The following is a 42,793-nucleotide window of genomic DNA, read 5'->3' as shown; positions in this document are numbered from 1 at the left end:
AGCGCTGGAAGGGGTAGGTCGGCAGGTCGGCGGCGAGGGCCGTGTCGTCGGCGCGGGGGGGGGGGGGGGGGGGGGGGGGGGGGGACGGGGGGGGGGGGGGGGGGGGGGGGGGGGGGGGGGGGGGGGTTGTGTGGGGGGGGGGGGGGGGGGGGGGGGGGTTGGGGGGGGGGGGCCCCCCCCCCCACCACGGCTACTTCGCGTCCTCCTCGTCGATGCCCAGACCTCCGATGATGCCCGGGAGCAGCGGCGGGATCGTGACGTCCGGGGCGGGCGGGGGAGTGGGCTGGGCGCCGCCGCCGGAGGGCGGTGTGGGCGTCGCCGGGTCCGGTTCGAGCAGCCCGCCCGTGTTGCCGCCGAGCAGACCGTCGTCCTTCGCCGGGCCGGACCCGGAGGGGCCCGGGTTGCTGCTGGTGCCCGAGGGCCGGGACTCCGGGGTGGACGGGGAACGGTGGGACGGTCCGGAACCCGAGGAGTCCTCGGTGGCGCCCGGCCGGCCGGATCCCCGGCCGTCGCTCCGCTCCGGTGGCTGCGGCAGCTTGGACTGGAGCGGTCCGACCTCTTCGTCTATGGCGGCGAAGACATCGCTCACCTGGTCCCGTACGTCGGTGAGCTGGACGGGCAGCCGGTCGCGCAGGCCGATCCAGGCGTCCCGGTGGCTGCGGGCGAACGAGTTCAGCGTGGCCATCGGGGCGATGGTGCCGTCCCGTTCGTACGCCAGCCGGAGCAGCCGGTGGCCTTCCGCCGCGTCGTGCTGCATGCCGTTGAGCGCGCGCCGGATCTCGCCCAGGGACTCGTGGTCCAGCACCCCGGTCCGGTCGCGCTCCATCAGGCGGCGCGCCTCGCTGAGCCGGGTGGAGGCATGGTTCAGGTAGAGCTCGCCCCGGTCGGCGTCGTCGTCCGCCATACCGAGCTTGAGGTCTTCCATCCCGCGCTTCAGCCCGTAGAGCGAGTCACCCGGGAGGGCGTCGGAACTGGCAGCGGCCACTCCGCTGAACGCGCCCGCCGCCACCCCGACCGTGAGCCCGCCGGCGGCGAGCCCCTTCGACCAGCGGGAGCGGGGACGCAACTTCCGGAGCGCGGACGCCCGGTGGGCTCCCCGCCCGGACGCCGCCCGCTGCTCCGGCACCGTAGGGCCCGCGGACGCGCTGCCTCCGGCAAACATCGCCTCCATGGCGGCGACGAGCTGCGCTCGCTGCACCACCTTCACGTCGGGGTCCAACTCCGGCTTCGGCAACTCGCCGAGACCGCTCGCCAGGGCCAACAGCCGACCCTGTTCGGTCGGTTCGACCGATGCCTCGGGCTGCTCGGCCGCCTGCTCTTCCAGGGCCTGGGCGAAGGCGTTCGCCCGCCGGTGCGCCGATACGTTCGCGATCACTGGCGGCACCTCCTCTCGTCATGACGGTCGACTCCCCGGGGGGTCCGGAAGGTTGCACACCTTGAGCCAATCCACACGAACGAGTGAGTGGCTGGGGTCGCGGTGTGACCACAGGGAGCCTGCATCCCGCACAACGAGCGTCTCGGCACTTGGGTTACGCACGAAAGATGATCGGACCAGCGCGTCATCGAGCCATGAACGGACGGTGAGTTGGGGTGTACGGACGGTCAGCGCGCGTCTTCGGGCAGCAGGCGGGCCAGGGTGCGCACCGCCCGGTACTGGAGGGTCTTGATCGCTCCTTCGTTCTTGCCCATCACGCGGGCGGTCTCCGCGACGGACAGGCCCTGGAGGAAGCGCAGGGTCACGCACTCCTGCTGCTGCGGGTTGAGCTTGCGGACGGCCTCCAGGAGGGCCGCGTTGGAGAGGGACTCCAGGACCGAGTCCTCCGGGCTGCGCTCGACCTCGTTGGCGTCGAGCATTTCGCCTGTGGTCACTTCCAGGCGGAAACGGCTCGATTTGAAATGGTCGGCGACCAGGTTGCGAGCGATGGTGACCAGCCAGGCACCGAAATCGCGCCCCTGCCAGGTGAACGTGGAGATCCGGCGCAGGGCGCGCAGGAACGTCTCGCTGGTCAGGTCCTCGGCCGTCGCCTTCCCGCCGACGCGGTAGTAGATGTAGCGGTAGACGGTGTCGCTGTACTGGTCGTACAGGCGGCCGAAGGCCTCGGCCTCGCCGGCCTGGGCGCGCTCGACCAGCTCCATCATGCGCGCGCTGTCGCTGTCGGCGGTGGGCCGTCGGGCGGTGGTCGAGGTGCCCGAACCGCCCCGGCCGCCGCGTCTCCCGACGGCGGCACCGCCGTCGGCGAGGGCATAGCAAGGACCGGCGAGTGCCGGTGAGGCGAAGGCCGGGACGGCGTACGCGGTGGGGACGAAGCCGCGCAGATGGTCGAGGACCGTCGCGCGGAGCGTAGCCAGGCCCGAGGCGTCAACCCCGACGTGTGGGTACACGGGACTCCCAGAGGCAGAGCTTCCATCACGTGCAGTACGGAACCTTTCACCCGTCGTAGCGACGCGAGGGGGTCCCGTATGCGTCTGAGGAGAATAACGCTTAGTGCAGGGAGCGCTACACCGAGTTGCTCAAATCATCGATTCAGTCGCTTCTGTTACGTCTACGCGGCTGATCAAGTCGCACTTCGTGACCAGTAATTGATCGGATTACTTCCACATCTGCCTGAGTGCGGGATCTCTTGTGGCCGAGTGCGCGCGGGGCGACTGGCGGGGGTCACAAGGGGGTAAGAAGCCCGGATTGGCCGCGGGCGGGACGGCGGGGCGGGCGGGCTCAGCGGCGGCGGCGGTGGAGGGCGACGGCGGCGGCCGTGCCGCCGGCCAGGGCGCCGACGCCCGCGGCGGCCGGGATGCCGACCTTGGCGGCCTTGCGGCCCGTGCGGTAGTCGCGCAGCCGCCAGTCGCGCTCGCGCGCGTACTTGCGCAGCTTGGTGTCCGGGTTGATGGCGTACGGGTGCCCGACCAGGGACAGCATGGGGATGTCGTTGTGGCTGTCGCTGTAGGCCGCGCAGCGCGACAGGTCCAGGCCCTCGGCGGCGGCCAGCGCGCGGACCGCCTCCGCCTTGGCCGGGCCGTGCAGGGGCTCGCCGACGAGCTTGCCGGTGTAGACGCCGTCCACCGACTCGGCGACCGTGCCGAGGGCGCCGGTCAGGCCCAGGCGGCGGGCGATGATGGTCGCCGTCTCCACGGGCGCGGCGGTGACCAGCCAGACCCGCTGGCCGGCGTCGAGGTGGGCCTGGGCCAGGGCGCGGGTGCCGGGCCAGATGCGGTCGGCCATGTACTCGTCGTAGATCTCCTCGCCGATGGTCATCAGCTCGGAGACGCGGTGTCCCTTGACGATGGACAGCGCGCTGTCGCGGGCGTCCTGCATGTGCTCGGGGTCCTCGACGCCGGCGAGCCGGAACCAGGCCTGCTGCCAGGCGAACCGGGCCAGCTCCCGGCGCTGGAAGAACTTCCGCTTGTACAGCCCGCGGCCGAAGTGGAAGATCGCCGCGCCCTGCATCACCGTGTTGTCGAGGTCGAAGAAGGCGGCGGCGCGCTCGTCGCCGGGAACGGGGAACTGGGGTTCGGGCGCCGGCTGCGAGGTCTTGCGGGCGGCCTCGGCCGACGCTTCGCCCGCCAGCACGCTGCGCGCGGTGGCGAAACGCCTGTGAGGAGTGAGCCATCCCAGTGCGGCCATGTCGTGAGCATAGCCACTGTGTTCGGTACTTCCCGACTTGTGGGGATGCCATGGCGTGAACTCTGTGCGGCGTCGGCATTACGCGGGCGGAGAATAGGGGCATGTTCGGACGTACGAAGAAGAAGGCCGACCCGCGCACGGTGACCCTCATCGGGAAGCCGGGGTGTCACCTGTGCGACGACGCGCGGGAGGTCATCCGGCAGGTGTGCGCCGAGACGGGCGCGCTGTGGGAGGAGAAGGACATCCTCCAGGATGAGGAACTGCACCGGGCCTACTGGGAGCAGATTCCGGTTGTCCTGGTGGACGGGGAGCAGCACACCTTCTGGAAGGTCGACGCCGGGCGGCTGCGGCGCGCCCTGGAGGGGTGAACCGCCAGGCGTGAGCCGGCAGGGGTGACCGGGAAAGACGGTTACCATCGTGTGCGTTTTGTTGCGGTTCGGGGGCGAGGTAGTGAGGAGTGTGTACCGCTTTGCCCCCTTCGGCTCGCGAACGGACTGAGGTTCACCTTGGTTCCGGGATGGCGCGAACAAATCGCGTGACCCCGGTCACTTTGCCCGGACAAAATGGACACCATCTTTGTGCACGCGTTCACAAAGACATAGCCTGCTGTCAACGGGGCGGTCCTGGGACGTACGGCCGCCTACAGCCCCGCTCATCCCGCAGGAGCACCGTGGCAACTGGCCGAACACACCGACCGGCGACCCGCAGCCGAGGAATCCCCGAGGCCACCGTCGCCAGGCTTCCGCTGTATCTGCGGGCGCTCACCGCACTGTCGGAGCGCTCCGTACCCACGGTCTCCTCCGAGGAGCTCGCGGCGGCGGCGGGGGTCAATTCCGCGAAGCTGCGCAAGGACTTCTCGTACCTCGGCTCGTACGGCACCCGTGGCGTCGGGTACGACGTCGAATACCTCGTCTACCAGATCTCGCGCGAGCTGGGGCTCACCCAGGACTGGCCGATCGTCATGGTCGGTATCGGTAACCTCGGCGCCGCCCTCGCCAACTACGGCGGGTTCGCCTCCCGTGGCTTCCGCGTGGCCGCGCTGATCGACGCCGACCCCGGGATGGTCGGCAAGCCGGTCGCCGGCATCCCGGTCCAGTACATCGACGACCTGGAGAAGATCGTCGACGAGAACGGCGTCTCCATCGGTGTCATCGCCACGCCCGCCGGCGCCGCGCAGCAGGTCTGCGACCGGCTCGTCGCGGCCGGGGTGACCTCCATCCTGAACTTCGCGCCGACCGTGCTGTCCGTTCCCGACGGGGTGGACGTGCGCAAGGTCGACCTCTCCATCGAGCTGCAGATCCTCGCCTTCCACGAGCAGCGCAAGGCCGGCGAGGAGGCGGGCGGCGAGGCCGTTCTGCCGCCCTCCCCCACGGCCTCCGGCGTGGGAGGTACCCCCATGCGGGGCGCGGCCACCACGCCGGCCGAGGAGCGCAAGGGACCTGACGGGGACATGCCCGCCGTGATGCCGGCATGAGCCTCCTCGTCGTCGGCCTCAGCCACCGCAGCGCCCCCGTGAGCGTGCTGGAGCGGGCCTCCCTCGACCCCGACACGCAGAACAAGCTGCTCCAGGACACCCTCGCCGCCGAACCGGCCGCCGAGGCCGCCGTCCTGGCCACCTGCAACCGCATCGAGCTGTACGCCGACGTGGACAAGTTCCACGCGGGCGTCGCCGAGCTGTCCACCCTGCTCGCCCAGCACAGCGGGGTCGGGCTGGAGGAGCTCACCCCGTACCTCTACGTGCACTACGAGGACCGGGCCGTGCACCACCTGTTCTCGGTGGCGTGCGGGCTGGACTCCATGGTCGTCGGCGAGGGCCAGATCCTCGGCCAGATCAAGGACGCCCTCGCGCGCGGCCAGGAGCTGCACACCGCGGGGCGGCTGCTGAACGACCTGTTCCAGCAGGCACTGCGGGTCGGCAAGCGGGCCCACAGCGAGACCGGCATCGACCGGGCCGGCCAGTCGCTCGTCACCTTCGGGCTGGAGCAACTGGCGGCGGGCACGGACGTGGCCGGCTGGGCCGAGGGCAAGCGGGCCCTCGTCATCGGCGCGGGCTCCATGTCCTCGCTGGCCGCCGCCACGCTCGCGCGGGCCGGGGTCGGCGAGATCGTCGTCGCCAACCGCACGGTGGAGCGCGCCGAACGGCTCGTACAGATCCTCACCGAGCCCGGAGGCACGGGCGTGGCCGCGCGAGCCGCGTCCATGGGCTCCGTGGGTGACGAACTGACACGTGCCGACGTGGTCGTCTCCTGCACGGGCGCCACGGGCCTGGTACTGACGGGTGCCGCCGTCGAGAAGGCGATGGCCGGCCGTACCGCCCCGCTCGCGCTGCTCGACCTGGCCATGCCCCGCGACATCGACGCCGCCGTGCACCGGCTGGCCGACGTGCGGCTCGTCGACATCGAGTCGCTGGCCGAGGCCTCCGCCGACGCGCCGATGGCCGCCGACGTGGACCAGGTGCGCGGCATCGTCGCCGACGAGGTGGCCGCCTTCGGCGCCGCCCAGCGCGCCGCGCACATCACCCCGACCGTCGTCGCGCTGCGCACCATGGCGGCCGACGTCGTCGCGGGGGAGATGGCCCGGCTGGAGGGCCGGCTGCCCGGACTCGACGACAAGCAGCGCGCCGAGATCACCCAGACCGTGCGCCGCGTGGTGGACAAGCTCCTCCACGCGCCGACGGTGCGGGTCAAGCAGCTCGCCAGCGAGCCCGGCGGCGCGGGGTACGCGGACGCGCTGCGCACACTCTTCGACCTCGACCCGGAGACGGTCGCCTCCGTCAGCCGGGCCGACATGAACGACCCGAATAGAGGGCGAGTATGACCGAGAGGGCATTGAGGCTCGGGACCAGGCGCAGCAAGCTCGCCATGGCCCAGTCCGGGCATGTCGCGGAGGCGGTGCGGCAGCTCACCGGGCGCCCCGTGGAGCTCGTGGAGATCACCACCTACGGCGACACCTCGCGCGAGAACCTCGCGCAGATCGGCGGCACCGGCGTCTTCGTCACGGCGCTGCGCGACGCGCTGCTCGCGGGCGAGGTCGACTTCGCGGTGCACTCGCTGAAGGACCTGCCGACCGCGCAGCCCGACGACCTGGTGCTCGCCGCGATCCCGCAGCGCGAGGACCCGCGCGACGTGCTGGTCGCCCGGGACGGGCTGCGGTTCGAGGAGCTTCCGGCCGGCTCCCGCGTGGGCACCGGTTCGCCGCGGCGCATGGCGCAGCTCAACGCGTACGCGCGCAGCCACGGCATGGAGATCGAGTGTGTCGCCATCCGGGGGAACGTCGACACGCGCATCGGCTACGTCCGCAACGGGGAGCTGGACGCGGTGGTACTCGCCGCGGCCGGTCTCAACCGGATCGGGCGCAGTGACGAGGTGACCGACTTCCTGTCGGTCGACACGGTTCTGCCCGCGCCCGGTCAGGGCGCGCTGGCGATCGAGTGCACGGCGGCCGACACCGACCTCGCCGCCGCGCTCGCGGAGCTCGACGACCCGTACACCCGGGCCGCCGTGACCGCCGAGCGGTCCCTGCTCGCCGCCCTGGAGGCCGGCTGCAGCGCACCCGTGGGTGCCCTGGCCGACCTGCTGGCCGATGGGCAGGTTGTTCATGAGATGCGCCTGCGGGGCGTCGTCGGCACGACCGACGGCTCCACGCTGGTGCAGTTGTCCACCACCGGTCCCGTACCCATGTCGCACGGCGACGCTGTCGCGCTCGGTCGCGAGCTCGCGTCCGAGATGCTCGCCAAGGGTGCGGCCGGTCTTATGGGGGAGCGAGCACTTTGAGCCCCACCACTGCATCCAAGGCTTCCTCCGCGTACTCCGCGTGCGGGCACGTCACCTTCCTGGGCGCCGGACCCGGTGATCCGGGACTGCTGACACTGCGCGCCGTCGAGGCGCTGGCGGGCGCTGACGTACTGATCGCCGAGCCGGATGTGCTCGAGGTCGTACGCGGCCATGCGCGGGCGGGCGTGAGCACGCCTGAGCTGACGGTTGTTGACGATGCGTCAATGACCGCCGGGGTCCCTGTGTTGAGGGATGCGACCAATCTTGTCATGGAGGCCGCGAGGGGCGGCAAGCGGGTCGTCCGTGCGGTGAGCGGCGACCCGGGGCTCGACGGCAACGCGGGCGCCGAGATGCTCGCGTGCGCCGCCGAGGGCATCCCCTTCGAGGTCGTGCCCGGTGTCGCCGCGGCCGTGGGCGTGCCGGCGTACGCGGGTGTGCCGCTGCGGGACGCGGAGGGCGCCGACGTGCGCTTCGTGGACGCGCGGACCGCGAGCGAGCGGTGCTGGACCGAGGTGGGCGCGTCGGACGGGACGGTCGTCGTGTCCACGACCCTGGACTCCGTGGCCGCGGCGGCGGGCGAGCTGGTGTCGGCGGGCCGTAAGCCGGACACCCCGCTGACCGTGACGGTGGCCGGGACGACGACCCGGCAGCGGACCTGGACCGCGACGCTGGGCTCGATCGCCCAGGTGCTCAAGCAGGCGAAGGTGCTGCCGTCGCCCGACGGTCACCAGGCCGTCATAGCCGTGGTCGGTGAGCGCAGCGCCGCCGCCCAGCGCGACCAGCTCGCGTGGTTCGAGTCCAAGCCGCTGTTCGGCTGGAAGGTCCTCGTACCGCGCACCAAGGAGCAGGCGGCGTCGCTCTCCGACCAGCTCCGGTCGTACGGTGCCGTGCCGAGCGAGGTGCCGACCATCGCGGTCGAGCCGCCGCGTACCCCGCAGCAGATGGAGCGCGCGGTCAAGGGGCTCGTCACGGGACGCTACGAGTGGATCGCCTTCACCTCGGTGAACGCCGTGAAGGCGGTACGGGAGAAGTTCGAGGAGTACGGGCTCGACGCCCGCGCCTTCGCCGGGATCAAGGTCGCGGCGGTGGGCGAGCAGACGGCGAAGGCGCTGGTCGAGTTCGGTGTGAAGCCGGACCTCGTGCCGAGCGGCGAGCAGTCCGCGGCGGGTCTGCTGGAGGACTGGCCGCCGTACGACCCGGTCTTCGACCCGATCGACCGCGTCTTCCTGCCGCGCGCCGACATCGCGACGGAGACGCTGGTGGCGGGCCTCATCGAGCTCGGGTGGGAGGTCGACGACGTGACCGCCTACCGGACCGTGCGCGCCTCGCCGCCGCCGGCGGAGACGCGGGAGGCCATCAAGGGCGGCGGTTTCGACGCGGTGCTCTTCACCTCCTCGTCGACCGTGCGGAACCTGGTCGGTATCGCCGGCAAGCCGCACAATGTGACCGTGATCGCCTGCATCGGGCCGGCGACCGCGAAGACGGCGGAGGAGCACGGGCTGCGGGTCGACGTGCTGTCGCCCGAGCCGTCCGTGCACAAGCTGGCGGAGGCCCTGGCCGAGTTCGGGCTGCGGCGCCGGGCCGCCGCGCTGGAGGCCGGTGACCCGGTCACCCGGCCGAGCGAGCGGCGCCCGGGCGCGCGGCGGCGGCGCACGACGTAACGGCGTCGGCACCGCGGACAGCGGTGGCCTTCCGGTGCTTCCGGTACGGCCGGGCGTGCTCCCCACGGGGGCGTGCCCGGCCGTTCGCGTCGTACGGGCCGGGCCCCGTATCCGGCGGGCTGTCGGCAAGAGCAGGGGCGGCGCGGGCGTAGCGTGGGGCGTATGACTTCGTACGGATCCTTCCCCGGTTCGCGGCCGCGGCGGCTGCGGACGACTCCCGTGATGCGGCGGATGGTCGCGGAGACGCGGCTCCACCCGGCCGACCTGATCCTGCCCGCGTTCGTGCGCGAGGGGGTGAGCGAGCCGGTGCCGATCGGGGCGATGCCCGGGGTCGTGCAGCACACCCGGGACACGCTGCGGAAGGCCGCCGTGGAGGCGGTCGAGGCCGGGGTCTCCGGGATCATGCTCTTCGGTGTGCCGGAGGACGCGAAGAAGGACGCGGCCGGGACGGCGGGGACCGACCCGGAGGGCATCCTCCAGGTGGCCATCCGGGACGTGCGGGCCGAGGTGGGCGACGACCTCGTGGTGATGTCGGACCTGTGCCTGGACGAGTACACCGACCACGGGCACTGCGGCGTGCTGGACGCCGAGGGGCGGGTGGACAACGACGCGACCCTGGAGCGGTACGCCGAGATGGCGCAGGTCCAGGCGGACGCGGGCGTCCACGTGGTGGGGCCCAGCGGGATGATGGACGGGCAGGTCGGGGTGGTCCGGGACGCGCTGGACACCATCGGCAAGGAGGACGTGGGGATCCTCGCCTACACGGTGAAGTACGCCTCGGCGTTCTACGGGCCTTTCCGTGAGGCGGTCGGGTCGTCACTGGAGGGCGACCGCAAGACGTACCAGCAGGACGCGGCGAACCTGCGGGAGTCGATGCGGGAGCTGGCGCTCGACCTGGAAGAGGGCGCCGACATGGTGATGGTCAAGCCGGCCGGGCCCTACCTGGATGTGCTGGCGAAGGTCGCGGACGCGGTGGACGTGCCGGTCGCGGCGTACCAGATCAGCGGTGAGTACGCGATGATCGAGGCCGCCGCCGAGAAGGGCTGGATCGAGCGGGACAAGGCGATCCTGGAGTCCCTCACGGGCATCAAGCGGGCGGGCGCGCAGATGATCCTCACCTACTGGGCGACCGAGGCCGCCCAGCGGCTGCGCCAGGGCTAATCCCACCAGAACGTCCACTCGTGGCGGTCGAGCACCTCCTCGGCGGCGTAGGCGCGGATGGTGTCGTAGCCGTCCCAGACGTTGTCGGGGCAGAACGCGTAGTGCTCGGCGGCCACGGCGAGGGCGTCGGCCGTGGTGCGGGGCGGCGCCGCCACGGACACGGTGAGGAGGTCGGGGCCCAGGCCCACGACCCGTATGCCGAAGCGGTCCTCCCAGGAGCGGAGGATCGTGGAGAGCTGAACGGCGTCGGTGTGGTTCGTGGCGCCGCCCCAGCCGAGGACGGCCGGGATGTCGGCGCTGCGGCGGGCCGGGACCAGGGCGCCGCGGGCCCCCTTCAACCACTCGTCGTCGCCCGCCAGTTCGGCGGTCAGGCGGGCCGCGGTGTCGTCGGGGGCGGTGCCGTCCGGGGCGGTCTCGCCCTCGGCGGTGGCGGGGGCGGTGGCGGGGGCAAGACCGGGCCAGGCGCGGGAGAAGGGCGCGAGGGTGCCCTCGTCCTCCTCCTGCGCCAGCTCGTCCCACAGGGCGGCCAGCGTCGCCGCCGGGTCGTGGTCGTCGGGGTCGGCCACCTGGCTCGGGTGGAGGTACTGGGTCTCGGTGAGCAGCACGGGCTGCATCCCGGCGGCTTCCCGGGCGGGCAGGAGACGGGCCCACGTGTCGGGCGTGGCGGGCTCGTCCGCGTACCAGAGCGACGGCTGGACGCGCATGGTGCCGGGCGGGAGGTCCAGGCCCAGCGCGTTCGGGTTGATGACCATGGAACGACCATAGGCGCCGCCACTGACAATGGATCAGGGCCGCGATTCGTACAGGGTGGTGTGGTAGCGGCCGTCCTCCTCCCGGCCCGTGGGGTCCAGGCCCGCGAGCCGCACGGCGCGGATGGCGGCGCGCCGCTCCTCGGGTCCGGTGAACAGGCGTTGGGGGTAGGTGCGGTCGGGGTCCGTGCGCGTGGCGAGGCCGAAGCCCGCCAGGCAGGAGGCGATCGGCGCGTACGGCACCGTGCGGAGCACGAACGCGCTCACCCACACCGGGCGCCGTGCGCATTCCAGCAGCGCGGCGAAGGTGCGGCGGCTGAGGAAACTGGCCCCGCCGGTGAGGGTGATGAGGCCGACGTCGCCCATGGCGGCGGTCAGGGCGGGCCCGGGCGCGTGTTCTTCGAGGTTGTCGCGGTGGACCCCGTCGAGCAGGCCGACCGCGTGGGCGTAGTCGACGGCGTGGTGGGCGATGTCGAGGCCGAGGACGCGGACGGCGTCGGGCCGGCGCCTGGCGGCGTAGAAGTCCTTGTCCCACTCCATGAGTTCGGCGGTCGTCAGCCGCGCGGTCGCGGGGCTCGTGTAGTGGGCGTACAGGTCGGCCAGGGTCAGGTCGTGGTTGAGCAGGGCGGCGTTGATGCCGTACGAGCAGCACAGGTCGAGCACGGTGAGGCCGGGGTCGGCGCGTTCGGCGACGGTGCGCCGGAAGACGGCCTGGGCGTGGTGGGGGATCTCGTACGACAGCGGCGCCAGCCGGGCGAAGTAGGCGCGCGGGTCGGGGCGGTCGTAGACGTCGTCGAAGCTGGCCATGCCGTGCATGTGTTCCTCCTGCGGCCGGGGGTGGCGCAGGCATCGTGTCCCGCCCCGCGCACCCGGCGGCGGGCGCAACGGGGGCGCATGGGCGCAGGCGGGTCACAGGTGGCTCAGTTCCGCCGGAGCGGGTCCGGGAGGCCGTGACGCGGGAGGGGGCGTGCCGTGGTCGGCACGCCCCCTCCCGCGGGTGGGTGAGGTGTCAGAGGCGCTCGGGCGTCCGGATGCCGAGCAGCGCCATGCCCTGGTGGAGGGTGCGGGCGGTCAGGTCGCACAGGAACAGGCGGTTCTCGACCTGCTCGGGGGTGTCCGCCTTGAGGACCGGGCACTCCGAGTAGAACGTCGTGTAGTGGGACGCCAACTGGTACAGGTACGCGGCCAGCTTGTGCGGCTCGTAGGAGTCCGCGACCTCGGCCAGCGTCTCGCCGAACTGGTCCAGGTGCAGGCCCAGGGCGCGCTCGGCCGGGGCCAGGGCGATCTCCGGGTGCGCGGCGGGCTTGGACTCGCCGGCCTTGCGGATGATCGACTTGATCCGGGCGTACGCGTACTGGAGGTAGACGGACGTGTCGCCGTTGAGCGACACCATCTGGTCCAGGTCGAACTTGTAGTCGCGGGACGCGGAGGTGGACAGGTCGGCGTACTTGATCGCGCCGATGCCCACCTGGGCGGCGCGCTCGGCGATCTCGTCCTCGGTCAGGTCCTGGGCCTTCTCGCGGACCACGGCCGCCGCCCGGTCGATCGCCTCGTCCAGCAGGTCGACCAGCCGGACCGTCTCGCCCTCACGGGTCTTGAACGGCTTGCCGTCCTTGCCCAGGACCGTGCCGAAGGCGAGCTGGACGGCGTGGACCCGCTCGTTCAGCCAGCCCGCGCGGCGGGCGGTCTCGAAGACCATCTTGAAGTGCAGCGACTGGCGGGCGTCCACGACGTACACCAGGGTGTCCGCGCCCAGGTTCTGCACGCGGTCGCGGATGGCGGACAGGTCGGTGGCCGCGTAGCCGTAGCCGCCGTTGGACTTCTTGACGATCAGCGGGACCGGGTTGCCGTCCGGGCCCTTGACGTCGTCGAAGAACACGCACAGGGCGCCCTCGGAGCGGACCGCGACGCCGGACTCCTCCAGCAGGCGGCACGTCTCGTCGAGCATGTCGTTGTACCCGGACTCGCCGACGACGTCCGGGTCGTTGATCTCCATGTCCAGCTTGTTGAAGACCGAGTAGAAGTAGATCTTCGACTCGTCGACGAACCGCTGCCACAGCGCGAGGGTCTCCTCGTCGCCGGACTGGAGGGCCACCACACGGTCGCGGGAGCGGGCCTTGAACTCCTCGTCGGAGTCGAAGTGGGCGCGGGCGGCCTTGTAGAGGCGGTTGAGGTTGGACATCGCCTCTTCGCCGGAGGTGGCCGAGTCCTTGTGGTCCAGCTCGTGCGGGTGCTCGATCAGGTACTGGATGAGCATGCCGAACTGGGTGCCCCAGTCGCCGATGTGGTGGCGGCGGATCACCTTCTCGCCTGCGAACTCCATGATCTTGACCATGGCGTCGCCGATGACGGCGGAGCGGAGGTGCCCGACGTGCATCTCCTTCGCCACGTTCGGCTGGGCGTAGTCGATCACCGTCGTGCCGGCGCTCGGAGCGTACGGGACGCCGAGGCGGTCGTCGGCGGCGCGGGCGGCGAGGGTCTCGGTGATCGCCTGGTCGGTGATGGTGATGTTGAGGAAGCCGGGGCCGGAGACCTCGATGTCCTTGAGGACGTCATCGGCGCCGATGGCCTCGACGACCTTGGTCGCCAGCTCGCGCGGGTTGCCCTTGAGCTTCTTGGCGAGGGCCAGGATGCCGTTGGCCTGGAAGTCGGCCCGGTCGCTTCGTCGCAGCAGCGGGTCGGCGGAACCGGCCTCCGGCAGGGCTGCCGTCAGGGCGTCCGCGAGGCGCTGCTGCACGGTCGAAGCGAGAGAAGGGACCGAGGCCATGAGCTTCCGTTCCTGTCGTGGTGGTGAATGCCTATTCCGGTTGTCAAGTGTCCCATGGGTCCGCAAGCTCTTTGTCGTGGCTTTGCCCGGCCTGTGGACAACCTCGGGGGACGTTGTTCCGTCTGGGAGAATGTCTTACGCCAGCCTTCGAGAAGACCGAGGAATCAAGGACGTGCCGATCGTGGCTCAGAGCAGCACCGAGACCGACTGGGTCTCCCGTTTCGCGGACGAGGTCATCGCCGAATCGGAGCGACGTGCGCCTGGGAAACCGGTCGTGGTCGCCTCCGGTCTGTCGCCGTCGGGCCCCATCCACCTGGGCAACCTCCGCGAGGTCATGACCCCGCACCTGGTGGCCGACGAGATCCGGCGGCGGGGGTATGAGGTCCGTCACCTGATCTCCTGGGACGACTACGACCGGTACCGCAAGGTGCCGGTGGGCATCCCGGGCGTCGACGACTCCTGGCAGGAGCACATCGGCAAGCCGCTGACCTCCGTCCCGGCCCCCGCCGGCTCCGCGTACCCGAACTGGGCGGAGCACTTCAAGGCCGGGATGATCGAGTCGCTCGCCGAGCTGGGCGTCGAGTACGACGGCATCAGCCAGACCGAGCAGTACACGTCGGGCGCGTACCGCGAGCAGATCCTGCACGCGATGCGGCACCGGGCGACGATCGACGCGATCCTCGATCGGTACCGCACGAAGGACAAGGCGACCGGCAAGCCGAAGAAGCAGCAGCAGAAGCCGGTCGACGAGGCCGAGCTGGTCGCCGAGGAGGGCTCCGGCGCGGCCAGCGAGGACGACGGCTCCGGCGGCACCGGCGGCTACTTCCCGTACAAGCCGTACTGCGGGCAGTGCGGCAAGGACCTGACCACCGTCACCTCGTACGACGACGAGTCGACGGAGCTGTCCTACACCTGCGCCTGCGGGTTCGCCGAGACGGTGAAGCTGAGCGAGTTCAACCGCGGCAAGCTGGTCTGGAAGGTCGACTGGCCGATGCGCTGGGCTTACGAGGGCGTGATCTTCGAGCCAAGCGGTGTCGACCACTCCTCGCCGGGGTCGTCGTTCGTGGTGGGCGGGCAGATCGTGCGCGAGGTGTTCGACGGCGTCCAGCCGATCGGCCCCATGTACGCGTTCGTCGGTATCTCGGGCATGGCGAAGATGTCGTCCTCGAAGGGCGGCGTGCCCACCCCGGCCGACGCGCTGCAGATCATGGAGGCGCCGCTGCTGCGCTGGCTGTACGCGCGCCGCAAGCCCAACCAGGCCTTCAAGATCGCCTTCGACCAGGAGATCCAGCGGCTGTACGACGAGTGGGACAAGCTGGAAGCCAAGGTCGCCGACGGCAGCGTGCTGCCGGCCGACGCCGCCGCCCACTCGCGCGCGGTGCGCACGGCCGCCGGTGAGCTGCCGCGCACGCCGCGCCCGCTGCCGTACCGGACGCTCGCCTCGGTCGTGGACATCACCGCCGGGCACGACGAGCAGACGCTGCGCATCCTGAGCGAGCTGGACCCGGCGCGGCCGCTCGCCTCGCTGGACGAGGTCCGTCCGCGGCTGGACCGCGCGGAGAGCTGGATCTCCACCCAGGTCCCGGCCGAGCAGCGCACCATCGTCCGCTCCGAGCCCGACACCGAGCTGCTCGGCTCGCTGGACGAGGAGGGGCGCGAGTCGCTGCGCCTGCTGCTGGAGGGCCTGGACAGCCACTGGTCGCTGGACGGGCTCACCACACTGGTCTACGGCGTGCCGAAGGTGATGGCCGGCCTCGACCCGGAGGCCAAGCCGACGCCGGAGCTGAAGGTCGCCCAGCGCACCTTCTTCGCCCTGCTGTACCAGCTCCTGGTCGGCCGGGACACCGGGCCGCGACTGCCCACGCTGCTCCTGGCCGTGGGCGCCGACCGGGTGCGCAAGCTGCTCGGCGCGTAGGGTTCCACGACGGTTGCCTGAGGGCTCTCACCTGCGGGTGAGGGCCCTCCGGCGTTTCTGCATCCTTCGGATGACCCGGGTCTCGGTCCGGGGCAGGACGATTCCGGGCGCGGGCCACGGGACCGTGGAGCCATGAAGGAAATCACGGCGATCATCGGTTGGTTCACCGGCATCCAGGGCATCCTCGGCGTCGCGGGGCGAACCTTCGGGGACGGGCCCTGGGGGCTGCTGCACAAGTGGTGGGAGATCCCGACGGCCGGGTACGCCGTGATCGCGGTGCTGGGCGCGGGCCTGGCCGTGTACGGGGAGACGGCGAAGATCCGGGCGAAGCGGTGAGCGGTGGGGGCCGCCGGAGCCCGGGCTCGGGGGGACGGGTGGTTCAGGCGATGTGCTCGGCGGCGAGTTCGGCCTGGTAGTGGTTCTTGAACTCGGGCAGCAGGCGGCGTAGGAGGACCGCGCTGAGGGGATGGCGGATGCCGTGGCGGTCGGCGAGGTGGATGTCGAGGACGTCCACGCTGGGCCAGTCGTTGTTCTCGTCGACGTACTGCTTGAAGACCGGGTAGGCGAGGCGGCTGAACTCCTCGGCGTCCGGGTCGGAGAGGTCGGCGGACAGCGGCTCGTCGACGGCGTCGGGGCCCGGGGGAACGCGGACCGGGGTGGGCTCCAGCCCCTCGACGTAGGTGGGGGCATAGGCGCGCTCGTAGGCGTCCTGCGGCAGTTGAGGGGCGTCGAACCAGGGGCTCTCGTGGTTGCCGGGCAGCCGCGGGGCGGGCTCGGGCGCCGGCTCGTGTGCCGACGCCGGTTCGGGCTCGTGAGCCGACGCCGGTTCGGGCTCGGGCTCGGGGTGGGGCTGGGGCTGGGGCTCGGCCCGGGGGGCGGGCTCCGGTGCCGGTTCGGGGGCCCGGTCGGGGTCGGGGCCGGCGTGGGGGTGATCGAGGGCCTGGGCCTGCGGGAGCTCCGGCGTCGCCTTTTCGAGCTGGACCGGGTTCGGGGGCAGCAGCACCGGCTCGATGCCCGCCGCCGCGAGGCCCGCCGGGGCCGTCTCGGCGAGCGGGACGCCGTACTTCGCCAGCCGCAGCGGCATCAGCGCCTCCACGGGGGCCTTGCGGCGCCAGGCGCGGCCGAAGCGGGCCTGGAGGCGGGCCTGGTAGATCAGCCGGTCCTGTTCGAGCTTGATGACCTGCTCGTAGGAGCGCAGCTCCCACAGCTTCATCCGGCGCCAGAGCCGGAAGGTGGGCACGGGCGACAGCAGCCACCGGGTGAGGCGTACGCCCTCCATGTGCTTGTCGGCCGTGATGTCGGCGATCCGGCCGATCGCGTGCCGGGCCGCCTCCACCGCGACGACGAACAGGACCGGGATCACGGCGTGCATGCCGACGCCGAGCGGGTCGGGCCAGGAGGCCGCGCCGTTGAAGGCGATCGTCGCGGCGGTCAGCAGCCACGCGGTCTGGCGCAGCAGGGGGAAGGGGATGCGCAGCCAGGTCAGCAGCAGGTCGAGGGCCAGCAGGACACAGATCCCGGCGTCGATGCCGATGGGGAAGACCAGCGAGAAGTCGCCGAAGCCCTTCTTCTCGGCGAGTTCGCGCACCGCCGCGTACGAGCCGGCGAAACCGATGCCGGCGATGATCACGGCACCCATGATGACGATGCCGATGAGTATTCGGTGCGTCCGTGTCAGTTGCATCGCGGCCACCCGCGATCCCCTCCCGTCGATGAATCCGAGCGGGCAAAGCCTGGCACACGCGTACGGAGCCCGGACCTCGGGGGAGGTCCGGGCTCCGCACGGGGCTTGGCCGTGGTTACTTGTTGGCCGCCGCGACCGCGGCCACCGCCTCCTTGGAGGCCTTGACCGCGTCCTCCATCAGGTCCGACGGGGTCGGGGTCTTGGCGCCCGCGTAACCGGCGCCGTTGTAGGAGACGGTGATGAGCACGTTCTCCGTACGGGTCACGATCGCCGCGTACTTGAAGTCCTCGTCGGTCTTCTTCAGGCCGTAGCTGATGGCCGTCGCCTCGTTGCCGACGCCCGCCGCGGGCGAGGTCTTCACGCTGGTGGCGCCCTCGGTCGCCTTCACCTTGGCGACCTCCTTGGTGTAGTTCGCCTGGGCGCGCTGCTCGCCGCTGCCGAGCGACGGGTCGGAGTCGTAGCGCAGCAGCGAGATGTCGAGCCAGCGGTACTGGGAGCCCTTGACGCCGTTGTCGTCCAGGCCGTTCCAGGCACAGCTTCCACGGCTGGCCGTGTCGGAGGACTTGCCGGGCGTGCCCTTCTCGTTCTTCACCTCCGGCACGAGGTCCTCGATCGTCTTGCCGGTGATCGCCTTGCAGGCGTCGGGCAGCTCCGTGTACTTCGCGGGCGCGACGCTCGGCTTGGGCTTCACGGCGGTCTGCGGCGAGGAGGCGGCGGACGGCGACTGCGCGTTCGCGTCGCTCGTGCCGCCCTTGCTGTCGGAGTCCGACGAGCAGCCGGCGACGACGAGCATCACCGGTACGGCTGCGCAGGCGAGTATGCGGGTGAGTCGCGGGGCTGATCGGTGCATGGTTCCTTCAGTCGCTTGTCGTACGGTCCGGCGGGCCGGCGGTCCTACGGTCCTACGGTCTACGGTTCCGACACGGTAGCCCGACTCGGGACGTCCGCGGTGGGCTCCCCGGGGGCGCTGGGACGGATCCGGGGGCCGCCCGGGGTGGCTACTCCTCGAACTTCTCGGCGAGATTCCGGGCCAGACCCTGGGCCTTTTCCTGGAGTTCCTTGCTGTCGGGCACCTCGGTGACGCGGGCCGGCTGCTCGCCGTACCGGATGGTCACGATGACGTTCGATGTGCGGAACACCACGCTCACGGTGCGGCTCTGGGCGGTGGAACCGGCGCGGGTGAGCACATCGTCCAGGAACGCCGCGTCGCCGAGGTCGGCCAGGACGCGCGGTTCCAGGCCCTCGGGGGTGGCGGGGCTCCCGGAGGGGGTGGGGACGGGGCCGGCCTGCGCCGTTCGGGTGGGGGCGCCGGTGGCGGGACCCGTGGCGGGCGGGGCCTGCTGCGCCTTGTCCTCGCCGGGGGCGGCGGCCTGCGCGGCGGGGAGGCCGGCGGCGGCCTCCTTCTCGGCGTACACCTGCTGGGCGCGGTCGTCGTCGCTGACGGCCGGGTCGTAGGAGACGACGCGCTCGAAGTCGAGGGTGAGCTGGTGCGAGGCGTCCGGCCCGTCGGTCTTCCAGCTACACCCGGCGCGGCGGTCGGTGTCGTAGGTGACGGCGGCGGTGCCGCGGTAGACCCGCTCGCGCTGCTCCTCGGGCAGTTGGGCGGCGCCGGGGAGGAGGTCCTTCAGGGTGGAGCGCTGGACGGAGCCGCACGGTTCGAGGAGCGTGCGGTACTTGCCGGGCCGGCCGGCGGTGTCGGCGGGGCCGCCCGCCTTGGAGTCGGTGGTGGTGCCGTCCGGGCCGGAGCCGGCGCTGCACCCGGTCAGGCCGGTGACGCCGGCGGTGAGCGCCGCGAGGAGTGCGGCCACACCGGGTACGTACGCCCTTCGCTGCACGGTCCCGGGCTCCTTTCGCTCTGGTGCCGGTCGGTACGGCCGACGGTTCGGCCGGTACGGCCGACGCTGCGGCCGGTGCGGCCGGCGGTACGGGCGGTGCGGGGAAAACGGGTTGCCGCTCGTCGCCGGTCGATGGACACAATGTGTATCGCACGCGCTGCCGTCGATGCCGGTCCGTTGTCGCTTATACGGACCTTGGAGCCGGTTTTTGCGCTTTCAGACTTTTCGGGGGAATTGAGGAACTATGTCGTATGTAGAGGTGCCCGGGGCGAAGGTCCCGATCCGGATGTGGACCGATCCTTCGTCGGTGGAGGACGGGGCGATGCGGCAGCTCCAGAACGTCGCCACCCTGCCCTGGATCAAGGGCCTGGCCGTGATGCCGGACGTGCACTACGGCAAGGGCGCGACGGTCGGCTCGGTGATCGCGATGCGCGGGGCGGTCTGCCCGGCGGCGGTCGGGGTGGACATCGGCTGCGGCATGTCGGCGGTGAAGACGTCGCTGACGGCGAACGACCTGCCCGGTGACCTGTCGCGGCTGCGCTCGAAGATCGAGCAGGCCATCCCGGTCGGGCGCGGTATGCATGACGACATGGTCGACCCCGGCCGGCTGCACGGCTTCCCGACGGCGGGCTGGGACGACTTCTGGGCGCGGTTCGACGGGGTGGCGGACTCGGTCAAGTTCCGTCGGGAGCGGGCCGCGAAGCAGATGGGAACGCTCGGGGGCGGCAACCACTTCATCGAGTTCTGTCTCGACGAGTCGGGATCGGTCTGGCTGATGCTGCACTCCGGTTCCCGGAACATCGGCAAGGAGCTCGCCGAGTACCACATCGGCGAGGCGCAGAAACTGCCGCACAACCAGGGTCTGGTCGACCGCGACCTCGCCGTCTTCGTCGCGGACACCCCGCAGATGGCGGCGTACCGGAACGACCTCTTCTGGGCGCAGGAGTACGCCAAGCACAACCGCGCGATCATGATGGGGCTGTTCCAGGACGTCGTCCGCAAGGAGTTCAAGAAGGCGAAGGTCACCTTCGACCGGGTCATCTCCTGCCACCACAACTACGTGGCGGAGGAGCGGTACGACGGGATGGACCTGTTGGTCACCCGGAAGGGCGCGATCCGGGCGGGCTCCGGGGAGTTCGGCATCATCCCGGGCTCGATGGGCACCGGCTCGTACATCGTGAAGGGCCTCGGCAACGAGGCGTCCTTCAACTCGGCCTCGCACGGCGCGGGCCGGAAGATGAGCCGCAGCGCCGCCAAGCGGCGGTTCTCGACGCGGGACCTGGAGGACCAGACGCGGGGCGTGGAGTGCCGCAAGGACTCCGGTGTCGTGGACGAGATCCCGGGCGCCTACAAGCCGATCGAGAAGGTCATCGACCAGCAGCGCGACCTGGTGCAGGTCGTGGCGAAGCTGAAGCAGGTGGTGTGCGTGAAGGGCTGAACCACCTTGGAAACGTCCTGGACGCGTCCACGGCACGTCGTGGACACGTCCACGGCACGTCCTGCGGAGGGCCCCGGCGGGTTGGCGCCGGGGCCCTTCACCATGCCGGGGTCACTGCTCGCGGTGGACCTTGGTGTTGGAGGCCTGGGCACGGGGGCGGACGACCAGGAGGTCGATGTTGACGTGGGCGGGGCGGGTGACCGCCCAGGTGATGGTGTCGGCGACGTCGTCGGCGCTGAGCGGGTCGGGGACGCCCGCGTACACCTTGGCCGCCTTCTCGGTGTCGCCCCGGAAGCGGGTGGTGGCGAACTCGTCGGTCTTGACCATGCCGGGGGCGATCTCGATGACGCGGACCGGGGTGCCGACGATTTCCAGGCGCAGGGTCTCGGCGAGGACGCGGGCACCGTTCTTGGCGGCGACGTAGCCCGCGCCGCCCTCGTAGGTGGCGTGGCCGGCGGTGGAGCTGACCACGACGACCGTGCCGGCGCCGCTCGCGGTGAGCGCGGGCAGCAGGGCCTGGGTCATGTGGAGCGTGCCGATCACATTGACCTCGTACATCTGGCGCCAGTCGTCGGGGTCGCCGGTGGCGACGGGGTCGGCGCCGAGGGCGCCGCCCGCGTTGTTGACGAGTACGTCGCAGCGCTCCAGGCCCGCCGCGAAGGCGTCGACGGCTGGGCGGTCGGTCACGTCGAGGGCGTACGCCGTGGCCCGGTGGCCGGCGGCGGTGAGCTCGGCGGCCAGCGCCTCGACACGGTCCTTGCGGCGGGCGGTGAGGACGACATGGTGGCCGGCCGCGGCGAGCTGCCGTGCCGTGGCGGCGCCGATGCCGCTGCTCGCTCCGGTGACGACGGCGACGGGGGTGGCGGCGGCGGTCATGACGGGTACTCCTCGCGCGAGTGATCGAACGGTCGATACGCGGTCAGCATAGGTCGCCACGAAGATCGCGTCCGAGCGGCGGGGGAGGCGTATGGGAACCGGTCATATCGGTATGTTCGGGACATGGTTGCGATGCGCAGGGCTCTGCTGGTGATGTCCGTCGCCATGGCGGCGGTGGTGGGAGCGGGCGGCGGTGCCGCCGGTGGCGTGGGACCGGAGGCCGGGGGCGTGGGGCCGGAGGCCGATGTGGCGCACCACGGGCACGTCTCCTTCTGGGACGGGCGGCTGGACGTCGTGCTGCTCAGTGAGAACCGTGGGCCGTCGGCGCTCGACGACACCACTGTGCGGCTGGCCTTCTCGGTCCCGCTCGCCGCCGGGCACGACCTGCCGGACGGCTGCGTGTGGGGCGGCGACCGGGAGGTGCTGTGCTCCACCGGGCCGCTGCGGGCGGACGGCACGCGGCGCGAGACGGCGCTGAGCGTGCGGACGGCCGGCGCGCCGCAGGAGCTGACGGTACGAGTGGCCACCGCGTGGAACGGCGGGGCGACCGACCGGAACCCGGCGGACAACGACCACCGCGTGCTGGTCCTCGCGACGGGTGACTCCTACGTCTTCTAACGCGGGCTGCGCGGCTTGTGCGGCTTGCGCGGCTTGTGTGGCTTGCCCCGGGGCGGGGGCGGCGGTGACACTCGGGGCGTGATCGTCGAACGTGCGTACGCCCATGTGGCCTCCTACGACGGGGGCGAGTGGCCCTGGTCGGTGCCCTGTGTGCGGCAGTTGATGGAGAAGGGGCTGCGGTTCACCGCGCCCGTGACCTTCCTGGTCGGGGAGAACGGCTCGGGCAAGTCGACGCTGGTCGAGGCCCTGGCGGAGGGCTTCGGGCTGGACTCCTGGGGCGGTTCGCACGACTGGCGGTACGCCACTCAGCGTGGCAAGTCGGTGCTGGGGGAGCGGGTCCGGTTCGAGGCGGCCACGTCGCGCGGGCGGCGCATGCTCGCGAGCCGGGCCGCCCGCAAGGGGTTCTTCCTGCGGGCCGAGACGGCACTGGACGCGCTGGACCGGGAGGGGTTCGCGCCGGACTCGGTGAGTCATGGGGAGGGCTTTCTCGCGGCGTTCCGGGGGAAGTTCCTCCAGCCCGGGCTGTACGTGATGGACGAGCCCGAAGCGGCGCTGTCGTTCAGCTCGTGCCTCGAACTGCTCGGCCACCTGGACCAGTTGGTGAAGGGTGGCGGCCAGGTCATCTGCGCCACCCATTCCCCGCTGCTGACCGCGCTGCCGGGCGCCGACATCGTCGAGGTCGGCGAGCACGGCCTGCGGCGGGTGGCGTGGCGCGACCTGGCCCTCGTCGACCACTGGCGCCGCTACCTCGCCGACCCGGGCGCCTATCTGCGGCACGTCCTGGAGTGACGGCGGCATCCGGGCGCGGGGACCGCCGGGTCGGAGGCCGAGGCCGGGCCAGGACCGGGGGCGGGCCAGGAGCCGGGCCGGTCCAGGACCCGGGCCGGGTCAGGATTCGGGCGCGGCGCTGGGTGGGAGGTCCGGCCCGGCGCGTGGCTCAGTCCGTGGCCCAGGCGATGTAGCCGTCCGGGCGGACCAGGAGGGTGTCGCGGCGGGCGCTGTTCGCCCAGCTCGCCCGTATGACCCGCCCGGGCACCGGGACGCCGGGCGTCCGGGAGGCGGCGCCCTGCGGGGCGATGAGGACGAACTCGCCCTTGCGGAGCAGTTCGTACAGCCGCCCTTCGGTGAGGGCCACGTCCGGGACGCGCCGGCCCGTCAGGGGGTGGGCGCCGCGCCCGGCGCGGTACGCGATGCCGATGCCGGTGATCATGCCCATCGCCCTGGTGGCCGCGGGGCGGACCGCGCTCAGGAAGCCCGCGCCCAGCGCGCGGACGGCGCGCTGGAGGGGATTGTGCGCCATGGCGAGGCGGACCAGGGCGCCGCTGCTGCGCAGCACCATCGCGCCGACCGGGTGCCGCTCGGCGTGGTAGCTGTCGAGCAGGGCCTCGGGGTCCGGGGCGTCCCCGCGCAGGACGGAGGCGAGCTTCCAGGAGAGGTTCGCGGCGTCCTGGAGGCCGGTGTTCAGCCCCTGGCCGCCGGCCGGGGAGTGGACGTGCGCCGCGTCGCCGGCGAGGAAGACGCGGCCCGTCCGGTAGGCGGGGACCTGGCGCTCGTCGCTGTGGAAGCGGGAGATCCAGCGGGCGTCGTGCATGCCGAAGTCCGAGCCGAGGGCGGAGCGGGTGATCTCGCGCAGCTCGTCGAGGTCGACCGGCTCGCTGTCGGGCACCTGGCGGTGGCGGTTCCAGCCCATGACCCGGTACCAGCCGTCGCCGAAGGGCGCGATGAAGGCGAACGTCTCCCCGGTGCCGTTGACCGCGACCAGGCTGCCCGGCTCCTCGGCGAGACGGACGTCGGCGAGCACGATGGACCGGATGACCGAGCGGCCGGGGAAGGGCAGGCCCAGCTCGCGGCGCACGGCGCTGCGGTGGCCGTCGGTACCCACGAGATAGCGGGCGCGCAGCGTGGCGCGCGTCCCGTCCGCGCCGGTGACCTCGGCCGTCACCGCGACGGCGTCCTGGCGCAGGGCGCGCAGCTCCGTGCCGTACCGGAAGTCCGCCCCCGCCGCGACGGCGCGGCGCTCCAGGAGGCGCTCGACCTCGTACTGCGGGGTGATGAGCACGAAGGGGAAACGGGAGCGGAGGCGCGAGAGGTCGAGCGACAGCCGGCCGAAGGCCTGCATCCGGTCGACCGTGGCGCCCGTCTTCACCAGCTCGTCCGCCAGGCCCCGGGCGTCGAGCAGCTCCAGGGTGCGGGCGTGCACGCCGAACGCGCGCGTCATGTTGCTGATCTCGTGCGGCCGGCGCTCGACGACCGTGACCTTGAGGCCGGCGGAAGCGAGGTCGCCGGCGAGCAGCAGCCCCGTGGGGCCCGCGCCCACGACGATGACGTCGATCTCCGTGCCGGCCGTGCCGTCCATACCGTCCATGGCAGCCTCCTCGGTACCCACGATCGGTGGTCAACAACTGTTGGTCAACGCTTGTTGGCAACGGTATCCGCCCTCGCGCTGGCACGTCAACACTTGTTGGCCTACATTTGTTGGCATGACGACCGCCCGCCGCTCCGACACCACCCGCGCCGCCATCCTGGAGGCGGCCCGGGAGCGGTTCGCCGCCGACGGCTACGAGCGCGCCACCATCCGCGCCATCGCCCGTGACGCGGGGATCGACCCGTCGATGGTGATGCGGTACTACGGCAACAAGGAGGGGCTGTTCGCCGCCGCCTCCAAGATCGACCTGCGGCTGCCCGAGTTCGGGGCCGTGCCCGCCAAGCACATGGGTGCCGTCCTCGTCTCGCACTTCCTCGACCGCTGGGAGCAGGACGACGTACTGACGGGCGTGCTGCGGGTCGGCGTCACCAACGACGCGGGTGCCGAACGCATGCGGGCGGTGTTCAAGGAGCAGCTCGGCCCGATCGCGGCCGCCGTCTGCCCCGACCCGGCCGACGCCCCGCGCCGCGCCGCGCTCGCGGCCTCGCAGTTCCTCGGCATGGCGCTGGCCCGGTACGTGGTGCGCCTTCCGCCCGCCGCCGAGATGTCGCGCGAGGAGCTGATCGCCTGGCTCGCGCCCACCATCCAGCGGTACCTGACCGCCGAGAAGCCGTAGGCCGAGGGCTGCGGCCCGCGGCCCGGGTCCGGGTCCGGGTCCGGGTCCGGGGGCCGAGGCCCGGTCCGGTCCGGGTTCGCTGCCAGGGTCCGGGGCAGGGGGCCGAAGTCCGGGGGCAGGGCTCCGGGCCTCCGCTTCGTACACTCTCCGCATGGTGCACAGGAAGCGGCTGATGGCCGAGCTGTTCGGTGAGGCCCGCCGCTACATGGCCGCGTACGCCCTGTTCAACCAGGCCCTCGCCGACCACCTTCGGCTGCACCCCACCGACGTGCAGTGCCTGAACCTGCTCGACCTGGAGCCCGGGCCCGTCACCACCGGACGCGTCGCCGAGCTGACCGGGCTCACCACCGGCTCCGCCACGCGGCTCGTCGACCGGCTGGAGCGCGCGGGGTACGTGACGCGCGAGCGCGACCCGCACGACCGGCGGCGCGTGCTGGTGGCCACCGTGCCCGAGCGGATGGCCGAGTTCGGCGCGGTCTGGGAGCGGGTGGGAGGGCCGTGGGCGGCGATGTTCGACGCGTACACCGAGGACGAGCTGGCGTTCCTCACCGCCCACATGCGCCGTACGGTCGAGGTCGGCGCCGCGCAGATCGAGGGCCTCCGCGCGCAGCCCGAGTGACCTACGCGCGCAGCCCGAGTGACCTACGCGGCCGCGCCGCCGAATTCGCGCAGCGCGTCCTCGACGATCGCCTCCAGTCGGGAGTGGTGCGCGCCGCGCCAGTACACCCGGCCGCACTCGGTGCACTGCGCGAAGACGTCGTACGTGCGCTGCGTGCCCTGCTCCAACTGCCCGCGCACCGCGTCCTTGTCGGCGTCGGCCAGCGGACCGTTGCAGGCCGTGCACCTGGTCCACGGGGTGAGCGGCGGGGCGAACCGTTCCAGCACGTCCCGCAGTTGGTCCTCCGGCCGGTCGCTGTAGACGTACGCCCCGGCCCACAGCTCGCGGCGCCGCAGCAGGCCCCGGTCGCGCGAGAGCATCACGCGCCGCTCCTTCGCCGACCAGGTGGCCAGCGCCGCGTCGCCGATGTCCTCGCTCTCGTACGCCGCGTCGACGCCGAGCAGCCGCAACCGGCGCGCCAGCGTGCCCAGATGGACGTCGAGGAGGAACCGGAGCGGCGCGCCCGGCACCGGCTGCGGGCGCTCGATGCCGAGGACCTGGACGTGCTCGCCGGCCGCCGGGATGTGCGCGGGCGTGACCGGGCGGCCGTCGACCAGCAGCCCGCCCGCCTCCGTGAGCGGCACGCCGAGCGACTCGACGACATGGCCGAGCGTCGACACCCCGTCGGTGACCACGACGGAGCGCCCGCTGCGGCGCGGCGCGGCGACGAAGAGGCCCAGGGCGGGCGCGAAGCTGATGTGGATCTCCGGTCCGTTCACGTCGTCAGCATGCCACCGGGCGTGCCGGGCCAGCCAGGTCATTTCGCCGCGGCGGGCCCGCCGAACGCCTCCGCGTGATCGGCCGCCCACTGGGCGAAGGTGCGGGCCGGGCGTCCGGTCACCTCCTCGACGGTGCGGGTCAACGGCACCGGCGCGGCGGCGCACGCGCTCCAGTGGGCGAGCAGCGCGTCGGCGAATTCCGCCGGGACGTACGGCGCCACCGACGCCTTCCACTCCTCCGGCGTCACGGCGTTGACCGCGACCTCTCGCCCTGCCGCACGCCCGAGAATCGCGAGCTGCTCGGCGAACGTGAGCGCCTCGGGGCCGGTCAGCACGTGGGACGCGCCGCGCACCCGGTCGTCGGTCAGGGCGGCGTACGCCACGTCGGCGATGTCCGCCTCGTGGATCGGGTCGCCGACCGCGCCCGGGTACGGCAGGTCCACGGCCCCCGCCGACCTCACCGCCGGGGCCCAGTGCAGGGCGTTGGTCGCGAACGCGCCCGGTCGCAGGTACGTGACGTCGAACGATCCGCCGGCGGACGCGGCGGCCAGGGCGCGTTCGACCTCGAGGTGGGGCGCCGCGATCGCGTTGGTCCCGGCGTCGGGGGACAGGACCGCGCTGGAGGAGAGCAGCACGATGTGCCGGACGCCCGCGGCGCGGGCGCGGGCGATGAACGTGTCGATGTGCCGGGGGTCGGCGTACAGGAACACGGCCTCGACGCCGTCGAGCGCGGCGGGGAACGTCTCCGGTGCGCCGAGGTCGCAGCGGACCGTGTCGACGTCGGCGGGCGGGGCGAGGCCGTCCGGGCTCGCGGAGGCGGCCCGGACCGGGATGCCCTTGCCGTGCAGCAGCGTGAGGAGGGTGGAGCCGACGCGGCCCCGGCTTCCGGTGACGAGAACGGTCATGGCGGGAGAGCCCCCGAGTAGCGTGTGTGAAGCAGAATCTGCGTGACGCAGATGAATATCCGCAGGGCGGCACCTGCCCGTCAAATCATTTCCGGGCAGGACGCCGCCACCGTGCCCCGCACCCGGCCCCGGCCTCCGCCCCGGCCGCCACCCCGCCTCGGTCCCGCCCTACGGCACGACCCTGAAGTGCGTCGTCACCCGCCCGTGCGCCTCCACCACGTGGAACGCCACTCCGGGCGGAGCCGCGCGGTCGGTCAGGCCCTCGCCGCTCTCCCATGGCAGGCGCAGCGTCGAGACGACGCCCGGCGCAACGAGCAGCGGCCGGCCCGCGAAGGTGGTGGCGGCGGGTGTGTGCGCGTGGCCGGTCAGGACGGCCGGGACGGTGGGCCGCCCCTCCAGCACCTCGGCGAGCCGGTCCGCGTTCGTCAGGTTCATCGGGTCGACGTACGGGTGGTGGAGCGTGGCCGGCGGGTGGTGGAACGCCGGGATCGCCGGGGTGTCGCCCAGCTCGTCCAGTGTGCGGGCCAGCCAGTCGAGCGTCTCGTCGTCGTGGAGCCCCGCGTCCTCGCCCGGGATCGTCGAGTCGAGGAGCAGCAGCGCGTGCCCGGCCACCCGGTGCAGCCGGTTGACCGGCCCGGTGTCCCCCGGCCCCGCCCCGCCGCCGTCCTCGCCGAGCAGCACCTTGCGGTACGCGGCGCGGTCGTCGTGGTTGCCCGGGCAGGTGAGGGCGGGTGCCTCCAGGGTGCCCAGCAGCCGTGCCGCCTCCGCGTACTCGTCGGGGGCGCCGTGGTCCGCGATGTCGCCGGTGACCAGTACCGCGTCCGGCTGCCGGGACAGTCCGTTCAGGTACGCGACGACGCGTGCCGCCCGCTCCGTCGCCCGCTCGGTGCCGTCGAGATGCAGATCGCTGATGTGCGCAAGCAGCAAGGGAGCCCCCTCCGTCGGGCGGCGCGGCGCGGCGCCTAATGGTTAGGTGATCTTAAACCATTAGGTCGCTTCCAGGTCCAGCCGCCAGTCGTTGCTTCGCAGCGGATGCCCCGGCGGGTACTCGAAGTCGCGCTCGCCGAGCAGCTCGAAGCCCGCCTTCCGGCACACCGCGTTCGACGCGCCGTTGTCCACGGACGGGAACGCGTGCAGGTACCGGTGCTTGCGCGCCGCCCGGGCCCGCTCCGCCACGGCCACGGTCGCCGCCGTCGCGACCCCGCGCCCCTGGAAGCCGCCCAGCACGGTCCACCCCGTCTCGTACACCCGTATCCCGTCCAACGGGTGCTCCCAGAAGCCGATCACCCCCACGGGCACCCCCTCCGGCTCCAGCACGATCCGGAACATCCGTCCCGCCCCCGTCCGGTCCGCGCTCAGGTCGACGTACCGCTGGTGCCGTTTGACGAGCTGCTCCTCCGTCTCCGGCCCGCCCAGGTGGGCCATCAGCTCCGGCGCGTTGACCGCCCGGAGAAGGTCGAAGTCCCGCTCCGACCACGCCTCGATCCGTACCGGCGATGTGTCGCTGTCCATGTCCAGAACTGTAGGGCGGGGGTCCGACAACGAGGCGGTCTTGTGCGGGGCCGCCGTCCGCACCAAGGTGGAGCCGGGTCCGGCCACGTGAGCAGGCGAGGGGAGCGCGGCTGTGTGGGAGTTCACCGACGACACGGAGCAGGCGTTACGAGTGGCTCACCGGCCGCGGCGCGTGGTGGCGTACGTACGCGCCGGCGCGGCCCTGCACGACCTGGGCGTGACGCCCGTCGCCGTGTACGGATCGGGCCACGACGCTGACGGTCTCGACCCGGCCAAGGCGGGCGCCCTGGTCACGGCGGGCGTGCCCTACCTCGGCCCCGGCAAGGACCTGGCGGACGAGGCGCTGCGCGCCCTGCGCCCGGACCTCGTGGTCGACGTGACGTACGACGGCAAGACCCCCTACGCGGTGGACCGGCCGCTCGCCGCCCCGCTGCTCGTCCTCTCCGTGGGCGGCACGTCGCTCCCCGCGATCCTGTCCCGCTTCGAGGCGCTCGCGACGGCCCTGCGCCCACCGGCGCCCACCGCGCCCGCGACGGCCCTGCGCCCACCGCCACCCGCCCCGGGCGACCGGGCCGCCGCCTTGGCGGCCGCCGAGCGGGCCGTCCGCGAGGCCCTGGCCCCCGCAGCCCCGGCCGCTCCCGCAGCCCCGGGGGTCCCCGCAGCCCCGGCCGCTCCCGCAGCCCCGGGCGTCCCCACAGCTCCGGCCGCTCCCGCAGCCCCGGGCGTCCCCGCAGCCCGCGTCCCGGCCCCCGCGGCCCCCGGTGCCCGCGTCCTCGCCCTGTCCGGGGCCGACGCCCGGCAGGTTCACCTCGCCCGGCCCGGCACCTGGCCGGAGCTGTGCCACCTCGCGCGCCTGGGCGTCCGGCTGGTCGACCCGGCCGAACTCGGCCCGGGCGGTGGCGTCAACTGGTTCACCACGGACTGGGGGCACGTCGCCCGGCTACGCCCGGACCTGCTGCTGGTGGACACCCGGGCCCACGCCGCCCCGCCGCCGGCCGGCACCGGTTGGGCCACCGTGCCCTGGAGCCCCGAGACCCCGCCCAGCCCGGCCGCGTACGCCGGCTTCCTGCACGCCGTCGCCGACGGCCTGACGGCTCACACCCGCAGTGATCAGGGCCACACCAGGCAGTACGGCTGATGCCCCGCCTCGTGCAGCCGCACGGAGAAGTCCTGCCACTCGTGCAGCAACTGGTACACGTCGAACGCGTCCCGCGGCCCTCCCCGGTCCGGGACGGTCGACCATATGAAGGCCGCCGCGCCCACCGATTCCTCACCGATGCCGCGCAGCGGATCGACCACGGTCGTGGGCAGCTTCACCACCGCGTAGTCGGGGTGCAGCACCACCAGCTCCAGCGGCGGCACCTTGTGCAGCGGCATCCCCTGGATGCCGGTCAGCACCATCGCGGCTATGGTCTCCGGTTTGATCTTGGTGAACATGCCGCCCATGCCGAGTTCGTCGCCGCCCAATTCCTCGGGCCGCATCGAGATCGGTACGCGGGCGGCGGTCGCGCCATTGGGCGCGCCGAAGTACTTGTAGGTCACCCCCATGCCCCGGCCACCCCCGCTTCCGCTGCCCATCGGCCCCAAGGAGGCTCTGTCCGGCGAGGCTTTGTCCACCTGCGAGGCCCTGTCCGGCGAGGCTTTGTCCTGCTCGCGCCGGTGCTTCCCCCGCCGGGCAGGCTCAGGACCCAGGTCGTCGGTCCCCTCGCCCAGTCCGCCACCGCGATGCATATCTCCACCCGACTGCTTTTTAGGTAACACAGCCCCCGCCGCGCAACCCGATCATCGTGACAGTGACCTCCCCCGCGGACGTGCGGTGAAACACCTGTCCGCAAGAACGTCCGGGCCTCTGACACCATGGATTCCGTGAGCATTCCCTATGACGCCCCAGTTTCGCAGACCCGGAGGTCCGGCGCCTCGTCGTAAACAACGTCGCGGGCAGGCGAACCGTTCAAGGAAGGCCCACTGGCGTCGCCCCGGCCGCCATGCCCGAGCATTGCTGCCGTCAACTCGTTCTCGCAGGTCAGGACCAACGTGCCGTATTCATACGAAGCCCCAGTCTCACAGACGCTTTTCGACCGCGCGTCCCTCGTGACGCCCGGCGGCGTGAACTCTCCCGTACGGGCCTTCCGGGCCGTGGGCGGTACGCCCCGGTTCATGGTGTCCGGTACGGGTCCGTACCTCACGGACGCGGACGGGCGCGAGTACGTCGATCTCGTCTGCTCGTGGGGACCGATGATTCTCGGCCACGCGCACCCCGAGGTGATCGCCGCCGTCCAGGAGGCGGTCGCCCGTGGCACCTCCTTCGGTACGCCGGGTGAGGGCGAGGTCGCGCTCGCCGAGGAGATCGTGGCCCGGGTCGCCCCGGTGGAGCAGGTGCGCCTGGTGTCGTCCGGCACCGAGGCGACCATGTCGGCGATCCGTCTCGCCCGTGGTTTCACCGGCCGCGCCAAGGTCGTGAAGTTCGCCGGCTGCTACCACGGGCACGTGGACGCGCTGCTGGCCGCCGCCGGCTCCGGCGTCGCCACCTTCGGGCTGCCCGACACGCCCGGTGTCACCGGTGCCCAGGCGGGCGACACGATCGTCCTGCCGTACAACGACCTCGACGCCGTGCGCCGGGCCTTCGCCGCGCACCCCGGCGAGATCGCCTGTGTGATCACCGAGGCGTCGCCGGGCAACATGGGCGTCGTCCCGCCCCGCGACGGGTTCAACCAGGGACTGAAGGACCTGTGCGCCGAGAACGGCGCGCTGTACATCTCCGACGAGGTCATGACCGGCTTCCGTACGTCGAAGGCCGGCTGGTACGGCGTCGACGGCGTCACGCCCGACCTGATGACCTTCGGCAAGGTCATGGGCGGTGGCTTCCCGGCCGCCGCGTTCGGTGGCCGCGCCGACGTCATGGCGCACCTGGCCCCGGCCGGCCCGGTCTACCAGGCGGGCACGCTGTCCGGTAACCCGATCGCCACCGCCGCCGGACTGGCGCAGCTCCGGCTGCTCGACGACGCCGCGTACGAGAAGGTGAACGCCGTCTCGCGCGAGATCCAGGGGCTGGTGACCGGGGCGCTGGCCAAGGAGGGCGTCGCCCACCGCCTCCAGACGGCGAGCAACATGTTCTCCGTCTTCTTCACCGACGCCGAGGTCGTGAACTACGACGACGCGAAGCAGCAGGAGTCGTTCCGCTTCACCGCGTTCTTCCACTCCATGCTGGCGCAGGGCGTCTACCTGCCGCCGTCCGCCTTCGAGTCGTGGTTCGTCTCCACGGCCCACGACGAGCGCGCGGTGGAGCGGATCGCCGCCGCGCTGCCGGCCGCCGCCCGAGCCGCCGCGGAAGCCGTGGAGGCCACCGCATGAGCACCACCGGCAACGACGACATCACCGTCGTCCACCTGATGCGCCACGGCGAGGTGCACAACCCCGACGGCATCCTCTACGGGCGCCGGGCGGGCTACCACCTGTCCGAGCTGGGCCGGCAGATGGCCGACCGGGTCGCCGAGCACCTCGCGGGCCGTGACGTGACGTACGTCGTCGCCTCGCCGCTGGAGCGCGCCCAGGAAACCGCCCAGCCGATCGCCAAGTCGCACGGACTGGACCTGGCCACCGACGAGCGGCTGATCGAGGCGGGCAATGTCTTCGAGGGCAAGACGTTCGGGGTGGGCGACGGCGCGCTGCGCCGGCCGTCCAACTGGCGGCACCTGACCAACCCGTTCCGGCCGTCCTGGGGCGAGCCGTACATCGACCAGGTCGTGCGGATGATGGGCGCGCTCAACGCGGCGCGTGACGCGGCGCGCGGGCACGAGGCGGTGTGCGTCAGCCACCAGCTCCCGATCTGGATCGTCCGCAGCTTCGTCGAGCGGCGGCGGCTGTGGCACGACCCGCGCCGCCGGCAGTGCACGCTGGCGTCCCTGACGACGTTCACCTACCGGGGCGACAAGATCGTCTCGGTCGGCTACAGCGAGCCCGCCCGCGACCTGGTCCCGCCGCACCTGCTGGCGGGCGCGAAGCCCGTGAAGGGCAAGTCCAAGGCCTTCGGCGCCTGAACCGGGGCCAGTCCCCGGACCCTTGAACCCGGCCTGCCGGGGCGTACGTCGCCCGGTGGGCCGGGTTCATGGGTAATCGCCCCGTTACGCAGAAGATTATGTGGTAATCGGCGGAACCGTGCTGTTCCCGCGTCCCTCTCACACAGTGCCGGTTTGGAGCGTATGTCCGGCAACGAGCGAGCGCGGATGGGGACGATATGCGCGGGATCAGTCGAAGGGGCCTGCTGGGAGCCGGAGTTGGCGCCGCGGCCGCGATCGGGATCAGTGGCTGCGGGTTCGGTGGCGGCTCGGACAAGCCCGGGAGCGAGCCCGGCAAGGGTGGCCAGAAAGGTACGGCCCCCGGCAAGGTAGAGGGGCGTCTCATAGGGGACGGTTCCACGTCCGACACGGGAAAGCAGCCGAACCAGCCCGACAAGCCCGTTCCCCTGGAGCCGGGGCAGACCCCGCCGCAGTTCGTGATCTTCTCCTGGGACGGGGCCGGCGAGGTCGGCAACGGCCTCTTCCCGCGCTTTCTGGAACTCGCCAAGAACCATGACGCGGGGATGACCTTCTTCCTCTCCGGGCTCTATCTCCTGCCCGAATCGAAGAAGACCCTCTACCGCCCGCCGAACAACCGCACCGGCGCCTCGGACATCGGTTACCTCACCGACGACCACATCAAGCAGACGCTGAAGTACGTACGCCAGGCCTGGCTCGACGGGCACGAGATAGGCACCCACTTCAACGGGCACTTCTGCGCCGGCTCCGGCTCGGTCGAGAAGTGGACCCCCGCCGACTGGCAGAGCGAAATCGACCAGGCCGTGAAATTCGTCACCGAGTGGAAGACCAACAGCGGCTGGACCGACCTCGACCCGCTGCCCTTCGACTACCGCAAGGAGCTCGTGGGCGCCCGGACCCCCTGCCTGCTCGGCCAGGACAACCTGCTGCCCACCGCCAAGAAGCTCGGCTGGCGCTACGACGCCAGCTCGCCCGGCGGCCACCAGAAGTGGCCCGTCAAGCGCCAGGGCATCTGGGACCTGCCGCTCCAACAGGTGCCCTTCCCGGGCCGTTCCTTCGAAGTCCTGTCCATGGACTACAACATGCTGGCCAACCAGTCGAAGAACACGACCAAGGGCATGCCCTCGCGCTATCCCGAATGGAAGAAGCAGGCGACCGAGGCCTACCTCGCCGGATTCAAGCGCGCCTACGAATCGAATCGCGCACCCTTCTTCATCGGCAACCACTTCGAGCAGTGGAACGGCGGCATCTACATGGACGCCGTCGAAGAGGCGCTCAAGGGCATGGCCGGCAAGAAGGACGTACGGCTGGTGTCGTTCAGGCAGTTCGTGGACTGGCTGGACGTCCAGGACCCCAAGATCCTCGACAAGCTCCGCACGCTGGAGGTCGGGCAATCGCCGGCGGGTGGCTGGAACACCTTCCTTAAGTCCGCCTGACATCGGGCTTTACGGGCAGCCGGTGGATAGCCAGGGGGGCGCGCAAGATCCCCGAAAGGCACATGCGAAACTTTTCACATGAGCCTTAGCCGCGCCCCCCGAGGCCTCCTGCTCACCGCCGGCGCCCTGGCGGCCGCGCTCGCGCTGACCGCGTGCAGCGGCGACTCCAACGGCAAGTCCGGCGGTGGCGGCAACACCAACTTCGTCACCAACACCGGCGGTATCGACACCGTCGCCAAGGGCGAGCGCAAGGCCCCCAACGAGCTCGCGGGCGAGACCCTCGACGGCGGGCGGCTCGACGTCGCCGACCTCAAGGGCAAGGTCGTCGTCCTGAACGTCTGGGGCTCCTGGTGCGGCCCCTGCCGGGCCGAGGCGAAGCACTTCACCAAGGCCGCCAAGGACCTCGGTCCCAAGGGCGTGGAGTTCGTCGGCATCAACACCCGCGACCCCAACAAGCAGCCCGCCCTCGCCTTCGAGAAGGACTTCGGCGTCCCGTACCCGAGCCTGTACGACCCGGCCGGCGAGCTCGTCCTCAACGGCTTCCCCAAGGGCACCCTCAACCCGCAGGCCATCCCCTCCACCGTCGTCCTCGACCGTGACGGGAAGATCGCCGCGCGCTCGCTCACCGCGCTCAACGAGGAGCAGCTCCGCAAGATGATCGACCCGCTCCTGGCCGAGAAGTGACGAGGCGCTGATCCTGTGATGCTCCTCGCCGCCGAACTCGGCCGCAACGAGACGGTGTTCAGCGGGGCCCTCCTGCTGGCCCTGCCCATCGCCGTGCTCGGTGGCCTCGTCTCCTTCTTCTCGCCGTGCGTCCTGCCCCTGGTGCCCGGCTACCTCTCGTACGTGACCGGCGTCACCGGCACCGACCTGGCCGAGGCGCGGCGGGGCCGGATGACCGCCGGGGCCGCCCTCTTCGTGCTCGGCTTCTCCGCCGTGTTCGTCTCGGGCGGCGCCCTCTTCGGCTACTTCGGCTGGACCCTCCAGGCCCACCGCGAGACGCTCACCAGCGTCCTTGGGGTCCTGATGATCCTCATGGGGATCTTCTTCCTGGGGCTCATGCCCTGGTTCACGCAGCGAGAGTTCCGCTTCCACAAGCGGCCGGTGACCGGGCTGGCCGGAGCGCCGCTGCTGGGCGCCCTCTTCGGCATCGGCTGGACGCCGTGCATCGGCCCGACGCTCGCCTCCGTCAACGCGCTGGCCGCCAATGAGGCCAGCGCGGGCCGCGGGGCGCTGCTGACCGTCGCGTACTGCCTCGGCCTCGGTGTGCCGTTCGTGCTCGCCGCGATCGCGTTCCGCAAGGCGCTCGGCGCCTTCTCGTGGGTGAAGCGGCACTACGCGTGGGTGATGCGGGCCGGCGGCGGCATGATGATCGTGACCGGTCTGCTGCTGCTCACAGGTGCGTGGGACACCCTGGTGCAGGAGATGCAAGGGTGGTCCGCAGGCTTCCAGGTGGGGATCTAGTTCCATGAGCAAGACAGAGACGACGACCGAGACGACCGAGCACGACGTGGCGGCGGCCGGCGAGCAGCTCTCCACCGCCCCCCGGGAGGAGCTCACCGCAGACGGGGGCGGGGACGGAAGCGGAAGCGGCGGCCCGGCGCTCGGCGTCATCGGCTGGATCCGCTGGTTCTGGCGCCAGCTCACCTCCATGCGGGTGGCGCTGATCCTGCTGTTCCTGCTCTCCCTCGGCGCGATCCCCGGCTCGCTCATCCCGCAGAACAACGTGGACGAGCTGAAGGTGCGCTCCTTCAAGGAGGCGCACGAGACGCTCACGCCGATCTACGACCGGCTCCAGCTCTTCGACGTCTACAGCTCGGTGTGGTTCTCCGCGATCTACATCCTGCTGTTCGTCTCCCTCATCGGCTGCATCGTCCCCCGCACCTGGCAGTTCGCCGGACAGTTGCGCGGCCGCCCGCCCGGTGCGCCCAAGCGCCTTACCCGCCTGCCCGCGTACACCACCTGGCGCACCGAGGCGGCGCCCGAGGAGGTGCGCGAGGCGGCGCTGGCCCTGCTGAAGAAGCGGCGCTTCCGCGTCCACACGGCCGGTGACGCCGTCGCCGCCGAAAAGGGCTACCTGCGCGAGGTCGGCAACCTCCTCTTCCACATCGCGCTGATCGTGATGCTGGTGGCGTTCGCCATGGGCCAGCTCCTCAAGTCCGAGGGCGGCAAGCTGATCGTCGAGGGCGACGGCTTCTCCAACACCCTCACCCAGTACGACGACTTCAAGTCCGGGTCCCTGTTCTCCACCGACGAGCTGGCGCCGTTCAGCTTCCGGCTCAACCAGTTCACCGGTACGTACGAGCCCAGCGGCCCGCAGCGCGGCACGCCCCGCACGTTCGAGGCGGACGTCACGTACTCCAAGCCGGGCGGGGAGAAGAAGAAGGGCGTCATCCGGGTCAACGAACCGCTGGAGATCGACGGCTCGAAGGTCTACCTGATCTCGCACGGGTACGCGCCGGTCGTCACCGTCAAGAACGGCAAGGGCGAGGTCGTCTACCACGGCGCCGTGCCGCTCCTGCCGATCGACAACAACATCACCTCGACCGGTGTCATCAAGGTCATGGACGGTTACCGCGACAAGAGCGGCAAGAAGGTCCAGCTCGGCTTCCCGGCCTTCTTCGTCCCGACCTACGCGGGCAAGGGCCAGGGCCAGATGTTCAGCCAGTTCCCCGGGCTCGCCTTCCCCGCGCTCAACCTGAGCGCGTACCACGGCGACCTGCGGGTCGACGGCGGCCTGCCGCAGAACGTGTACCAGCTCGACACCAGCAAGATGAAGCCCTTCAAGGACGCGAACGGCGACATCTTCAAGAAGACGCTGATCCCCGGCGAGACCATGACCCTCCCGGGCGGAGCGGGCTCGATCACCTTCGAGAAGGAGATCAAGGAGTGGGCCAGCTTCCAGATCTCCCAGCAGCCCGGCAACGGCCTCGCCCTCGCCGGTGCGATCGTCGCCATCGCGGGGCTGGCCGGCTCGCTGTTCATCCAGCGCCGCCGGGTCTGGGTCCGGGCCGTACGGGAGGACTCCTCCTCCGGGGGGCTGACCGTCGTCGAGATGGCCGGGCTGGGCCGGAGCGAGTCCGCGAAGCTCCCCGAGGAGCTGGCCGACCTGGCCGCCACCCTGTACGCGCAGGCGCCGACCGCGTCTGACGGAGCCGATGAAGGGGCTGAGAAGTGAATCTCGCCGCCGCCACCAACGAGAGCCTGGCGGAGATGAGCAACGTCCTCATCTACTCGTCCATGGCCGTCTACACCCTGGCCTTCCTGGCCCACATCGCCGAGTGGGTCCTCGGCAGCCGCAGCAAGGTCGGCCGTACGGCGGCGGCCCTCACCGCGCCCGCCACGGCGCAGGTGCGGGTGCAGGTGCGGGGCCAGGGCGGGGGCACCGCCGTCCTCGACAAGCCGCAGGTCGTCACCCGCTCCGCCACCGGCGCCCGCGACGTGCCGGACGGGCCGGGCGCGGCCGGCGGGGACGAGAAGGGCGACCTCTACGGGCGTATCGCCGTCTCGCTGACCACCCTCGCCTTCCTCGTCGAGGCCGCCGGAGTGGTCACTCGCGCACTGTCCGTGCAGCGGGCCCCCTGGGGCAACATGTACGAGTTCTCCACCACCTTCTCCACGGTGGTCGTCGGCGCCTACCTCGGCTTCCTCGTCGCCAAGAAGAACGTCCGCTGGCTGGGGCTGCCGCTGGTCACCACGGTCCTGCTCGACCTGGGCATCGCCGTGACCTGGCTCTACACGGAGAGCGACCAGCTCGTCCCGGCCCTGCACTCGTACTGGCTGTGGATCCACGTCTCCACCGCGATCTTCTGCGGCGCCGTCTTCTACCTGGGCGCGGTCGCCACGCTGCTCTACCTCTTCCGGGACTCCTACGAGAACACGCTGGCGAACGGCGGCACGCCCAGCGGCTTCGCGCGCTCGGTACTGGAGCGGCTGCCGGCGGCCGCGAGCCTGGACAAGTTCGCCTACCGCGTCAACGCGGCGATCTTCCCGCTGTGGACGTTCACGATCATCGCGGGCGCGATCTGGGCCGGTGACGCCTGGGGCCGCTACTGGGGCTGGGACGCCAAGGAGGTCTGGTCGTTCATCACGTGGGTCGCGTACGCCGCCTACCTGCACGCCCGGGCGACGGCCGGCTGGAAGGGCCGCAAGGCCGCGTACGTGGCGCTGATCGCCTTCGCCTGCTGGCTGTTCAACTACTACGGCGTCAACATGTTCGTGAACAGCCTGCACTCCTACGCGGGCGTGTGAGGTAGCGCTCGTCCCGGGACCGCGCGAGGCTGGATACATGGCCGAACAGATCCCTCCCGGTATCAGCGAGAGCCACGGCGACACCCACACCGTGCGGTTCGTGGTGCCCCTGTCCCACCCCGAGGAGCGCGTCTGGCTCGCCCTGACCACCCCCGGCGGGCTGCGGGGGTGGCTCGCCGAGGCGGAGGTCCTCCAGGCCCGGCTCGGCGGGGCGGTCACCCTCCGCTGGCTGAACACCGAGCCCGCGACCGTGGTGTCCGGGACGGTCACCGCGTGGGACGTGGAGCGGATCGTCGAGTACACGGTCGAGGTGCACGGGCGGATGCGGTTCCACCTGGAACCGGGCGGCGGTCCGGGTGCGACCGTGCTGCGGTTCACCAACGAGTTCCGGGGCACGGACGAGCTGCGGCTGGACTGCCTGGCCGGCTGGCACGACCACTTCCTGTACCTCGACGATCACCTGGACGGCCGCCCGGCGGACTGGCCGTCCTGGTCCCGGGAGCGCTGGCAGGAGCTGCGCGACCAGTACGAGGCCCGGGACTTCGGCGCGACGTAGGACGGGCCCGGCCCCTACCGCTTGCGCGGCGGCATGCACTCTCCGGACGGTGGCTTGCCGTCCGGCCAGGCGATCTGGACGAACCGGGGCGTGTCCCGCGTCACCTCCACGATCGGCACGGCCTTGTTGTACGGGTTGCCGTGGTTGTCCAGGCAGATCCAGCCGCTCGCGCCCTCCACCCGCAGCCTGCCCGTCACCTGGGGCCACTGGAGCCCCACCTCCGCCGGCGCCGGGAGCTTCCCGTCGACCGTCGCCTGCCGGATCGCGCGCACGGCCGTCGCCATCGCGTCGTACGCGATGATCGCCTGCCCGTCGGAGAGCTCCACCGGCCCCACCGGACCCACCTGCGCCGTGCGTACCGCGTCCATCATCGAGCGGAACCGCTGGTACGCCGCCGGTGTCCCGCCCGCCTTCGGGGCCGCGCGGCCGGGGGCCTCCAGCCAGGCGTCCGGGTGGGCCAGCGCGGCGTACCGGACGGTCAGGCCCTTGCCCAGGACGTTCCGGTCGAGCTTGGGATCGGCGCCCAGGTAGGAGCCCTCGTCGCCGGTCAGCACGGTGAACGGTTTGTGGGTGCAGCCGCGTGCGCCCAGTGCGTTGACGAACTGCCGGAGCTGGGTGTGGCGCCCGGCGAAGAAGACGGTGTCCGCGCGGGTGGTGCACAGCAACTGGGTGATCTGCTGCAAGGTGTTGGCGGTGGGGCTCTCGGTCGTCGGGTCGTCGGGACTGGTGAACACCTGGGGCTGGTAGGGGGACTTCGCCAGCAGCCCCGAGAACGCCTCCTTCAGCGTCTCCGTGTAGTGGTCGCCCTCGCGGGTGTCGTGCACCAGGATCGCCTTGGCCGCGTCCACCCGGCCGTAGTTGGCCAGCGCCCGGGCCTCGTCGCTGTTGGTGGGGGAGACCCGCGCGAGACCGGGGAACGGCTTCCTTTCCGGGCCGTTGGTGAGGTCGTCGGCGGTGATGGTGGTGCCCACGACCGCGATGTCCTTGCCCGTGAGCGCGGCCACCGCCTGCCGGACGGGGGCGCTGCTGGTCGCTATGCCGGAGACGGCGCGCAGGTTGTGCGGCGCGCCGGTCATGTCCTTCAGGGCGTCCACGGCCGTGCGCCAGTGGACGTTGCCGTTGCCGGTGTTGGCGAGGACCAGCCGGATCTTCGGGACCATGTCGTTGGACTTGTTGTTGGCCTCGTACTGGAAGGCGAAGGCGCCCTGCACCTCGTGCAGGATCTTGGTCCGCATCGACGGGCTGGTGGACGTCAGCGGCAGCAGCAGCGCCACCGTGGCGTACTGTCCCGGCTTCAGCGGCTTGTTCTGCTCGCCGATGGCCCGGGCGACCTCGGTCAGCGCGTCGACCTCGAAGTCGTACCCGTCGCCGGAGACCCCGACGCACTCGTCGCTCCCCGCCGGGCGCGCCACGCCCGGGAAGCAGGAGCGGTTCTCCGGGGTGGTCAGCCGGTCCACGGCCGACACCGTGCCCCAGGCCAGCAGCGCCAGCACCAGAGCGCTGGTGACGATCTTCTGCCGGGTCGTGTAGAAGACCCGGTAACGGAACGGATTGGGCACGTCAGACTCCGTTCTCCCGCCCCGGCGGAAGCGTGAGGCCCCGCCAGGCACGGATGTCCCTCGGCCAGTGGGTGGCCGCGTCCCACAGCGGACTGGTGCCGGTCAGATGCCGGCCGGAGAGCTGGCGCAGCTCGTGCACCAGCTTGTCGACCACGTCGTCGTCCGGCAGCGCGAGCGGGTCGGTCAGCAGCCACACCGCGTGCAGCAGCCGCCGCAGGCACAGGTGCAGGGCCGTCGCGTCGGCGTCCAGCCCCTCCGGCAGCGGGCCTCCGGTGTCCTCGCCGAGCGCCACCGCGCGGCGCGGATCGGGTCCGGAGCGCTGCTGTTCGCGGGGGTACGGTGCCGAGGCGATCACCCGCAGCCGGTCCAGCCAGCCCAGGACGTCCGGGCCGGGGAACGCCAGGCGCAGCTCGGTCACCGCCTCCTCGGCGCGGCCCAGCGCCAGCTCCTGCCGGAGGCGGTACGGGGTCGGGTCGGGGCCGTAGTGGCGGTGCAGCGTCTCGTGGACGGCGCGCCAGGCGGCGTGGGCGGGCGGGTCGGCGTCGTGGAACCGCAGCCGGTGCAGCAGCAGGGCGCGCAGCAGTGGGTCGGCCACGAAGTGCCCGTCCCCGTCGGGCCAGCCGTCCCCCCGCAGCGCGTCCCGCACCAGCAGCGCCATGTCGCCCTCCACCGACGCGCCGCGCAGCCGGGTGCGGGCCAGCACGCGGGCCGACTCCTCGTCGTGGGCGGCGGCCAGCACGGCGGCCACGTCCGGGCGCAGCCCCGGCGGCAGCAGCTCGGCGAGCAGGGTGTCCGCGACCGGTACGGCGGCGGCGTCCTCGCGCAGCTCCACCGTCAGGTCCAGCAGCGCGCCCGGTGTGAGCGCCCCCCGGTCCGCCGCCGGCACCTCGCCCGCCGCCCGGCCCAGCAGCGCCACGCCCAGCGGGCGGCCGCCCGTCAGCCGGTGGACCGCCCGGGACAGGTCCGCCGGGGTGCGGCCCGCCGGGTCGTACCGGTCGAACACCGCCCGCGTGTGCGCCGCGCTCAGCGGGGTCAGCTCCACGGCGAGGATGCCGGACGTGATGTCCGAGCCCCGGGGGCAGGGCGCCCGGTGGGCGACCTCCGGCAGTTTCGTCCGGGTCGCCCGGCGCAGCCCCTCGTGGTCGCGGTCCCGGGACGCGGCCATGATCACGAGCTGGTCGCGGTGCCCGGCGCTGCGCTCCCGCAGGACCGGTTCGACCAGCCGCCGGCCGAGCGGCAGGTGGGCGTTGTCCAGCAGGACGACCGGGCGGCCGCGCCGGGTCCCGCGCCGGGTGAGGCCCACATAGGCCTGGCGGACGTCCTCCACGAGCGCGCCGACCAGGAACCCCTCGGCCTCCTCCCGGCGGCGCCCGCCCTGCTCGAAGTCGACGGCGAGCTGGTGCAGCCCCAGCTCACCCCGGCCGCCCGCGTTGCGGTACGCGCCGTACCAGGCCTTGGACTTGCGCTGGAAGCGGCCGAACACCTCCTCCAGGACCGTCTCGACCGTCGCCTCGGCCAGCAGCCCGGCGAGCGGCGCCGTCGACTCGGCGGCCGTCGCGGCCAGTTTGGCCAGCACCTTGGAGACCCACGTACCGGCCGCGCCCTTGGCCTCGTCGACGGTGGCCAGGACCGGGCCGAGGCGCTGGAGGTCCCGCCGCGCCCGGTCGTCGTCCTCCTGGGACCAGCCGGTGACGGCGACCGCCGCCAGGCCCAGCGCGAGGCGCGGGAACTCCACCGGCCGGGCCGACAGCACGCGGGGCGAGAGTTGCACGGCCAGCTCCGCGAGCGCGCCGGTCAGCGGGTTCCAGCCCGGCCCGTGGTCGAGGGGCGGTTCGATGTGCGCGCAGTCCAGCAGCGCGAGCGGGGTGCCGCCCCGGTAGACGTTGCGTATCTGCTTGAGCAGCGCGGTCTTGCCCATGCCGCGTCCGCCGGTGAAGACGGTGACGGGCGGATCGTCACCGTGCTCGTACTCGGCGGGGGCGAAGCTGTACGGAGTGAGTCCGGTCAGCCGCGCGGCCAGACCGGA

The 42,793-nt window shown here is 72.1% G+C and carries 40 protein-coding genes (1 of these 40 only partly in view); 22 read left to right on the top strand and 18 right to left on the bottom strand.

Annotated elements, in window-relative coordinates; genetic code table 11:
* Window positions 1-190: 190 nt before the first annotated feature.
* The 3 genes from ACZ46W_RS30555 to ACZ46W_RS30545 form a co-directional block, all read right to left on the bottom strand.
* Window positions 191-1,375: a DUF5667 domain-containing protein gene (locus ACZ46W_RS30555; RefSeq protein ID WP_468344359.1), complete on the bottom strand. Its 1,185-nt coding sequence runs from the start codon at window positions 1,373-1,375 to the stop codon at window positions 191-193.
* A gap of 227 nt (window positions 1,376-1,602) precedes the next feature.
* Window positions 1,603-2,382 (bottom strand): ECF subfamily RNA polymerase sigma factor, BldN family, encoded by a 780-nt coding sequence (locus ACZ46W_RS30550; protein WP_126888986.1) that lies wholly within the window; start codon window positions 2,380-2,382, stop codon window positions 1,603-1,605.
* A 331-nt stretch (window positions 2,383-2,713) separates the two neighbouring features.
* Entirely contained in the window at window positions 2,714-3,619 is a 906-nt protein-coding gene (locus ACZ46W_RS30545) for an HAD family hydrolase (RefSeq protein ID WP_468344355.1), read from the bottom strand.
* Between the two features lie 101 nt (window positions 3,620-3,720).
* Between ACZ46W_RS30545 and ACZ46W_RS30540 the strand changes: the two genes are divergently transcribed.
* The 6 genes from ACZ46W_RS30540 to hemB all read left to right on the top strand — a co-directional run bounded on the left by ACZ46W_RS30540 (window position 3,721) and on the right by hemB (window position 10,214).
* On the top strand, window positions 3,721-3,987 hold the full coding sequence (locus ACZ46W_RS30540) for a glutaredoxin family protein (RefSeq protein WP_468344352.1): 267 nt from the start codon (window positions 3,721-3,723) through the stop codon (window positions 3,985-3,987).
* 302 nt (window positions 3,988-4,289) lie between these two features.
* On the top strand, window positions 4,290-5,093 hold the full coding sequence (locus tag ACZ46W_RS30535) for a redox-sensing transcriptional repressor Rex (RefSeq protein WP_468344349.1): 804 nt from the start codon (window positions 4,290-4,292) through the stop codon (window positions 5,091-5,093).
* Window positions 5,090-6,436, top strand: coding sequence for a glutamyl-tRNA reductase (locus ACZ46W_RS30530; RefSeq protein ID WP_468344346.1), 1,347 nt, complete (start codon window positions 5,090-5,092; stop codon window positions 6,434-6,436). The genes ACZ46W_RS30535 and ACZ46W_RS30530 overlap by 4 nt, the downstream gene beginning before the upstream one ends.
* Window positions 6,433-7,392 (top strand): hydroxymethylbilane synthase, encoded by a 960-nt coding sequence (hemC, locus tag ACZ46W_RS30525; RefSeq protein WP_468344342.1) that lies wholly within the window; start codon window positions 6,433-6,435, stop codon window positions 7,390-7,392. The genes ACZ46W_RS30530 and hemC overlap by 4 nt, the downstream gene beginning before the upstream one ends.
* Window positions 7,389-9,053, top strand: coding sequence for a bifunctional uroporphyrinogen-III C-methyltransferase/uroporphyrinogen-III synthase (locus ACZ46W_RS30520; protein WP_366130277.1), 1,665 nt, complete (start codon window positions 7,389-7,391; stop codon window positions 9,051-9,053). Before hemC ends, ACZ46W_RS30520 begins: the two co-directional genes overlap by 4 nt.
* A 162-nt stretch (window positions 9,054-9,215) precedes the next feature.
* Complete coding sequence (gene hemB, locus ACZ46W_RS30515; RefSeq protein ID WP_468344338.1) at window positions 9,216-10,214, top strand: porphobilinogen synthase; 999 nt, start codon at window positions 9,216-9,218, stop codon at window positions 10,212-10,214.
* Here the strand turns inward: hemB and ACZ46W_RS30510 are convergent.
* The 3 genes from ACZ46W_RS30510 to argS form a co-directional block, all read right to left on the bottom strand.
* A complete protein-coding gene (locus ACZ46W_RS30510) occupies window positions 10,211-10,966 on the bottom strand; it encodes a DUF4253 domain-containing protein (RefSeq protein ID WP_468344335.1) in 756 nt (251 codons plus the stop codon). The genes hemB and ACZ46W_RS30510 overlap by 4 nt on opposite strands.
* A gap of 33 nt (window positions 10,967-10,999) precedes the next feature.
* Complete coding sequence (locus ACZ46W_RS30505) at window positions 11,000-11,779, bottom strand: hypothetical protein (protein ID WP_468344332.1); 780 nt, start codon at window positions 11,777-11,779, stop codon at window positions 11,000-11,002.
* A 193-nt stretch (window positions 11,780-11,972) separates the two neighbouring features.
* On the bottom strand, window positions 11,973-13,730 hold the full coding sequence (gene argS / locus ACZ46W_RS30500; RefSeq protein WP_468344329.1) for an arginine--tRNA ligase: 1,758 nt from the start codon (window positions 13,728-13,730) through the stop codon (window positions 11,973-11,975).
* Window positions 13,731-13,902: 172 nt separating this feature from the next.
* Between argS and lysS the strand changes: the two genes are divergently transcribed.
* Window positions 13,903-15,645, top strand: coding sequence for a lysine--tRNA ligase (gene lysS, locus ACZ46W_RS30495; RefSeq protein ID WP_468344326.1), 1,743 nt, complete (start codon window positions 13,903-13,905; stop codon window positions 15,643-15,645).
* A 132-nt stretch (window positions 15,646-15,777) separates the two neighbouring features.
* Window positions 15,778-15,981 carry a hypothetical protein gene (locus ACZ46W_RS30490; RefSeq protein WP_468344323.1) on the top strand — a complete coding sequence of 68 codons (204 nt, stop codon included), beginning with the start codon at window positions 15,778-15,780 and terminating at the stop codon, window positions 15,979-15,981.
* A gap of 43 nt (window positions 15,982-16,024) precedes the next feature.
* Here the strand turns inward: ACZ46W_RS30490 and ACZ46W_RS30485 are convergent, their stop codons facing one another.
* From ACZ46W_RS30485 to ACZ46W_RS30475, 3 genes are all read right to left on the bottom strand, one after another.
* Complete coding sequence (locus ACZ46W_RS30485) at window positions 16,025-17,329, bottom strand: DUF2637 domain-containing protein (protein WP_468344320.1); 1,305 nt, start codon at window positions 17,327-17,329, stop codon at window positions 16,025-16,027.
* A 115-nt stretch (window positions 17,330-17,444) separates the two neighbouring features.
* Window positions 17,445-18,179 carry a DUF3558 domain-containing protein gene (locus ACZ46W_RS30480; protein WP_468344317.1) on the bottom strand — a complete coding sequence of 245 codons (735 nt, stop codon included), beginning with the start codon at window positions 18,177-18,179 and terminating at the stop codon, window positions 17,445-17,447.
* 148 nt (window positions 18,180-18,327) lie between these two features.
* Window positions 18,328-19,164 (bottom strand): DUF3558 domain-containing protein, encoded by an 837-nt coding sequence (locus ACZ46W_RS30475; protein ID WP_468344314.1) that lies wholly within the window; start codon window positions 19,162-19,164, stop codon window positions 18,328-18,330.
* 244 nt (window positions 19,165-19,408) lie between these two features.
* Here ACZ46W_RS30475 and ACZ46W_RS30470 point away from each other — a divergent pair, with 244 nt between their 5' ends.
* The gene (locus ACZ46W_RS30470; protein WP_468344311.1) at window positions 19,409-20,602 is read left to right on the top strand and encodes an RtcB family protein; all 1,194 of its coding nucleotides are present in this window, start codon (window positions 19,409-19,411) and stop codon (window positions 20,600-20,602) included.
* A 111-nt stretch (window positions 20,603-20,713) separates the two neighbouring features.
* Here ACZ46W_RS30470 and ACZ46W_RS30465 read toward each other — a convergent pair whose 3' ends face one another.
* On the bottom strand, window positions 20,714-21,478 hold the full coding sequence (locus ACZ46W_RS30465; protein ID WP_468344308.1) for an SDR family NAD(P)-dependent oxidoreductase: 765 nt from the start codon (window positions 21,476-21,478) through the stop codon (window positions 20,714-20,716).
* A gap of 123 nt (window positions 21,479-21,601) precedes the next feature.
* Between ACZ46W_RS30465 and ACZ46W_RS30460 the strand changes: the two genes are divergently transcribed.
* Together ACZ46W_RS30460 and ACZ46W_RS30455 are read left to right on the top strand one after the other, a co-directional pair.
* Window positions 21,602-22,096 (top strand): hypothetical protein, encoded by a 495-nt coding sequence (locus ACZ46W_RS30460; protein WP_468344305.1) that lies wholly within the window; start codon window positions 21,602-21,604, stop codon window positions 22,094-22,096.
* A 78-nt stretch (window positions 22,097-22,174) separates the two neighbouring features.
* Window positions 22,175-22,885: an AAA family ATPase gene (locus ACZ46W_RS30455; protein ID WP_468344302.1), complete on the top strand. Its 711-nt coding sequence runs from the start codon at window positions 22,175-22,177 to the stop codon at window positions 22,883-22,885.
* Between the two features lie 148 nt (window positions 22,886-23,033).
* Here the strand turns inward: ACZ46W_RS30455 and ACZ46W_RS30450 are convergent, their stop codons facing one another.
* On the bottom strand, window positions 23,034-24,452 hold the full coding sequence (locus ACZ46W_RS30450) for an FAD-dependent monooxygenase (RefSeq protein WP_468344395.1): 1,419 nt from the start codon (window positions 24,450-24,452) through the stop codon (window positions 23,034-23,036).
* A gap of 124 nt (window positions 24,453-24,576) precedes the next feature.
* On the opposite strand from ACZ46W_RS30450, the gene ACZ46W_RS30445 reads away from it, so the two are divergent.
* Window positions 24,577-25,137: a TetR/AcrR family transcriptional regulator gene (locus tag ACZ46W_RS30445; protein WP_468344299.1), complete on the top strand. Its 561-nt coding sequence runs from the start codon at window positions 24,577-24,579 to the stop codon at window positions 25,135-25,137.
* A 151-nt stretch (window positions 25,138-25,288) separates the two neighbouring features.
* Entirely contained in the window at window positions 25,289-25,756 is a 468-nt protein-coding gene (locus ACZ46W_RS30440) for a MarR family winged helix-turn-helix transcriptional regulator (protein ID WP_468344296.1), read from the top strand.
* Window positions 25,757-25,779: 23 nt separating this feature from the next.
* Here the strand turns inward: ACZ46W_RS30440 and ACZ46W_RS30435 are convergent, their stop codons facing one another.
* From ACZ46W_RS30435 to ACZ46W_RS30420, 4 genes are all read right to left on the bottom strand, one after another.
* Entirely contained in the window at window positions 25,780-26,514 is a 735-nt protein-coding gene (locus tag ACZ46W_RS30435; protein ID WP_468344293.1) for a Mut7-C RNAse domain-containing protein, read from the bottom strand.
* Between the two features lie 38 nt (window positions 26,515-26,552).
* On the bottom strand, window positions 26,553-27,419 hold the full coding sequence (locus tag ACZ46W_RS30430; RefSeq protein WP_468344290.1) for an NAD(P)H-binding protein: 867 nt from the start codon (window positions 27,417-27,419) through the stop codon (window positions 26,553-26,555).
* A 168-nt stretch (window positions 27,420-27,587) separates the two neighbouring features.
* Window positions 27,588-28,346, bottom strand: coding sequence for a metallophosphoesterase (locus tag ACZ46W_RS30425; RefSeq protein ID WP_468344287.1), 759 nt, complete (start codon window positions 28,344-28,346; stop codon window positions 27,588-27,590).
* 60 nt (window positions 28,347-28,406) lie between these two features.
* Window positions 28,407-28,931 (bottom strand): GNAT family N-acetyltransferase, encoded by a 525-nt coding sequence (locus ACZ46W_RS30420; RefSeq protein WP_468344284.1) that lies wholly within the window; start codon window positions 28,929-28,931, stop codon window positions 28,407-28,409.
* A 112-nt stretch (window positions 28,932-29,043) separates the two neighbouring features.
* Here ACZ46W_RS30420 and ACZ46W_RS30415 point away from each other — a divergent pair, with 112 nt between their 5' ends.
* Window positions 29,044-30,069, top strand: coding sequence for a TroA family protein (locus ACZ46W_RS30415; RefSeq protein WP_468344281.1), 1,026 nt, complete (start codon window positions 29,044-29,046; stop codon window positions 30,067-30,069).
* On the opposite strand, the gene ACZ46W_RS30410 is transcribed toward ACZ46W_RS30415, so the two are convergent.
* Complete coding sequence (locus tag ACZ46W_RS30410) at window positions 30,042-30,662, bottom strand: hypothetical protein (RefSeq protein ID WP_468344278.1); 621 nt, start codon at window positions 30,660-30,662, stop codon at window positions 30,042-30,044. The genes ACZ46W_RS30415 and ACZ46W_RS30410 overlap by 28 nt on opposite strands.
* A 303-nt stretch (window positions 30,663-30,965) precedes the next feature.
* Here ACZ46W_RS30410 and hemL point away from each other — a divergent pair, with 303 nt between their 5' ends.
* The 8 genes from hemL to ACZ46W_RS30370 all read left to right on the top strand — a co-directional run bounded on the left by hemL (window position 30,966) and on the right by ACZ46W_RS30370 (window position 39,208).
* Entirely contained in the window at window positions 30,966-32,282 is a 1,317-nt protein-coding gene (gene hemL / locus ACZ46W_RS30405; protein WP_468344275.1) for a glutamate-1-semialdehyde 2,1-aminomutase, read from the top strand.
* On the top strand, window positions 32,279-32,968 hold the full coding sequence (locus ACZ46W_RS30400; RefSeq protein WP_366130301.1) for a histidine phosphatase family protein: 690 nt from the start codon (window positions 32,279-32,281) through the stop codon (window positions 32,966-32,968). Before hemL ends, ACZ46W_RS30400 begins: the two co-directional genes overlap by 4 nt.
* A 197-nt stretch (window positions 32,969-33,165) precedes the next feature.
* On the top strand, window positions 33,166-34,401 hold the full coding sequence (locus ACZ46W_RS30395; protein WP_468344271.1) for a polysaccharide deacetylase family protein: 1,236 nt from the start codon (window positions 33,166-33,168) through the stop codon (window positions 34,399-34,401).
* Between the two features lie 78 nt (window positions 34,402-34,479).
* Window positions 34,480-35,085, top strand: coding sequence for a TlpA family protein disulfide reductase (locus ACZ46W_RS30390; protein WP_468344268.1), 606 nt, complete (start codon window positions 34,480-34,482; stop codon window positions 35,083-35,085).
* 18 nt (window positions 35,086-35,103) lie between these two features.
* Complete coding sequence (locus tag ACZ46W_RS30385; RefSeq protein WP_468344265.1) at window positions 35,104-35,865, top strand: cytochrome c biogenesis CcdA family protein; 762 nt, start codon at window positions 35,104-35,106, stop codon at window positions 35,863-35,865.
* A gap of 4 nt (window positions 35,866-35,869) precedes the next feature.
* Window positions 35,870-37,579: a cytochrome c biogenesis protein ResB gene (gene resB / locus ACZ46W_RS30380; RefSeq protein WP_468344262.1), complete on the top strand. Its 1,710-nt coding sequence runs from the start codon at window positions 35,870-35,872 to the stop codon at window positions 37,577-37,579.
* Window positions 37,576-38,652 (top strand): c-type cytochrome biogenesis protein CcsB, encoded by a 1,077-nt coding sequence (gene ccsB, locus ACZ46W_RS30375; RefSeq protein WP_468344260.1) that lies wholly within the window; start codon window positions 37,576-37,578, stop codon window positions 38,650-38,652. Before resB ends, ccsB begins: the two co-directional genes overlap by 4 nt.
* 37 nt (window positions 38,653-38,689) lie before the next feature.
* Entirely contained in the window at window positions 38,690-39,208 is a 519-nt protein-coding gene (locus tag ACZ46W_RS30370) for an SRPBCC domain-containing protein (protein WP_468344257.1), read from the top strand.
* Window positions 39,209-39,222: 14 nt separating this feature from the next.
* On the opposite strand, the gene ACZ46W_RS30365 is transcribed toward ACZ46W_RS30370, so the two are convergent.
* Window positions 39,223-40,767, bottom strand: a complete 1,545-nt coding sequence (locus ACZ46W_RS30365) for an ABC transporter substrate-binding protein (RefSeq protein ID WP_468344254.1) — start codon at window positions 40,765-40,767, stop codon at window positions 39,223-39,225.
* A 1-nt stretch (window position 40,768) separates the two neighbouring features.
* A protein-coding gene (locus tag ACZ46W_RS30360; RefSeq protein WP_468344252.1) for a hypothetical protein crosses the window boundary here: on the bottom strand, window positions 40,769-42,793 show its 3' portion. 48 nt of this gene lie beyond the right edge of the window; only the last 2,025 of its 2,073 coding nucleotides appear in the window; the start codon falls outside the window, past its right edge; the stop codon is at window positions 40,769-40,771.

The organism is Streptomyces sp. NPDC031064, from assembly GCF_055570965.1.
Note: the sequence above shows the minus strand (reverse complement) of the source record. Positions and strands in the feature narration are given on the sequence as shown.

Excerpts from the sequence above, each read along its gene's own strand:
- ACZ46W_RS30545 (WP_468344355.1), bottom strand. The coding sequence starts at position 3,619 with ATGGCCGCACTGGGATGGCTCACTCCTCACAGGCGTTTCGCCACCGCG.
- ACZ46W_RS30540 (WP_468344352.1), top strand. The coding sequence starts at position 3,721 with ATGTTCGGACGTACGAAGAAGAAGGCCGACCCGCGCACGGTGACCCTC.
- ACZ46W_RS30530 (WP_468344346.1), top strand. The coding sequence starts at position 5,090 with ATGAGCCTCCTCGTCGTCGGCCTCAGCCACCGCAGCGCCCCCGTGAGC.
- hemC (WP_468344342.1), top strand. The coding sequence starts at position 6,433 with ATGACCGAGAGGGCATTGAGGCTCGGGACCAGGCGCAGCAAGCTCGCC.
- hemB (WP_468344338.1), top strand. The coding sequence starts at position 9,216 with ATGACTTCGTACGGATCCTTCCCCGGTTCGCGGCCGCGGCGGCTGCGG.
- ACZ46W_RS30510 (WP_468344335.1), bottom strand. The coding sequence starts at position 10,966 with ATGGTCATCAACCCGAACGCGCTGGGCCTGGACCTCCCGCCCGGCACC.
- ACZ46W_RS30505 (WP_468344332.1), bottom strand. The coding sequence starts at position 11,779 with ATGCACGGCATGGCCAGCTTCGACGACGTCTACGACCGCCCCGACCCG.
- argS (WP_468344329.1), bottom strand. The coding sequence starts at position 13,730 with ATGGCCTCGGTCCCTTCTCTCGCTTCGACCGTGCAGCAGCGCCTCGCG.
- ACZ46W_RS30490 (WP_468344323.1), top strand. The coding sequence starts at position 15,778 with ATGAAGGAAATCACGGCGATCATCGGTTGGTTCACCGGCATCCAGGGC.
- ACZ46W_RS30485 (WP_468344320.1), bottom strand. The coding sequence starts at position 17,329 with ATGCAACTGACACGGACGCACCGAATACTCATCGGCATCGTCATCATG.
- ACZ46W_RS30480 (WP_468344317.1), bottom strand. The coding sequence starts at position 18,179 with ATGCACCGATCAGCCCCGCGACTCACCCGCATACTCGCCTGCGCAGCC.
- ACZ46W_RS30470 (WP_468344311.1), top strand. The coding sequence starts at position 19,409 with ATGTCGTATGTAGAGGTGCCCGGGGCGAAGGTCCCGATCCGGATGTGG.
- ACZ46W_RS30465 (WP_468344308.1), bottom strand. The coding sequence starts at position 21,478 with ATGACCGCCGCCGCCACCCCCGTCGCCGTCGTCACCGGAGCGAGCAGC.
- ACZ46W_RS30460 (WP_468344305.1), top strand. The coding sequence starts at position 21,602 with ATGGTTGCGATGCGCAGGGCTCTGCTGGTGATGTCCGTCGCCATGGCG.
- ACZ46W_RS30450 (WP_468344395.1), bottom strand. The coding sequence starts at position 24,452 with ATGGACGGCACGGCCGGCACGGAGATCGACGTCATCGTCGTGGGCGCG.
- ACZ46W_RS30445 (WP_468344299.1), top strand. The coding sequence starts at position 24,577 with ATGACGACCGCCCGCCGCTCCGACACCACCCGCGCCGCCATCCTGGAG.
- ACZ46W_RS30440 (WP_468344296.1), top strand. The coding sequence starts at position 25,289 with ATGGTGCACAGGAAGCGGCTGATGGCCGAGCTGTTCGGTGAGGCCCGC.
- ACZ46W_RS30430 (WP_468344290.1), bottom strand. The coding sequence starts at position 27,419 with ATGACCGTTCTCGTCACCGGAAGCCGGGGCCGCGTCGGCTCCACCCTC.
- ACZ46W_RS30420 (WP_468344284.1), bottom strand. The coding sequence starts at position 28,931 with ATGGACAGCGACACATCGCCGGTACGGATCGAGGCGTGGTCGGAGCGG.
- ACZ46W_RS30410 (WP_468344278.1), bottom strand. The coding sequence starts at position 30,662 with ATGCATCGCGGTGGCGGACTGGGCGAGGGGACCGACGACCTGGGTCCT.
- ACZ46W_RS30400 (WP_366130301.1), top strand. The coding sequence starts at position 32,279 with ATGAGCACCACCGGCAACGACGACATCACCGTCGTCCACCTGATGCGC.
- ACZ46W_RS30395 (WP_468344271.1), top strand. The coding sequence starts at position 33,166 with ATGCGCGGGATCAGTCGAAGGGGCCTGCTGGGAGCCGGAGTTGGCGCC.
- ACZ46W_RS30390 (WP_468344268.1), top strand. The coding sequence starts at position 34,480 with ATGAGCCTTAGCCGCGCCCCCCGAGGCCTCCTGCTCACCGCCGGCGCC.
- ACZ46W_RS30385 (WP_468344265.1), top strand. The coding sequence starts at position 35,104 with ATGCTCCTCGCCGCCGAACTCGGCCGCAACGAGACGGTGTTCAGCGGG.
- resB (WP_468344262.1), top strand. The coding sequence starts at position 35,870 with ATGAGCAAGACAGAGACGACGACCGAGACGACCGAGCACGACGTGGCG.
- ACZ46W_RS30370 (WP_468344257.1), top strand. The coding sequence starts at position 38,690 with ATGGCCGAACAGATCCCTCCCGGTATCAGCGAGAGCCACGGCGACACC.